This is a genomic window from Acrocarpospora macrocephala, assembly GCF_009687865.1.
Lineage (GTDB): Bacteria > Actinomycetota > Actinomycetes > Streptosporangiales > Streptosporangiaceae > Acrocarpospora > Acrocarpospora macrocephala.
The window spans coordinates 112,878-170,548 of the sequence record NZ_BLAE01000034.1 but is presented as its reverse complement, the minus strand read 5'-3'; the positions used below and the strand labels follow the sequence as shown (position 1 = coordinate 170,548).

The window sequence follows — 57,671 nt, the reverse complement described above, 5'->3', positions numbered from 1 at the left end:
GGTCGTCCTTGAGCCGCTGACCGACAAGGTCGGCAGCAGCATGCCCGGCATCGTGAGCGCGGTCGGCTCCCGGATCACCGGGGTCGAGGTGGGCGCCGTGCTGGCGTTCCTCGCCTCCCGGGTGCTCGGGCAGTACGAGCTGTTCCTGCCGCCGGACCCCGACGGCAACGCGCCCACCGGCCGGTTGACCCTGGTCGCGCCGAACATCGTGCACGCGGAGCGCGAACTCGCTGTGGACCCTCGTGACTTCCGCCTCTGGGTCTGCCTGCACGAGGAGACCCACCGGGTGCAGTTCACCGGCGTCCCCTGGCTGCGCGAATACCTCCAGTCCCAGATGACGGAATTCCTCACCATCTCCGATCTGGATCTCTCGACCCTGCTCCACCGCATGCGCGACGTCACCGACGCCGTCGCCGACGCCTTCAAGGGCGGCGACAGCAACATCATCGAGGCCATCCAGACCCCCGAGCAGAAGACCATCCTCGACCGCGTCACCGCCGTGATGACCCTCGTCGAGGGCCACGGCGACTACGTCATGGACGCCGTCGGCCCCTCCGTGGTCCCCTCCGTCGCCGACATCCGCGCCAAATTCCACCACCGCCGCGCCGGCGGCTCCCGCATCGACCAGATCATCCGCCGCCTCCTCGGCATCGAACTCAAAATGAAGCAGTACGCCGAGGGCTCCACCTTCGTCAAAGCCGTCGTCAACGAAGCAGGCATGGCCGGCTTCAACCGCGTCTGGACCTCCCCCAACACCCTCCCCACCCGCCAAGAAATCTCCGACCCCCACCTCTGGATGCACCGCGTCCTCAACTCCAACGCCCTCCCTCCCCACAACACCCAAAACGGCCAAAATGGCCAGAACGGCACGACCCCCCCAACCAACAACGACCCCAACAATCCCGAGTGATCCAACTTCGCCTCAAAAGACCGACGCGCGAAGTACGGCGGGTCACCCCGCGGGTGGGCAGGGCGGACACGTAGGCCGACGTAAGACCGTGCCCGAGACCACCGCGCCCGCGATGGCCGCTGACCAGCGGCTAACGAGAGGCCCGCTATCACGGTCGGCCGGAGTGTCCGTCCTGCCCACCCGCTACGGACCCCAGCCCTCACACCCCACCCGATCGCTTACCGTGGAACTCCCACCCACCCTTTTGTGTTTGTCCGGGCTCCGCCCGCCCCCGCCATCGCCGTGGCTTGCGCCACCTACCCGCTACGAACCCCGACCACCACACGGCACCCGATTGGTCGCAGTAGAACCCACCCAGAAGACGCCAAAGACCAGTTGTCAGCTCAGTGACATCCCCGCCGGAAGTCCGGTCGCTGTGGCCTTGCCGTCATAGTCCACGTGCACGTCGACATGGGCACCCCCCACCCGCAGGCCCCGTACCGAAACCGCCCCGAGCGGCGCACCGGCCAGGGGCCGTAGCACCGCGCGCCCGCCGGGCACATCCGGATAGAACCCCACCGCCGCATGCGCGATCGTCACCGCCGCAGCCGCCGACCAGGCCTGCGGGCGGCATGCCGCCGGATACGGCACCGGCCGGATCACGCTCTCCCGGCTATCCCCCGCATACAACTCAGGCAGCCGATACCCGAACGACTCCGCAGCCGCCAGCAGCCCTTCCGCCAGTACCGCGGCTTGGTCGCCGAAGCCCTCGCGGGCCAGTCCGGCGATCACGATGGCCGTGTCATGCGGCCAGATGGACCCGCAATGGTAGGACAGCGTGCTGTACCCACCCTCCTCCGCCGACATCGTCCGCAACCCGAACCCTTCCGCCATCGCGGGCGAGGCGAGCAGCGCGGCCACCTGCGCGGTTTCCTCCTCCGACAGCAGCCCGGTGCCGAGCAAATGCCCAATGTTGCTGGTCAAGGCGTCCACCGGCCGCTTGTCGTGATCGAGCGCGAGCGCCGGGAACCTCCCATGCGGCCCGTCCACCCAGAACTTGGCGCGGAACCGTTCGGCCAGCGCCGCGGCGTACTCGCGCCACTCCTCGGCCCCCGGACGACCGAACGCCTCAAGCAGCGACGCCCCCTGCCGGGCTGCTTGGTAGGCGTACCCCTGCACCTCCACCAGCGCGATAGGCGGCTCAGCCATGCCGCCATGCCGGAACCGGATGGAGTCACCGGAATCCTTCCAGCCCTGATTGGCCAGGCCACGCCCGCTGGAATCGATGTATTCGATGAAGCCATCCCCATCCGGATCGGCGTGGTCGCGCAGCCAGCCGAGCGCCGCCTCCAGGTTGGGCACCAGCGCCGCGACTTCGTCCTCCGGCAGACCCCACCGCCAGGCGTCGTGCAGCAGGCTGATCCAGAGCGGGGTGGCGTCGATGGTGCCGTAGTACGCGGCGGGTATCCGCACGTTGTGCGCCGGCTCGACGAACTCGTCCCGGCGCAGTTCATGCATGATCTTCCCGGGAGCCTCGCCGGTCCTGGGATCAATTCGAACCCCCTGCCGCCGGGCCAGCGTACGCAACGTCCCCCCGGCCAGGTCGGTCCCCAGCGGAAGCATCATCGACGCCGCCCACAGGCTGTCCCGGCCGAACAACGTCAGGAACCAGGGCACTCCCGCGCCCAGAAAGGTGTCCTCCGGCGTGCCGGCCTCGGTCAACCGCAGCGACGCGAGGTCGTCCAGCGCCTGGTCGAGCATCCGGGTCAACCGCCGGTCCGCGACGGTCACCCCCGGCACGCTCCACTCCAGTTCCCCCGGTGGCGCGACCACGACCGCGTCCGGATCCTCGATCAGGGTGTCCCAGAACAGGATCACCCGGCTGCGCGGCGCCAGCGTGATCTGCCACACCAGCCGGGACTCGTCCACAACCGAGGCTCCCGCCCCGGTCGCCACCACCCGGATCCGCCCGGAACGCCACGACAACTGCCCAGGCCCAGTGCGGACCGGTTCGCTGGTCTCGGTGTCACCTCCGGACTTGACCACGCTGATCGGCGCGAAATCGCAGGCCAGCTCGATGCTCACGGTGGCCGTCACGGTCATGGAGGCGGTAGAAGTGATCTCCACGCTCTCGCTCATACCGGTCGGGCCGATCTCGCGCACCCGGTCGATCCGTACGGTCGGATCCGGCATGCGATCGCCAAGCCGGCGGGCCAGCGAGGTGAATCGGCTGCGACCCGGACCGGCCGGGGCGTAGCCGATGGCCTCCGGTTCGTGGCCGTCGACCAGCAGGGTGGCCTGGGACAGCGCACGGGTGTCAGCGTGGAAGAGCCCTTGCACCCCCGCCGGACGGATCTGCCCGTCGGCGCCGCTGAGCGCGCTGGTAGGCGCCATGACCGTGCTGATCAGGTCGTGCAGCAGCGGTTGCAGGCGATGATCGCCCAGACCGCTGTGCGGTTCGGCAAGCACACGTAGTCCTTTCGTTATCTCCATCCAGCGGCCCTGCCCTTGACAGACGGTCGCGGGAGGTGCAGATTGCGAAACAATTCTCTAACTTTGAACGATCAAATCATGCCTTACTTCTATTTGAACGTTCAACCCCCCGAAAGGTGTGTTCATGGCCGAAAAGGTGACGATCGCCGACGTCGCCCGTGTCGCGGGCGTCTCCCGGCAGACCGTTTCCAACGCTCTGAACACCCCCGAGGTCGTACGCCCGGAGACGCGGCAGCGGGTGCTGGAAGTCGTCGAGGAGCTCGGTTACCGAGTGAACCTCGCGGCCCGGCAGATGCGCACCGGCCGGTCCGGGCTGATCGCCATCAGGGTCGACCCGGTCGGCGACGGCATCAACGGCTCGGTCTTCGACCGGTTCCTGCACGGGCTGACCGAGGCGGCCGCCGAAGCAGGCCACCGGCTGCTGCTGTACACCGCCGCCGACGACCACAAGGAGATCGCCGCCTTCGAGGACCTGCTCGGCGCGCACGAGCCGGACGCGTTCGTGCTGACCAGCACCCACCACAAGGATCTCCGCACCTCCTGGCTGCTCGAGCGGCAGTTGCCGTTCGTCACGTTCGGCCGCCCGTGGAGCGAACTCCCCGACGTGCGGCACCCGTGGGTGGACGTGGACGGCGCGGCCGGCACCGAGGCGGCCACCGAGCACCTGCTCGCCGCCGGGCACCGCCGGATCGCCTTCATCGGCTGGCCGCCCGGGTCCGGCGTCGGCGACGACCGCCGGCTCGGCTGGTCCCGGGCCCTGGCCGGGGCCGGGCTCGACCCCACCGGCCTGAGCCGGGAGACCGACGACGGCAGCGTCGAGGGCGAGGACGCGGCCCGCGACCTGCTGGCCGGCGACCCCGACATCACCGCCCTGGTCTGCGCCAGCGACTCGCTCGCGCTCGGCGCCCTGCAGGTGGCCCGCTCCCCCAACCCCGCCTGGCACGCCGAGGCCTACCGGCGCATCGCCGTGATCGGCTTCGACGACACCCCGGTGGCCAAGGCGATCGGGCTGACCAGCGTGCACCAGCCCCTGACCGAAGCCGCGGCCCGCTGCATGAGCCTGCTCAGCCGGGCCCTCGAAGGAACACCGCCCAGCCACCTCCTGCTCCCGCCCTTCCTGGTGGTACGGCAGTCCGCCTGACCAGAGATCAGCGCACAACCCCCGGAAAGACAAGGAATATCGCGATGAAGCGCAGCACCCTTCGAAAGGCGGCCGTCCTGTCGGCCGCGTCCGCCGCCCTGCTCTCGGCAGCCGCCTGCGGCAGCGGTTTCGAGGAGCCGGGCGCCGCTCCCACCCAGGCCCCGGCCTCCGCCGGACCGGCCGACCTGCAGATCATGATCGGCTCCTCCGGCGAGGCCGAGACCAAGGCGGTCAACGACGCCGCCGCCGCGTGGGCCACCAAGACGGGCAACAAAGCCACGGTGACGCCCGCCCAGGACCTCGGCCAGCAGCTCGGCCAGGCCTTCGCGGGTGACAGCCCGCCGGACGTGTTCTACGTGGACGCGTCCCGGTTCGCCGACTACGCCAGCGTGGGGGCGCTGGAGCCGTACGGCGACAAGATCTCCAACCCGACCGACTTCTACCAGAGCCTGCGCGACACCTTCACCTACGACGGCAAGTACTACTGCGCGCCCAAGGACTTCTCCACCCTGGCCCTGGTGATCAACACCGACCTGTGGGCCAAGGCCGGGCTGACCGACGCCGACGTGCCGACCACCTGGGACCAGCTCACCGCCACCAGCGAGAAGCTGAAGGCCAAGGACATCACCCCGCTGGCGCTCGGCGACACCCGCGACCGGGTGGGCGCGTTCATGGTCGGCGCGGGCGGCTGGATCATCAGCCAGGACGGCAAGACCGCGACCGCCGACACGCCCGAGAACCTGACGGCGCTGACCTACGTCCAGGGCCTGATGAAGGACAAGTACGCCCAGACGCCCAAGCAGCTGGACGCCGGCTGGGCCGGTGAGGCCTTCGGCAAGGGCAAGGCCGCGATGACGGTCGAGGGCAACTGGATCAAGGGCGCGATGACCAACGACTTCCCCGACGTGAAGTACTCGGTCCACGAGATGCCCGCCGGTCCCAAGGGCAAGGGCACGCTCTCCTTCACCAACTGCTGGGGCATCTCCGCCAAGAGCAAGTACAAGGAGCAGGCCATCAGCTTCGTCGAGGCGATGACCACCGTCGAGCAGCAGATGGCGTTCGCCACGGCGTTCGGCGTCATGCCCTCCCGCCAGTCCGCCAAGGACGCCTACACCGCGGCCTTCCCGAACGACGCCCCCTTCGTGAACGGCGCCGACTACGCGCACGGCCCGGTCAACGCGCCCAAGATGGACAGCGTGCTGGCCGACTTCGACACCGGCATCCAGCAGCTCGACACGATCAAGCCGAAGACCCTGCTGGAGCGGGTGCAGAAGAACACCACGGCAGCCCTCGGCAACTAACCCCATTTCCGCGCCGGTACGGCACTCGCCTCGGGGGGCGGGTGCCGTACCGGGCGGCCCGAAAGGAGGCCGTCGTGGCTGTTGCCGCGCGGCGTCGAGGGTTCTCCGCCGCCGCCAGGGAGAACCTCGCGGGCTGGCTGTTCGTGGCCCCAGTTGTCGTCATTCTCAGCCTGTTCATGCTGTTGCCGATTCTGATGGCGCTGTGGGTCAGCGTGACCGACTGGAACGGGCAGGGCAGCCCGTTCAAATCGAGCGTGCCTTTCGTGGGGACCGAGAACTACACCCGATTGTTCACCGAGGACGGGCTCACCCGGCAGGATTTCATGACGAGCCTGCGGAACAACGTCTACTACGTGCTGATCGTGGTGCCCTGCCAGACCTTGCTCGCGCTCGGTCTGGCCATGATCGTCAACAACCGGCTGCTGCGCGGCAAGTCGTTCTTCCGTGCGGCGTTCTTCTTCCCCTCGGTCACCAGCTCGGTGGCCATCAGCGTGGTCTTCCTGTTCGTGTTCGCCAACTCGGGCGCGGTCAACAACCTGCTGAGCGTCTTCGGCATCGACGGGCCGCAGTGGTTCTCCGATTCCCGGGGGACCCTGCACCTGCTGCTGAGCGGGGTGGGTCTGGTCGATCTGGACGCTCCGCCGACGGCGCTGCTGGAGTCGGGTCCGTTTGGCCTGTCCTGGTGGGACTGGCTGTCGGGGCCGAGCGTGGCCATGACGACCATCATCATGCTGGTCATCTGGACCACCTCGGGCACGTTCATGCTGATGTTCCTGGCCGCCCTGCAGGACATCCCGGTAACCCTGGAAGAGGCCGCCAAGCTGGACGGCGCGGGCAACAAGGGCGTCTTCCGTTACGTGACGCTGCCGATGCTCAAGCCGACGCTGTTCCTGGTGCTGACGCTGGGGCTGATCTCCACGTGGCAGGTGTTCGACCAGATCTACGTGATGAGTCAGGGCAATCCCGCCAAGACCACCCTTACTCCGGCGTTCTTGTCCTACCAGACAGCCTTCCGGAGCTTCGAGTACGGCTCCGGGACGGCGATCTCGTTCGTGCTGTTCGCCATCATCGTGGTGCTGACGCTGATCCAGCGATGGGTCATGCGGGATCGGAAGGTGTGAGGTGACTCGCGACACCACCGGCGGGCGGACGTTCGCCTCGACCTTCGTCGGCTACTGCGTCCTGATCTTCTTCGCGCTGGTCTTCCTCTACCCGTTCGTGATCCAGATCGGAAACTCGTTCAAGACCGAATCGGACGCTGCGGCCAACCCGCTGTCGCCGTTCCCCGACCCGGTGTCCACGGGCGGGTACGAGCGGGTGTTCCTCGGCACCGACCTGCCGCTCTGGCTGGGCAACTCGATCGTGATCACGATCGTGGTGACGCTCGGGCGGCTGCTGCTCGACTCGATGGCGGGCTACGCTCTCGCCCGCCTCCGGTTCCGTGGCCGCGCCGGGCTGTTCTCGGCGATCCTCGCCATCATGGCGGTCCCGGGCGTTGTGCTCTTTATCCCAAAATTTCTGGTTTTGAATCAGATCGGGATCTACAACAGCTACACCGCGCTGGTACTGCCGGTGATCGCGGACGCGGCGGGCGTGTTCATCATGAAACAGTTCTTCGAGTCCATTCCGGTTAGCGTCGAGGAGGCCGCGCGGATCGACGGAGCCGGGGTGTTCCGGACGTTCTGGTCGGTCGTGCTGCCGATGGCCCGACCGGCGCTGATCACGCTGATGATCATCTCCTTCCAGGGCACCTGGAATGAGTTCCCGCACAGCCTGGTGGCCGTGCAGGATCCGGCGCTGTTCACGCTGCCCCGGGGTCTGGCCGACTTGGTGTCGGGGTCGCTGGGGGTCGGCACCCAGTATCCGCTCAAACTGGGTGCGGCTCTGCTGGCCACCATTCCGGTGGCCGTAATCTTCGTTGTCTTCCAGCGCTATTTCGTGCGGGGAGCCAACGAGGGCTCCGACAAGGGTTAGTCGACTCGCCCAATGACCTGGGCGATCGAGGTGTACCCATGTCGGCGCAGGCGGCGGGAGAGCTGGCGATTCATGCGGGACGGCCACAGCGGTCCCGCGTAGATCAGCCCGGTGTAGCCCTGGACCAGGGTGGCGCCGGCGAGAAGACGTTCCCAGACGTCGTCCACGCTCTCCACGCCGCCGACCGAGACGAGCGCGAGCCGGTCCCCCACCTTGGCGTGCAGCCTGCGGAGCACTTCCAGCGAGCGCTCCTTCAACGGCCGGCCAGACAGTCCGCCTTGTTCCGTGGATGAGACGTTTTTTCGGCTGATCGTGGTGTTCGTGGCGATGATTCCGGCGAGGCCGAGTTCCACCGCGAGCTGGGCGACTTCGTCCACGTCCTCGTCGGCCAGGTCGGGCGCGATCTTCACCAGCAGGGGCGTACGGCCCGCGACGGCTTTGACCTGGGTGAGCAGGGGGCGCAGCAGCTCCACGGCCTGCAGGTCGCGCAGGCCCGGGGTGTTGGGCGAGCTGACGTTGACGACCAGGTAGTCGGCCAGCGGAGCCAGCGTCCTGGCGCTGGTCACGTAGTCGCGCGCGGCCTCGTCCTCGGGCACGACCTTGGTCTTGCCGATGTTGACGCCGACGACGACCGGGAGGCTACGGGGCTTTCTGAGGCGTTTCGCGGCCGCTGTCGCGCCGTTGTTGTTGAAGCCCATCCGGTTGATGATCGCCCGATCGCCGATGAGGCGGAACAGGCGGGGGCGGGCGTTGCCCGGCTGCGCGTGTGCGGTGATCGTGCCCACCTCGACGTGGCCGAACCCCAGCGCGGCCAGCGGCTCCACGCATTCCGCGTTCTTGTCGAACCCGGCGGCCAGCCCGAACGGGCTGGGGAAGTGCACGCCGAAAGCCTGGACGCGCAGAGCCTCATCACGCGGGGCCAGCCAGCCGTGGAGGATCTGCTTCACCAGGGGCAGGATGGCCAGGATCCGGAGCAACCGGATCGTCAGATGATGAACCGTCTCGGCGTCAGTACGGCTCAGAACTCGCGTGAGCAGGATTCGATACATCACCGATCAGGGTATCGTCCCACTCCACCACGGCGAGAAACCGGTCCTCAGCCGACGTCCATCCCCAGCGCGGCGGCGATGGTGATCGCCTGGGAAAAGTCGATCTTCGCTCCCGTGACGGTGGCCGCGCGGGGATCCAGTGCGGAGAGGTCGCTGCCGCGCAGGTCGCATTCGGTGAAATCCGTCTGGCGTAACGAAGCCCCGGAGAGATCGACGCCGCGGAAAGTGGCACGCGCGCAGATGGTGTTCCGCAGGTCGGCCTCGCGGAGCCGGACGCCATCGAAGGTTGTGCCGGTGAGGTCGGCGTAGGGCAGGGCGGCGAAGGACCAGTCGCCGCCGTCGACCTTGAGCAGCGCGAACGTGCAGTCGTCGAAGGTGCTGCCGACCAGCTTGCAGCCGGTGAAGGTGGCGTCGAAGAACGAGCAGCGGACGAACGTGCAGTTGAGGAACGCCGACTCGGTGTGGGTGGAGACGTTGAAGCGCACGCCGCGGAAGGTGCATTCGGAGAAGACCGCGCGGCTGCTGGTGGCCTCGGTCATGTCCACGTCGACGAACTCGACCCGATGATGTTCCTGGCCGGACAGGTCATCCCCATCCCAGCTCACCGAACGGATCGTCGTGCCCGCCTCCGGCGGGAGGCCCCTGCGCCCTCGCTCAACCACCAGGCCACCCTACGCACCCCCACCGACAATTCCAGAAGGGCCCGGCCGCTGGCAGACCGGACCCTGGCAGGACCCGAGGGCACCTGCTGTTAGACGATCTTGCCTGACCACAGGTTCGCGGCGACCTTGTAGACCCCGTAGGTCTCCCCGTCGAAGTACGGCGAGACGCTGGTGTCGTAACGGTTGTTACCGTCGCGGTCGGCGACGCCGATCGTGACGCCGTTCAGGAAACCGAGGCGACGCGCGCTCTTGTATTCGACGAGCCACGCCGAACCGATCGAACCCTCACCGGTGAACGAGGACTTGACCCCGATGAGCTCCTCCGCCTTGATGGCCGAAGCCGAGGCGGCGAAGGTCTTGCCGTACTGGTACTTGAGGGTCTTGCCGGTGAAAGCGTGGTTGCCGTCCGGGTGCGAGCCGCTCGGGTAACCGAAGACGAAGACGTTCTTGCCGACCTTCTGGTTGTACGCCAAGCCCTGGCCGCCGACGTTGTCACCGAGGCGACCGACGTCCTTCAGGCCGATGGAGTACAGCTTGCCGACGACCTTGTAGTCCAGGTCGAAGGTCGCCTTGTACGTCCGGTAGTAGTAGCGGTACTCCGGCGGGCCGTCCACGTTCGTAGAGATCTTGAAGTACAGCGTCCGGTGATCCGCCGACAGGTACTGGATCGCGTTCGGGTCGCCGGCCGGGGGCTTCCACGCGTCAGGCCTGATCTGCGTGTCGAAGTAGTCGGTCCCGTCGACCTTCGGGTCAGCGGGCTTGGGCTTCGGCTGCACCGTCAGCTGGTGGGACGGGTTGAACCTCTGGAAGGTCTCGTACTTGATGTTCAGGACCGTCTCGTACTCCCCGGGCACGATGCCCCCGGGCACCACGTGCCGGTAGTCGCGGACCGGGACCACGGTCAGCTCGGCCCGCGCGGAGGCGGGGTCGGCCAGCAGCCTGGCCTTCTCCTTCTCCGCCTCGGTCTTGGTCTCGAAACGTTTGCTGTCGTAGTGCCGGTCGACGTCGGCCGAGGTGGGGATGACGCCGTTGTACACGGTCACGAACGCGTAGTCGCGGTCGCCGTCCTCGTAGACGTCGTAGTCGTAGTGCGTGAACGCCTGCTTGCCGACGTAGATGCCCCACGGGGTCTTGCCCTCGTAGTAACCGGGGATGAAGACCCACTTGTCGAGCGTGGCCTTGTTCGACTCGGTGTCGTACACGCAGTGGCCCGCGGTGGCGACCAGATTGCGGTGAGCCGACTGGATCGAGGTGCCCGTGCACCAGTGCGGCCGGTGGTCGGCGCCGATGAAGAACACCTTGCCCGTGGTCCGGGGCAGGTTGACGTTCTTCGAGGAGCCGCCGCTCTTCTCGTCGCCGATCGCCGGAATGGTTCCGGGCTTGCTGTCGGCGGCCGGGCCGCCGGTCGAGACGTGCTTGGCGACGACCTTGGTCTCCACGTTGTACGGCGTGGCGCCGATCAGGTTGGCCTTGCGCTCGCCGTACCAGAACGCGGCGACCTGGCGGGCGGCCATGTTCGTGTTGGCGAGGATGACCGATGGGACCTCGTCGGTCGCTTGGGCCGGGGAGGTGACAAGAGCGGAGGCCAGCAGGCCCGCGCTAATGCCACCTACAACGAAGGTGCGCTTCATGGTGTAACCCCAGGTCTGTCGTGGGACGTCACTTGCGCCCCATGCGTCAGTAAAGGAACAAAGAGACGGTATAGCACGCATTCATATGCGTAGGTAGATTCGGGTGATTAGCCGTGATGGGGCTATGAGTCTCTAATTCGCGATATTTCCGCAGATGAGACTGGGCGGTATAACGGACTTAACCGACGCCTATTCGTCTGGGCTATGACGTAAATCACATTTTAACCGGTGACACGCTGGGGCTGTCGGAAGCGCGTCTAATATCGACCGGAAAATGCGGCAGGGCTCGCCCTGCTGATTACTGGAACCCGGGCCACCTCCGGATCCCGCGTACTTGGCCAGCCACGACGAGCCGATAGAGCTTGAAGGGAATGTGTGTGATTAATCGTGTGAAACAAATCGAGGCCGGATAGATTCGCTGCCCGCATCGCTTGTCACGGGTGCCTAAGTAGGGGCAGCGACGCGAATCACTCGCGCCGATCCCACCGGACGGCATTCCGCGCCCCCCAGGACCAGTATTCGGATTTTCTGGGCACGTAATGGCTCTGGTCGTCTCCGCCGTTTGGTGCGTCCATTAAGTACGCCGGCTCACCTGTCCGCCGCGAATTTGTCGGCGGGTTTGTCGTGCGCGTACGGAATGTGGATGCGACTGGGGAGCTTTCCGGTGATCAAACTGGTCCTGACCGACGAGGAGCGCGAACAGCTGATCAGCTGGTCTCTGGACGACTCCGCGCCCGCCCGGGCGATGCGGGCCGAGCTCGTCCTCCGCTGCGCGGCGCCCGGAGCCGTCAACGAGCGAGTCGCCGCCGAACTCGGCGTCACATCGATAACCGTCGGCAAATGGCGCACCCGATTCCTCAAGTCCCGCCTGGACGGCCTGACCGATAATGGCCGCCCCGGCCGCCCCAAGGCCGACGTCGAACTCACCGACCAGGAACGCGCGCAGCTGCTTGAATGGGCCGCCACCTCCTCGGGTCTCGCCCTGCGTTCGGCGATCGTGCTCGCCTGCGCTCAGGGCAAGAGCAACGAAGCGGTCGCCGCCGAGCTGAACGTGCACGCGGACACGGTGTCCAAGTGGCGCAACCATTTCGTACGGCGCCGCCTGGAAGGGCTGGCCAGCCGCCAACCTCGCGGCCGTCCCGCGACCATCACCGCGGAACAGATCGAACAGGTCGTCATGGCCACTATCCAAGAGTCACCGAAGGGGGGTTCGCGGTGGTCGCGGGCGACCATGGCACAACACAGTGGCCTGTCGAAGTCCACCATCGGGCGGATCTGGCGCACCTTCGAAATCAACCCACACCTGCAGACGCAGTCCGCCGACGACGTGTGAGCGTTCGTCCGCGGTCGTTGACCAGGGACTATCATGACGGAGTTGCGCCCTGGGCGACCCGCGCTGTGGGCGAATAGCGAGGACGCCGTGAACACCACCTCGGACGAGGCTCTCCAGGAATGGCCGTCGACCACCTATCTGGGGTCGTTGGCGCCGGAGAATCGCGCCATGCTGCTGGCGCTCGGTCGCCGTCGCGTCATTTCCGATGGCCAGATCTTCATCACCATGGGCGACGAGTCACAGGAAGTCTTCGTGATTCTGCACGGGGTCGCGCGCGTGGAATCTCCGGATGCCCAGGGGCGACTGCAGGTCGTGGACTTTCAGGTTCGCGGTGACACCATCGGCGTGGCGGCGGCCATGCGGCACTCGCCACGATCGGCGACCGTGCGGGCGACCGGGGAATTCGTCGCGATCGAGATTCCCGGCGAGGACTTCATCAAGTTCCTGATGGACAATCCGCCCGCCCATTTCGCTCTCACCCAGGTGATGCTGGCCCGCGACGAGCGCCGGAAGACCTACCGCCTGGATACCAACCAGTACGACGCGCTCACGCTCGTCACCAGGACCCTGATCGAGCTGGCGGACCGGCACGGGACGAGCACCGAGCACGGCATCGACCTCGACCCGATCATCGCCCAGACGGACCTGGCGCCGCTCTCGGGAGTGAGTGAGTCCGCCGTGCACAAGGCCCTGCACACGTTGCGCACCGAGGGCGTCATGGGCAGGGGTCGGCTTCGCCTCACGATCACTGACATGGATGCGCTGCGTCGCCAGGGAAACCCTCCACCCAAAGCGCCCTGACCTGCCTATATACCAGATTATAACTCGCATATTGTAAAAATACAACTCCTGACTTACATTGAGGTCAGGTGGCGCTTGGCCACTTCAACGACTCCCTCGGAGCGATCATGAGTGGCCGTACATTGCGACATTCCGTCTCCCAGTTCCTGTCCGCGTTTCCCCAACCGGTGCGGCCGGATCCGATTCCCACGGCCAGCGCGTACATCGATCTCCGGCAGTCCACCGACCTCACCTCGATGCTCGGGGTCCAGGTGATGCGAGATCTCCTTCAAATCATCTTTTCTCCGGTCGCCCTGCTGGCCGAAGCAGAGGGCGGGAAAATATACGACATGCATGGCGATGGCGCTTTGGTGGCATTTCGCGGTGACAATCGAGTGGATCGTGCTTTCGCCACTGCCATGATGGTTCAGCGAAGTATCGTGGCAGACTTTCAACCGGGTTTGGCGTCGGCCACGTGCGGCCAGATCAAACTGAGATTCAGGATCGGAATCGACGACGGCCCGATGTGCTCGGGAATCGTGACCGACCTGAGTGGCCCGGCCCGAACTTTCTGGGTCGGCGGAAACATTGGCAACAAGATATCCCAGGCTATGGAACCGTCTATGGGGATCGCGGTGAGCCAGCGTGCCTTCGATCTCCTCAGCCCGGAGATCCGGGAGAAGAACATCTGGAGCGACCCGGTAGAAATCCTGATCGGCGGCGAGTCGCTCCTCATCAGAACCTGCCCGCAACCTTGAACTCCAGGAGACGCGTCATGAACGACCCATTAGCAGGACCCGAGACGGGCCAACTCCAGAAACGTTCGCCGATAAAACGATGGGCCATCCTCGTCAGCGGTGCGGCATTGCTGGCGCTGGTCGTGTTCATCTTTCCGCCGGCCGCCGCGCCGGTGGGAGTCGCCCTGGCCACGCTGGAGATTCTGCACCGCATGACCCGCCAGTCCCGCTGACGGTAGAATCCACGAGTGACGGTAGTGGTTATCGCGACGCACAGCCCGAAATGGGAATCCGCCGGGAAGGCTCTCGCCGCCGATCTTCAAGCTGCTTTAGGGCCGACCGCCCTTCGCGTCGAGCACATTGGCAGCACGTCGATTCCCGGTATGGATGCCAAGCCCATCTTCGACCTGCAGGTCAGCGTCAGGGACCTCGACACCGCTGAACAGCCGCTGTCCGCCGTCCTGCCCGAGCTGGGTTTCTCCGACACGACCTACTTCCACGACCATGTCCCGGCCGGCTACGACGACTCCCCCGACGCGTGGCGCAAACGCCTGTGGATGCGACGCGACTCCGTGCACCCCGACGTCAACCTCCACATCCGCCAGGCCGGCTCCCCCGGCGAACGCTTCGCCCTCCTGTTCCGGGACTGGTTCCGCGCCCATCCGGCCGCCGTACCGGCCTATGTCGAGTTCAAACGTTCCCTCGCCACCATCGTGGCCGACTCGGCGACGTACACCGAGGTGAAGAACCCCGTGGTGGATCTGGTCATCGTCATGGCCGAGGAATGGGCCCGCCGTACGGGCTGGCGACCCTAGGACGCCTGGATCGATCCGCACCACAATCTTCAGCAGTCCAAAGAACTGGTGGACAAGGGTCGCGCCAGTGCTGGGTTGAAGACCACGTCAGCGAGGCCGGGACGCGCACACATGCTGAATCACACGCCTCCGTGACACGTTCTGCCCAGGACGATCGCGTTGCAGAGGGGCAGGGGTCGTGTCAGAGCCTTCGAAGCGACGCCGGCGGTGGGTGGTAAGTGGGGTGCTGGTCCTGGTGCTCGCGCTGATGGCAGCACTGGTCCTACCGAAATCCGGCTTGCTCGGAGCACGCTTTCAGACCCTCATGCTGGAGGGCAGCAGCGGTTGGAGCTCCGGCGACACGCGAACTTTTTCTATCCGATTCGGCATCAGAAACGACGCGTGGACGTCCGTCACCATTGTGGATGCCGGTCGGAGCAGTTCTTTCATGCGGTTACTCAAGATCGAGGAAACGCGCATGCCCATCACGCTAGAGCATGGTGACACGGCATACGTCGAGTTCGTCTACCAAGTCACCGATTGCGACAACGTTCCCAACGAGGAATGGCCGATCCCGGTACAGGTGGAGCGGCCTTGGGGCGTACAGACCGAGTATGTTGAACCTCCGCCACAGGACCCGAATTTTTCTGAGGACTCCCCTCTGAACGAGGATGAGAGCATTACGTGGCAGTGGCATGGCGCCAGGGCAAGCTATGTCTGCGACTGGCACCTTTAGCCGATTCTTTCGCTGCGCCACGGCAGAAGAAATGTCACCCGCGCCGGAAAGCGCAGCCCTACTCAATACTGCCGAAGCAGCGAGTGCTTGAGTTCGATCCAGGCCCGCAGTTCATCAGCCAGGACAGCGGACCCGATATAGGGCAAGCAAGGTTGAATGATGTGAATCTGGTTTCGCAGTCGGCGGGATAGCCGGATGTCGGCTGGGTCGAGGGGCCGTTCGGTGCATAGGCGCGTGGCATTCGCCATGGCCGTCGTGGCTGCCAGCCAGCGCTCTACTGCCTCATCCATCGTTGGCAACTCGGCAGCCACGCTCAGTTCACGGGCCTCGGTGAGCGAGACGATCAGGGTGGCGGCCGCCTCGTCCGCGGTGTCGATCCCCCGTAGTGCCGCGTGGCGGTCGAGAGCGAAGCCGAGTAGCCGCCATTGTGCGTTCTCTGCGGGAGTTCCTCCGGTGCGGTGAGCAACCACGCTTCGAAGATAGTGCCACCAGTCGGTTCGTTCGGGCTCCTCGCGGGGTTCGCGCTTGTCCAGCCAGGTAACCAGTGCCGGTTCAGACAAGATCAACAGGTGGTTGGCGTAGCTCTTGAACGCCTGCTCACGCCCTTGGAACGACAGCCAGGAATTCCGGCCTCCTGGCCCCAGCATCTTGAGTATGGTCCCGAGCGGTTCATCCCACTCCTCCGAGTCCGACACCACAAGAAGACCCATCCTCGAAGTGGGCTCCCAGTACTCGGCAATGCCGTCGTTGATCGATGGGCGCTCTTCCAATGTGAACCCTCGCGCCTGCACGGCAACGTGCAGTTCACCAAAGTCCAGGCGGGACCGGAACCGGCCGTATCGGTCCACAAGGGCGGCCTCGATCTGATTCTCACCGGCAAGCCATGACAGCCGTTGGACCTGGGCTCCGAAGTAAACGACCCCCCACTCGTCCTCGGGCCGGTCCCGCCACCAGCCAAACTCGACCAGACCAAAGTCGGAGATCACCCCCGACGGCGCCTCCACCGTGTGGCCCCACCCGAGCACCTTCTCGACGTTGGCCAGTGTGCTGGTGTGATCAAGGCCCAGCACCGTGCCCGAGATCATCAGATCGGCAAAGAAATCCAGGTCAGCCACTTAGGAATTGTCCGGTGAGGATTAGCACGAATGCATCCGAATATCGGCGAGGCGTCCACATGACTCGGCATACGGATGCAAGCAACGACGCGTGCAGCCGAGGCCGCCACGCTGCCCACGTGGGGCTGGTGCCGTCCTTGCGCGCCCGTACTGCTTGTCGCTGGGGAGAACTTCGGGTGCGTGGTCGGCGTCTTACGGAAGTAGCCCATCGGAGATGACGGGGTGAGTGGCATGGCGGCGTCGGCAATGCTGGCTGGGGATCCCTCGCGGTTAGGGGACTTCTGGCTGGCCGGACGCCTGGGCGCCGGAGGCCAAGGCGTCGTGTACGAGGCCTACGACGTCCAAGGCACCCGGGTCGCGATCAAGGTGCTGCACCCCGACACGGCCGCCGACCCCGACATGCGCTCGCGCTTCGGCAAGGAAGTCACCGCCGCCCGGCGCGTCGCATCCTTCTGCACCGCCCGAATCCTGGCCGTCGACCTGGACGCCCCCAAGCCGTACATCGTCAGCGAGTACATCCAAGGCCCCAGCCTGCGCAAAGCCGTCACCGACGGACGGCGCTTCACCGGCGACGACCTGCACCGGCTGGCCACTGCCATAGCCACCGCCCTGACCGCCATCCACGACGCCGGGGTCATCCACCGCGACCTCAAACCCGACAACGTCCTACTCGGCCCCGACGGCCCCCGCGTCATCGACTTCGGCATCGCCCGCACCCTGGAGATGTCACTCACGGCCACCGGCCTGGTGACCGGCACTCCCACCTACATGGCCCCCGAAGTCTTCACCGGACAACGCGCCGGCGCCCCCGCCGATGTGTTCTCCTGGGGCGCCATCGTGGTCTACGCCGCCAACGGCGACGACCCATTCGAAGCCGAAAGCCTCGGCGCGGTCATGCACCGGGTCCTGGCCACCGACCCCGACCTGAACAACCTTCCCCCCTCACTACGCCACCTGGTCGCGGCCGCACTGTCCAAAGACCCGCTCGCCCGCCCCACCGCACGCGAACTCCTCCTCGGCCTCATCACCGGATTCGACGGCACTCAAGCCGAACTCCTCAGCATGGGCAGCGCCGAAGCGGGACTCCTCGGACTCGGCATCACCGCCGACCCCTCCCTCGGCACCCTTGCCGAAGACGCCTACGGCTTCCTCAACCCCACCGAACGCAACCTCGTCCCCGACTTCTTCCTCAGAATGGTCGCCGTAGCCGAAACCGGGGACATCACCACACGACCCGCATCCCGGAAGGAACTGCTGGACGGGAAGACTTCCGAGGAACAGGCCGCTCTGCGACGAGTCCTGGAGGTCTTCGCCTACCTGCTCGCCGGCCAAGGGGACGACCTTGTGCTCTCCCGCTCGGCCCTGATCCGCGCCTGGCCGCGGCTTTGGTCGTGGGTGGCCGACGAGCGAGACGGCCTGCCCGCCCACGACATGATCCACAAAGCCGCCAGGCACTGGAGCGACCACGGACGCCGCGAAGCCGACGTCTTCCAAGGCAGCCGCCTGGAAACCGCCCTCCGCTGGGCCGCCACCGGACGCCGCCACCTCACCCTGGGCAAACTCGAACGCGACTTCCTCGACGCCTGCGACACCGTCACCCGCCACCGCGTCCGCCGCCGCCGCCTGCTCACCGTCACCCTGGCGGCCCTTCTCGTCCTCGCTCTCATCGGCGGCACGATAGCCGTACGGCAGACGTGGACCGTCACGACGCAGCGGGAGATGCTGGCGCTCCAGCTGGCTGAGACGACAGCGGGCAAGCTCGCCGCCGAGGCCGACACCATGCGCACCACCGACCCGGCACGCGCCATGCTGCTCAGCGTCGCCGCCTGGCGGCTCGCCCACCTTCCCACCACCCGCGCCACCTTGCAGAACGCCTGGGCACAACGCGAACGCACCGCCTTCATCGATCCCGACACCGGCGGCGAGACGCTGCGGCAGATCACCCTTGACGGGCGCAGGCTGGTGAGCGTCTCACCGCAAGGCGTGCGCGTGTACGACCTGCGCACCGGGCAGAAGGCCGGCGGGTGGGACGATGTGGGAATCGGCGACCGCGCGTTCCGTGCGATCGCCCTGAGCGCTGACGGCCGGTACCTCGCCGTAGTGGCCGGTGACACCATACAGGTGTGGGACCTGACCACCCAGCGCCCGACGGCTCAGCACAAACTGGTGGCGCAACAGCACTTCAACGGGGTGTCCTACGGCCTCAGCGACCGCTGGCTGACCATCAGCGAAGGCCAGGGCGCCCAGCTGTGGGACACCCGCACCGGAGCCATGGTCGGCGGCCCGGAGCCGATCGCGGACACGGCACTCACCTCGGCCGGTGACCTGGCCGCCGTCACCCTCTTGGGCGAGACGGAGCACTTCGGCCTTCTCCGGCTTCCGGGCGGCAAGCCGGTCGCGGGATGGCACGCCTCGGACACGTGCCTCAGCAAGTCGAGCTCCGTGGCGTTCAGCCCGGACGGGCACACCCTCGCCTGCGCGACCACCTCCGACATTTCTCTCATCGACGTACGCACCGGTAAGTCGCTCCCGAACCAGCCCCGCGCCGATGGATGGGATTCCAACGGCGGCCGGATCCGCTTCAGCCCGGACGGGCGGTTCATCGTGGCCATCGGCAACAGCGACCTGCGGCTCATCCGGGTCGCCGACGGCAGCACGCTGCTGACCTATCGCGGCGCCGTCGAAGCGGCCGGCTTCGACGGTATGACGTTGCGCCTTCTCAGCGACGCCACGGTCGTGGACGTCGACGTCTCTGACCTGCTGAACCCGGTGCGGATTCCTGGGCCGCCGCCCGCGTACGCGGTGTTCAGCCCGGATGGCAGATTTCTGCTGACCCACAACGAGGGAGCTAGTTCGCTGGTCCTCCGCGACGCTCAGGACGGCCGGGCGCTGGGGCACCCGCTCCCGCTGGCGTCCGGAGACACCCCGGATCCTTTCCCCGTGTTCAGCGGCGACGGGCGGCTCCTCGCGATCGTGGAAGGCCCGTCCGGCGAGTTCGTAAGTGTCTGGGACACCCAGCGGCGAATCCGGACCGCGAAGATCGAGCTGCCTAAGGGCTGGTATCTCTATTCTCTCGCCATGAACGCCGACGGCTCTATGCTCGTTGCCGGCGCCAGGACCATTACCGGCGAGGACGAGGAGACGCGCGGGCGGCTTCTCGCGTGGGACGTGAAAGCCGGGCGCTGGATCAGGTCGATCGACATCAGTGGCGACGTTGCGGTGGCCTTCCGTCCCGGCAGCACGATGGTCGCCGAGGTCGAGGGACCGTCCAACCGGCTGCTCGACCTCACCACGGGGCGGGAGACCGGCCCCGGCCTCGGGCCTCAACGCGTCACCGATCCGCGCGTGTCGCTCGCGTTCAGCCCGGACGGGAACACCATCGCCATCGGCTCTTCCAAGGGGCTGGCCTTCTGGGACGTCCGCACTGGGCAGAGACGCGGCCCGAACCTCCAGCTGTCATCGTCCGACGTCATCTTCTCCCCAAAGGGCGATGTCGCGGCGTCGGTGAACCGCGAATTCTCGGTGCAACTACTCGATGCGTCCGCTCCGGAGTGGCTGGGCCCACCGTTCTCCGGCGGAGACACACAGCTGTTGTCAGCAGCTTTCGGCTCCAGAGGCACGGTCGTCCACACCGTCGACGACTCGGGCGCGCTGCGGGACATCCCCGTCGATCCGTCGCGTATGGCCGCCATCGTCTGCGCCCGTGTCGGGCGCACTCTCACTCCCGCCGAGTGGCACCGCTACCTCCCCGACCTGCCCTACCGGGATCCATGCCGGTGAGTTGACCGAACGCCTGCTCCTGCATCCGAGTAGGCACCTTTCCCTCTTCGCAGGCATTTACAAGGGGTACAGACCGAACATTCGGCGGACATCTGTACGGCCCTGCAGGAGTGGCCACGCCGGAGCGCCTTGACATACGGTGCGGCAGCTCATATTGAGCTTTCGCTCGATCAGTCCGGGTGTCTTTGTTCAGGAGGCGCTTTTCGGCTGGCAGCGTTGCTGTCAATAAAGACCAAAAAGCCCCGGAACATAAACTGTCCGGGGCGTTTTCGCAGGTCAACCGCATCACCGATCCGGAAAAGCACGGCATACGCGAGAACAGCAGTGTGTCCGGCAGGTCGATGACGATTCTCATCGACGCGAAGACCGGACAGGTCACCGACTGGGGAATCTCGCCGACACCCGTGAGCTTTCCACTCTGGGCCAGGTGTAGGCCCTCTGACCTGGGCGGTCAGAAGCCTTCCACGAGACCGGACCTCGCACCGGCGGGAATGACTCTCGCCGATTTCCCGTCGGTGACGAAGGCGCACCACCCGCTCAATTCCGCCAGCAGCAGGATCCCGGGAAAACCCTCCTGCTGAATATGCCAGACCTCCCAGGTGTCGGGGGCTGGGCATCTTCGCCTGTTGTCCGGCGGCGGGCCGTTCCTGATCTCGCGAGCGAGAGAAACGGCCTCGGGTCCCTCGATGACCCTGGACCCGATGAGGCGGGCGCTCTGGATGTCCATCTGCGTGTGGTATTTGCAGGCGGTTATCGTGACCGGCCCATCGGGAATCTCGTCGATCGTCACCGTCTGATCGATCTGGACGGGAGGTCGCGGCGCGCACTTGAAAGCGGTCGGATCTCGTTTCACATTCACTCCTCGGAAGTCGTGATCGAGCCCACTCCGCTTCCAACTATGCGCGGCGGCACCCACCCGGCAGATCCGGCGGGAGGATTTCGTGCCTGAGAGCGTGCCGCAAGCACGTACTCATCCGCGTTGGCTACTGCCAGCAGCCGTCGTCGGGATGTTTGTCGCCGGTTCCGGGTTGCGCCAGCCACAGCAAGTCGTGTCGCGAACGAACGACATTTCAAACTTGCCTGCCCATCGGTTTAGGACCGGGGCGTGGGTGAGGGGATCCGCGTTGAGCACCTTCCGCCCTCCTCACCGCTCAATTGTCCCGGTCAGTTCCAGCGAGGCCCTCTTGCAGGAATGGCACCGCCAACCCTCCAGCCTGCCGAAGACACACAAGATCGAAACCCTCTGGAGAATGGCCGAGAAGCTACTTCTCCTCGACGACCTTGACGAACCAGACGCGAAGGCCATAAGTCACGTGGAGCAGGTGCTCCTACAGCTCGACAGCTTCGACCCAACCTTGGAGCACTCCAGATACCCCATCAGGAACGACGGTTCCGAGACGCTCGCCTCCCTACCACGCGTCCGCTTACGACGTTTTCATGAGTCTATGGAACGGGTTGCCCACTTCTTGGATGCATGTGACATAAAGCTCAGGGAGGGCATCAACACTCGTGCCGAGATCGAGGAAGCCTTCCGCTGTGGCTACGAATACGAGTAGCGGACGTTGCTGTCAATGAAGATTAAAAAGCCCCGGAACGAGAACCGTCCGGGGCGTTTTCGCATGTCAACTAATGTGGTCAGGGGCGGGGTCGAACCGCCGACCTACCGCTTTTCAGGCGGTCGCTCGTACCAACTGAGCTACCTGACCTCGACGACTTGCGTCGGGAGCGGTCCTGACGGGACTTGAACCCGCGACCTCCACCTTGACAGGGTGGCGAGCACTCCAAACTGCTCTACAGGACCTCTATGTCCGGAAGTTTTGCTTCCGTGTTGTTCGGCTTGCCTAGCTTACCAGTTTCTGCGAGGTCTTCGACCTGCCTTTTTCCGGTGAGCCAGTGCCCCCAACGGGATTCGAACCCGTGCCGCCGCCTTGAAAGGGCGGTGTCCTAGGCCGCTAGACGATGGGGGCTCAGGGGATTGTCCCCGGGGGGATCGTCCCTGTTCCGTGCCGTCTTCCGTCGGAGACCTCTGAAGCATAGGGGACGTTAGCCCTCGATGCCAAAGCGATCGGCGACGGCGTGCCACTGATCGTTCCCGATGGCGACGGGACGTTCCCTGGCTCTGGGAAAATTGTACGACCTGGGTCGGGCTCGATATGACGCTCGCACTGGATCCACTGCTCGCCGAGGCCGCCCACGGTGATGTCGTCCCAGGCCTGAAGCCGATGGGTGTCTTTGCTGAAGTACAGAACTGACGCCTGATGGGGAGTCGGCTCGGCGTGTTCGAGGCCCCGGAGGCCGGCCGCGCCGGTCGATCCCTGGACGATGACCCGGGTTCCCGTGGAGAGCAGTTCGGTGGCGCGGGCGTGGGTGTGGCCGGCGAGGACAAGCGCGACGGAGCCGCTGAAACCGCGGCCGACGGTGGGGTCGTGGACGGCGACGATGTCGGCGGGAATGTTGTCGGGCGCGGAGGTTGAGGAGCTTCGTGGCCATTCGGGGGGCGCAAGCCGTACCGCATGGGAGCGGCCGAGGTTGGTGAGACTGGCCGGATCGGAGTCGACCTCTACGGATTTGTCGGGTGTGAAGCGTGGGTCGCCTACGCCGTAGATGCGCAGGCCCTTGACTTCCGCGGAGGTTCCGTCGAGGACGATGGCGTTCTTCTGCTTGGCGACGGCTTCTTCGGTTTCGCGGGAGTCGTGATTGCCGCGTACGTAGACATAGGGCACGCCAAGGCGGCCGATCTCCTCGACGAAGCGGTTCTCGGCGGCGGTGCCGTGGTCGCTGATGTCCCCGGTGTCGATGATCATGTTGACCTTGAACTGGTCCTTGAGGGAGTGGATCACGTTCCAGGACACGGGGTTGATGTGCAGGTCGGAGACGTGCAGCACGCGGATGGTGTCGGGGTCGGGCTCGTAGATCGGCAGGGTTGAGCCCGCTTCGTAGAGCTGGGAGACGTTCGTCACAAGCTTGGCGAGCTGTCCGCGGTATTCGGAGAATTTCGTGACAATCGATTGGGCGTTGCCCACCAGCGAAGGTACGCCGGTCAGCAAACCGGTGTATTTCGGTTCGGAGATCGAGCGCGGGTTGAGGGTGAGGGCCGAGGTGGCGCCCAGGGCGGCGACCGCGAGGAACGCGACGCCGCTGGTCCAGGCGGCCCGGGAGAGCCTGCGGAAGACGATCAGCCCGGCCAGGAATCCGGCCAGGACGGCGCAGATCACCGCTCGGATGATCAGCTGGCGGAGGCCCTTGACCAGATCGGTCTCGATGGTCTGGGGCAGGCGATCGGCCCATTTGGGATTCTGCAGGATCTGCTGGGCCACATCTGGATGGACGGCGTCGATACTGATGCCTAGCCGTACCGGACCGCTATGGGTGGCGAATCGGAGCGTGCCAAGGGGGCGTACGTCGATCACGGTTTCGCCGCCCCAGGCGGGTTGCAGGGTCATGCCGATGTCCGCGGGGCCGACGGCGGTCTGGGCGGACGCGCCGAAGGACAGCCCCAGCCAGGCGCCGGCCAGGGCGACCATGATTATCGCCAGGATCCGTGCCGTCCGGCCCTTGGCAAGGCGGCGGGCGATGTTGGTGAGCTCCACGTCCTTCATGTCTACCCTGAAAAGCGCGGCCAAGTAGATTTGACACTGTGATCGAGGTCTCGCGGAACAGATTCGAAGAGCTCGTGTCCGAAGCGCTGGACACGATCCCGCCAGAGCTCGCAAAGGTGATGGACAACGTCGTTGTGGTGGTTGTGGATGATCCGCCAGAACAGGGCCTTCTCGGCCTGTACACCGGCATTCCGCTGACCGAACGCGGCGACTGGTATTCGGGCGTGCTGCCCGACCGAATTGAGATCTACCGAAATCCAACCTTGGAGATCTGCGAAACCGAGGATGACGTGGTCGAAGAGGTGCAGATCACCGTCGTCCACGAGATCGCCCATCACTTCGGCATCGACGACGAGCGGCTGCACGAACTCGGATGGTAGTCGCGGGGTTGCAATTCGCGAGCGCGGTAGGCACTGTAGGTGACATACTGAACACGGTCTGTCAGGTGCAGTCCTGCAAGCTCAGCGGAGAGAAATGGCGGCCACCAAGCCCGACCGGCTACCGGGTCGGCACCGCCGTCCGCCCGAACGCCAGGCAACCTACGGCGAAGTCCTCAGGATCGGCGAGTTCCGGGCCTTGTGGCTTGGGCAGGCTATGTCGCTTCTGGGCGACCAGCTGGCCCAGGTGGCATTGGCCGTGCTTGTGTACAACCGTACTCAATCACCGCTGGCCACCGCGGCCGTCTACGCGCTGACCTACCTGCCGCCGATCATCGGCGGCCCGCTGCTGGCCGGTCTCGCCGACCGTTTCCCGCGCCGCCGCGTCATGCTCCTGTGCGACCTGCTCCGTGCCGGTCTTGTCGCGATCATGGCGATTCCGGGCACCCCATTCGGGGTGCTCTGCGCGCTGGTGTTCCTGGTCGTGCTGCTCAGCGCGCCGTTCTCGGCCGCGCGGGCCGCCCTGCTGCCGGAGATCTTAGAAGGCGATCGTTATGTCATGGGTTCGGCCCTGCAGAACATGACGAACCAGGCGGTCCAGATGCTCGGATTCGCCGCCGGCGGAGCGGTGATCGCCGGGCTGGGGCCGTACCGGGCGCTGGCGCTGGACTGCGCCACTTTCCTGGCCTCGGCGCTGATCCTGGTCGCGGGGGTACGGCGCCGCGCCGCGCCCGCCGTCGCGGACGGGAACCTGCCGTCGATGTGGACGATGACCCGGGCCGGTGCCCGCCTGGTCTTCGGCGACCGACGATTGCGGACGTTGGTGCTGTTCGCTTGGTTGTGCGGCTTTTATGTGCTGCCGGAGGGGATTGCGGTGCCGTACGCGGCGGAACTGGACGACGGGCGGTTACCGGTGCCCGTGATCAGCGGGCTGCTGATGGCCGCGATGCCGACCGGAACCGTGCTTGGAGCGTTCCTTTTCAGCCGATTTGTCACACCCTCGGGACGGCTTCGGGCGATGGGGTGGATGTCGATGCTGACCTGCGCGCCGCTGATCCTGTGCGCGATGCGGCCGCCGCTGGAGATCGTGCTCCTGCTATGGATTTTGTCGGGGATCGGTGGGGCGTACCAGCTTGCGGCGAATGCCGCGTTCGTCCAATGCGTGCCCCCGGAACGGCGGGGGCAGGCGTTCGGTCTCGTGCAGTCCGGCCTGCTGGCCGCGCAGGGGGTCGGCATCCTGATCGGAGGCGCGCTCGCCCAGGAACTCGGCCCCGAGCCGGTGGTCGCGCTGGCCGGAGCAGCCGGTCTGTCCGTCGCGGCCGTGCTGGCCATGACCTGGACCGAGTCCCGTACAGAGATCATCGCCAAGGTCCGGGCAGCTTAGAGCTTGTCGTCCGCCTTGGGGTGGTTGTAGGGGTGGTGGGCGTAGGGGTCGTGGGGCGGCGCGGCCGGCTTGCTCTGCTGGTTCATGGCCTTTGACCAGGTTTCCTGAACCTTGGAGCGAGTGTCCTGCCAGACCGGCTTATCCTTGTTGTTCTCGATCAAGTCCTGCACGATCGAGGCGTCCTTGCCCTGGTCCGGGATGAGCAGCCACGCCACCGCGTAGATGCCGACACCCAGACCGCCGAAGAGCGAGGCGATGGCGAGGCCGACCCGGAGGATATTGGGGTCGATCCCGACGTAGTGGCCAACACCGGAGCAAACCCCGGCGATGACTTTGCCGTCCTTACGACGACGGAGCTGTTTGACCGAACCGTTGGTCGTCATCTCGTTCATGCCCTTTACTCTGCCCTTCTTGTGGGCATACGCACATCGGGATTGCCCCTGGTACAACCCCGATGATCCCCGGATACCCTGGGCCCATGGACCTGCTGAACCTGGACGACCAACTCACCCCCGAACAGCGAATGGTCCGGGACACGGCTCAGGGTTTCGTCAGGGAACACGTGCTACCCGGGATCGGCGACTGGTTCGAGGAGGGGACATTTCCCGCTTCCTCACTTGCGCCGGTGCTGGGCTCGCTGGGGATGCTCGGGATGCATTTGTCCGGGTACGGCTGCGCCGGGCTTGACGCGGTTTCGTACGGGGTGGCGTGCCGTGAACTCGAAGCCGGCGATTCCGGGTTGCGGTCGTTCGTATCGGTTCAGGGGTCCCTGGCGATGTTTCCGATCTGGAGATATGGGTCGGAGGAGCAGAAAGCGGAGTGGTTGCCGCGGATGGCTTCCGGGGAAGCGATCGGGTGTTTCGGGTTGACCGAGCCCGATCATGGGTCGGATCCGGCGGGGATGCGCACTCACGCGAAACAGGATGTTTCGGGCGACTGGCTGCTCAACGGCTCGAAGATGTGGATCACTAATGGTTCGATCGCGGATGTCGCGATCGTGTGGGCTCAGACGGATTCAGGAGTCCGGGGGTTCGTGGTTCCGACGTCCACGCCCGGCTTCAGCGCCCCCGAGATCCACCGCAAGCTGTCCCTGAGAGCCTCGGTGACGTCGTCGCTCTACTTCGACGATGTGCGCCTGCCCGCGTCCGCGGTTCTGCCTGGAGTCACCGGTCTGAAGGGGCCGCTGTCCTGCCTCTCGGAAGCCCGGTTCGGCATCCTGTGGGGGGTTGTGGGCGCTGGGCGCGCCTGCTTGGAAGCCGCCATCGACTACGCGAAGACCCGCGTCCAGTTCGGCAAGCCCATCGGGGGGTTCCAACTCACCCAGGAGAAGCTCGCCTGGATGGCAGTCAGCCTCGGCCAGGCCGGGCTCACCGCCCTGCATCTCGGACGCTTGAAGGACGCGGGAGAACTCTCGCCGCGACAGGTCAGCTTCGGCAAGCTCGCCAACGTACGAGCCGCGCTGGACATCGCTCGGCAGGCGCGGTCGATTCTGGGGGCGAACGGGGTGACCTTGGAGTATCCGGTCATCAGGCACATGAACAACCTGGAGTCCGTACTGACCTACGAAGGCACGCAGGAGATCCACACGTTGGTTCTCGGTGAGGCACTGACGGGTCTGCCTGCCTATCGGTGAGGGTTGCCGGTACTCTGATCACAGGGAAAGCGCGTCGCGTCGCGGGTGCGACTCGCTGTACCCTGCAACGACAAGGGGTGCTAGCTCAACGGCAGAGCTCCGGACTTTTAATCCGTAGGTTCAGGGTTCGAATCCCTGGCACCCCACCGACCTGAGCTGCGTCTTTACCCAATCCGGTAGTCGCCGGATGACAGCGTGAGTCATCGTGGGACACATGTGAGTCACATCGGGGTTGTTCGTACCCCATTGCGAATGTGAACCGGCCGCTTGTGCGTCACGGATGAAGGCCAGCCGGTCGGCGCCCCGACCAGGTAGTCCCGGTAGCCGACGGGCATGCAGGGCAGGGCCGACAGCAGGCCAGGTGCTCGTGCATTCTGCATCAGGTCGCGATTGGGAGGTCCTTGTGAGCCTGGTTGATGTCTTTGGCCCAGATCCACAGCCGATGCTGTGGGGGGACTTGGTGGTAGCCGTACAGTCCGACCTCGGTCATGGTGCGCAGGTCCACGCACACGCGCTGGTATGCCTGGCCGATCGCCTTGGCGGGATCATCGTGCAAGTCTTTGACGCCGAGTTTGATGCAGGCGCGGTACTCATAACCCAGCAGGAGGTCGGCGCCGAACTGCGTCCAGGCGCCGCGCAGCTGGGCCCAGGCCGCGTCGGCTTCGTTCAGCAGCAGGGTGAGGTCGGAAGCGGATGGGAGGGAGGGGTAGATGAGGAAGGTGGCCGCCCAGCCTGCGGCGATCATGTCCAGGTTGAAGGTGCGCCGCCGCGGATCGTCTCGGGGTGGGAGCGGGTCGGTGGCGCTGCCGGTGAACCAGGGGGCGGTGTAGGCGAGGAGGCGGCCGTTGCCTTCGACCAGTTCTCCGGTGGCGATGACGGCCAGCTTGCGCTGGGAGCCGTCCGGGCGGGTAAGTCGGGTGGCCACCATCGTCTTGTGTGTTGCGGCGGCGGCCTTGCCGGCAGCTTGATGGCGGTGGGCTGCGTCGGGGGTGATACGGGCTGTCAGGTAGGTGCGCAAATCCTGAGGGAGGGCGTCGTAGGTGCCGTCCAACAGCGTGTCTTGGCGCGTTCCAGGGCGGCTTGGGCGGTGGCAGGCGAGCCGCCGTACTCGCTTTCGGGGGTGTCGATGGACACCATCCGAATCGCCATCGCGATGTTGGGGGTGTCGCCGTCGGTGATGTCGAGCAGTTGGTAGTCGTTGGCAGGTTTGCTGAACCCGACGAAACCGAGATCGACCATCGCCACTCTTTCCGAAGCATCGACTGAAGTAGCCCAAAGAACTATCGCAGCTGATCAATGGTCCGTTCCGGGAAACCTCTGCCGTGTCTGCACTTGCGCCTGTGAGGTGAGGGTGCGTCCAGACTTACCGGAGCCGCCCCACCTAGTATCTCCCGCAGGTGGGGATGCCGGTCATACCCCATGCCCGCGCAGCGTGAGCGCCCTATCAGTGCAGGGGCCTGATCATCCCAGGAAGACTAGGGTCATCCGCAGGGGTGTTAGGTGGGCCCTGGATCCTGCTGAGCTGCTCTACAGCGCGGGCCGGATCCGTGTAGAGGGTCGGGTTGGCATGAAGATGGAAAAGTTGAGCTTGTGAGAGTTCCAGAGCGATGGGTACGCCATTGACTTTGGCCACCAGGATGTTGCCGATCTGGATGAGCGCCGAAGGATTGTCCTTCAGCGAGTCTAGGAGCTGAGCGACCGACTCGCTCTGCGTCCTGGTGACGTCTGCCTGCGGTTTATCGACTCCGCGTAGCTCGACAGCCCGTTGCACCTTGGTAAGAGCTTGATCGGCCTGCTCCTCAGTAATACGACGCTTAAAGACAGCGACAAAGGACTGCCAGACCGAGCCTTGCACGATGCCGCCTTCGAGCAAGATCTCCATCCCGAACGCGTCCAGGAGATCGGCGATGGCCTGCTTGACTTCTGGATAGCTCTCCTCGTTCGGAAGGTACATGACCACTATGGGTGCCGGATCCGAAAGGGCCGACGACACAGTCTGATTCACTCGCAACTCAGCCGCGAGCAGTGCTTCCCGCTTTACCCGGCCAACAGGCGTGTTAGCGTAACGGCCTTCTGGCTCCTCGTATGATCCAGCTATCTCCCCCAGCGTCTTCAAAAGGAGAAATTGAGCCGACTGAACCGGGTCGACCACCGTCGCCAGAAATCTGCCGACAGAACCTTTAAGACGATCAATAGCTTCCCCTGCAGTTTGGGCGAAAGCGGCGAAGATGGAGGCGTAGAACTCTTGAACGATCTCCTCGCGATGCCTGCGATCACGCTTCTTGGACGCCTTCGCCTTGTGTTCAAGGTCAGTGAACGCTCGGGCGAGTCGAACGTCGAACCCGCTCGCAAGGAACTCCACCGTTCCGAAGTCGGCGTCCTGCAGGGAGCCGCCATCGACGAGCGTAGGAAGTCCAGCGTCCCGGGCTATCCGCATCAACTCCCGATACGTGTCAGTCTCAGGCGCCGACCGGGGGTGCGACCGATATCCTGGCCCCCCCTTCAGATCTCCGGGGAAGCGTCGCGCCCCTACGGCTGTCGAGAGGTTGGGGAACATACCCCACAGCAAGGCAGCGAAGATTACGTGCCACGCCTCGCGCTTCAAAGGACGAGGCGCCGGAACCTGATCAAAGGTCCTGCTCAGAGCCCGTAGTATCCACTCGGCATCCTCACGCCGTCCCTTTGGTCTCCCACGCTTGGCCACAGTCTCTTCAAGAGCCCGCAAGAATTCCTTCTCCGAGATCCCCAGCATGTCGAGCGCAGCCATGGTGGCGTTGGCCACATGCGCGGCAAGTAGATCCTCGGCGTTGTGTCTGTCGGCCACAGCGTCTCCATCCTCAATGGCATCACCGCAGCTTGCGCTGCTACACAGTTCCGCAGCTTCCGACGGGCCAGCGGAAAGTGGTGCGTCTCCACTTTACGCGGCGAGGACATATGCGCGGACGACGCCCGCGAGGCCTAACCGTCATCGGCGGAACGCGATGCCCTCGTCCCACCAGGTGGGCTCCAGGCCTGCGTCGAGCGCCAGGTCATGAACGGCCCATGTTCTTCGCCACTTTCTCGGCGATGTTGACCAGTTCCTTGGGCTGCCGATGAACGACGAGTTTCGCGATCACCGTTCCAGACCGTATCAACGCGGTATCGTGCGTTCCGTTCATTGACACCTCGGGAACTCGGTACACGCCTGGCGCGGCCTCGCTCGGCATAGCATCCTGATCATCGTTGAGCAGCGAACTGACCACCAGTCTCGATGCCTCCGCTTTGGACCGGGCAACCCAGAGGATGGTGAGCGAAACCAAAGGATCGCGATCTGCTTGAGGGACGAGATCGCAACGTGTGGGATGGGGGAAAGTAATGTCCCCAAGGCGCCCGGCCTGAGCATGCATTCGGTAGTCCGATCCGATGGACGCGATATCCGACAGGGATATCAGCGAGCAGGCGTCCGGCCACTCGGATGGCGCGATTCCACCCAACTCTGGAGATCCCGCCGACTGTGCCGGAAGCATACGGTAGGCGGTGACCCGCTGGCCGTCATTCGAAAAGTCTCGCACAAAGACGAACTCGCCGATGGCGCCAAGCAGCTCAGAATTGTGCCGGTCTGACGGAACCGGAAGATTGCGGATTTGGCCATCGGCCGGATTGATCACTGCGATGAAATACGGTAGAGGCCAGTCGTAGGATGCGCTCCAATAGGACTGTGCCACCAGGAATTTTCCTGCTCTGGGCAGTTCCTCGCTATTTTCAATCCCCAAGATCGGTGACGCGTCGAGATGTCGAGTCCACTGGCTCTGTCCGGTGGTCCGGTCGACCGCTCTCAGCTCTCCTCCGCTTTGGGCGCCGGCCGGATTGGAAATGACCAGCATCGTCTGTTCGCTCGCACCGAAACCCCATCCCTGGATGCCGGGATCTTCCATGATCAGTCGGCCGTCGGGACCGTAAATGCGATAGGCATTGCCGAGAGAAACCAATATCTCCCCCTCCGGACCCATGACGAGGCTCCGAGGAGTGGATTCCGGTCCGAGTATCGCGAAGCTCGACTGCCAGACGGTCTGCCCAGTGCGCATATCCAGTGCGGTGAGAGTGGCGCTGCCGTCCTCACAGTCCCGTAAAACGATCGCGACCGCTTTCGCCGCTATCATTACGACGCATTCAATCGGAAGTGGCCAGCGCCATGTCTCTTGCCCGCTGAATGGATCGACTCTGATGAGATGACGATCGTCGCTCGTCACCATGAGAACCCCATTGGGAGCGATCATGATTGTCGGCGCGAATACGGTCGTGTCCTCCGGCGGCGGGCCCGAGTCGCGAACGGGAGTGGACCACAGCTGCTTTCCGGAGCGAGAATCCACTCCCATCAGGATCCGGTTGCCGGAATTGTCTTCTTCGAAATCGAGTACGAGGGTTCCGTTGGCGAAGCCAGCGCCGGTGATGGAGTGGTCGGGGATGTCGGCAATCCTTGTTCGGATCTCTCCTGTTCGCGTGTCGCGGATGTCGACCCCATCGCTTATCGCGTCGGCCCCGTCTGGATCGCCGCCTGGAGGGTAGAAATCCTCAAACCAGTCGGCTGGAAGCAGCACGCTTTCTTCGCTGAATGCATATGGGCCCTGGGTTGAGAAGTGGGACTCCCAGAAAACTGCCGACCAGACCGGCTTGAGACCGCCGGGAAGATCGGCCGACGCGACATCAATTTTCGCTGCGGAAGGGCTCGGGCCGGTGTCCCCTGCCAGGGACAATGAAATCATGACGACAAGAGCGGCGGATAGCAGCCTCTGCATCGGTCAGCAACCTTTCGATTTTGTAAAAATTCTGCACTTGCCCCCCTTGCGCATGGGATACCACGTTGAACCGTCTCCCTCGTAAAATCGTCGATAGTCTGCGGCCACTCCGGTGACCCGGAATTTAGTACCGTCTTTCCGATTTATGATTTTCTGATACTCGCGTCCATCGGCGAGAACCGTGACGACTATGTCGAACTCGTAGTACGCTTTCTTTGCCTCGAATGTGAGCAGAAGACCAACCTGCTCTCCGCGAGCGATTTCAATGTGTTTGGCCGAGAAGTACAACCCACCTGCCTTTCCCGGGAGGTGAAAGCGAATATCCGGCCGGTCCAGATAGGACGTCATGGATATGACGGCGGGCTCACCTCCGCTGCCTGGCAGGAAGTACGAGTCGTCAAGTGCCGGAAGCTTGCGTGCTATCCGGGGCCTGATGTCGACGACTCGGACCCGCCCGCGACCGCCTTCAGCAACGATGCTGACGTCCACACGGCCTACGGTGGCACCGCCGTACTTCGCGACCAGGCGCGGGAAGCTGTCAGGGTCGGTGAGAAGTGCTGCCCGATCGTCCGCGTCATCGATAGGCCGATCGAGGGCTACAGCCCCTTCAAGGTCTTCCGTCACCCGAAGCAGAGGCAACGGATCGGCATTCGTCATACGATCGATTAGATCGCGGCCTCCTGTCGGCATCCACGCGACGAGTATTCCGGCGGCCACGGTGCTCAGCACGCCGCCCACCCATGTAACGGGACTGCTGAGGAATCTCCGCAGACGGCTGGAGGGCTGTGTCTCTTCCGCTTCTCCACTGGAAGCTTCACCCGATCGCTGCGCTGACGTCATGGCAACCCCACTGTGCTATTTGCGCCTGCCGAAAACTACATCCATGCAGTTCAAGCTGCTGGTGAGTACTCGTGGAGGACGCCTCCAAGTCGGTCGCGCCGACGTATGTTCAAGTCAACGATTCGCTCTGGATCGATGATCGGATCCGGGACGGCACGCAGTGGAGCCGCTTGGGCCAAGGCTTGATGGGCTCGGTGCCGGTTGTAAAACTGTTCATACTCGCGCAGAGCGTGACGCAGGTGACGTTCGTTCCACAGCAGGCATCGGTCGAGTAGCTCGCGGCGGCAGGACTGCACCCACCTCTCCATGATCGAGTTCATCCGCGGCATCCGGATACCGGTGAGCACGGTCTGAATGCCAGCCTCGGCGAGGATCTCGTCCATGAGTACCGGAAACTTCCCATCCCGATCTCGGATCAGATAGCGCGCCCGACAGCCCGCATCGTCCAGATCCATCACGAGATTCCTCATCGCCTGCATGACCCAGCTCGCGGTCGGGTGCGCGGTGGTGCCCAGCACGCGCACGCGCCTGGTGGCGTGCTCGATGACCGCCAGGATGTACTGGCGCTGGCCATTGAGGGTGACGGTCTCGATGAAGTCGCAGGCCAGGAGCGCGTCTGCTTGCGAGCGCAGGAAGTCGGCCCACGTGCTGGAGGCACGCTCGGGAGCCGGATCAACACCCTCCTGTTTGAGGATCTCCCAGACCGTGGACGGAGCCACCTTGATACCGAGCGTGACCAGCTCGCCGTGCACTCGCCGATATCCCCAAGCCGGATTCTCCCGGACCAAGCGCAGGATGAGAGCACGGATGGAGCGGATCGTGGGCGGGCGCCCAGGTCGCCTCGGCCGACAGGTCCGGGCGTGACGCCGTTTCATCAGGTCGCGGTGCCAGCGCAGAACGGTATCGGGGCGGGTGAGAAGCCGTAGCCGGCACAGGACCTCGCGGGGCAGCGATGTCAGAAGGGCGGCCAGAAAGGCTCGGTCCTCGGGGGCGAATCTCACCCTGGTGTCGGCGCCGAGTTGCCGTTCCAGGACGGTGATCTGGTGGCGCAGAGCGAGAATCTCCACGTCCTTGTCCCGATCGCCCATCGGCAACAACCGCAGCGCGGCGAAGGTGTTCGTGACCGCAAGGTAGGCCAGGCGAAGGAGCACGGCGGCTCATCATGCCGCACTCGGCCCCTCCGAGGCGGCCGAAGGTCGCGTCACGCCACGCGAAGCCCTGAACGGCTATGAACTGGACGGATGGCATTATCGGCAGGCGCAATGCCCAGGTCGCATAAGGTGACACTATTTTCGGCACCGACACGCGGCCGAGCAGGACAAGCCATCCGAACACCCGAACCATGATCATGTAAGGAGGCGAAGCGACACAAGCCGCGATCCTCCCCGCGCCACCCCACCAGGTCAAACCGCAGCTCAACCGCTATACGGCAAGTATTGAAGCGGTACAGGTGATCACCCCGTTCACCGTAGGCGGCCCGACCCACAACAAGCCGGAGTAACCATCCAGCGGTTCAAGCAGCACCCGCTTTCGGCTACTTCGTCGATCTATCCTCCCGTCGATCGGCCGCGAAGATCGCATGGGAGATGAAGCGCACATCAAGTTGAATTACCACTTCATCTCCCGCTGGCTCCGCCTCACCAACGATCAGGCCAATTAGTGCCAAGTCACCCGCGAGAGTGCGGATAAGCCCCTGCTCGAAAGTTTCAGAGGGCGGCCTCTCCAACTCCTCCCGCGACCACGCCGCCTTGGCCACCTCAGCCAATCGAAGCGGAATGCTCACTTGTATTGAATCAAGTTGCCGACGGATGGCGACCCCGATATCCGCCAAATCGTCAACGTCCTTTCTAAAGCGTTTCTGAGCCGCTGATTCACCCGCTTCTTCTTTGGCCACCACACCACCCTCGCTAAGCTTCTTTGTCGAATCGACCGTCAGTGAGAAGTTTTCTCAGCCTGGTATTCTTCGCCGCTTTGGCCGCCCGGAGAGCGTCTGCCACCGTCATATTTAAATACTCCCCCGGCATGACTCCCTTGATTCCCCCACCGCGGAATTGTCCGATAAAGTCGGCTACGGTCATTTCTCGATTCTGAACTATATCACTATTCGGATCGAGATAGTTGTTTCGCGCGAATTTCTGATCCGCCCTCTTTGCCGCCCGCGCAGCGGCTTCCGCAGCATCTTCCGCCTCATCTGCGCCACCGGCCGGACAATTGTGTACAAGGACATCCGCCCATCCCACTGCGACGTAGTAGGTGTGGTCAGCATTGACGCTGAGGTTGTGAACCCTTTGGTCTGAGACGGTTTGGCTGGTGACGAAGGTGATCTGGGCGGGCGTGCCGGCACTAGTTCGGAGCTGCATGCCTGGGGTGAGGCTGCTGGCGTTGAACCAGCGGCCTTGATCTGCTGCCCAGAAGGGATGGGAATCAGTGGCGACGATGACGTCAGTTTGGTGGTCGTTGTCGCCCTCTGCATCGATGGTGATCTGGACCAGGTTCTTTTCGCCCTGACCGGTGATCACGTCGATTACGGGCTGGGCAGTTGTTTGGCCGGATATGGGGTCAGTGGCGACGACCTGGTCGCCGATCTGTACTTGTTCGAGGGGCTTTCGTGTGCCGTCCGCCATGAGGACTTGGGTGCCGGGGACGAAGCTGTGGCAGTCGCCCTTCTTCGTCAAGGAGGCGACCTTGGCTCTGGCCTTTTTCAACGTCTCGAATGAGTTAAGCCAGTTCTTGATGTGTCCGATGCCCTCAGCAATCAAACCACCGATTTTTCTGGCAAGATCGGCGGCTTCCTTCCACTTCCAGGGAAGACCGTATCTCGCCAGCATTCGTGCGGCTACGCCGCCAAGAAGACTGCCGAGGATGTTGAGCGCGGTGTCACCGCAGGCTCCTAGATCACCCTTCGTCACGCAATTGAACGCGTCGGTCAGGCCGAGCTCATCGGAAAGGATTTCTCCCAGCCGCTTCAGCACGCCAACGAGGGCGTTCCAGTAGCGGTCGGTGGCGTTCTGCGCATTCTGCAGCTGTTCCTGGGCGCATTTGAGCGCGCCCTTCTTCATGCATTTGCTGTAGTCAAGGCTCGCGCATTCGGCCGCCGTGTCGCAGGCGGTGGCCAGGCCGGTGGGGTCTGACAGCCCGATGGGGTTGTTTCCCGCGTATGCGAACGGGTTGGCCCATTGAGGCTTGCGCAGGTCTAAGAGGGGATCAGTGGAAATGAACTTGGCAGCCCGGGGGTCGTAATAGCGGGCTGATAGGTAGGTGAGGCCCGTGGAGTCGTCTTCGATCTTACCGAGGAAGCCGATGTCGGTGAAGGGCAGGTCGTCGGTGCCGCGGCGCTCGCCGAAGGGAAGGTAGCGCTCGCGGGCCTGTGGGGTGCGAAAACCCGGATGTGGCCTCTGGTCTGCGGTTATCCGCCTCGTCTATGCGGCCCGCCGGTACTGATTGATCAGGCCGTCGAGTATCTGCCGGCGCTGCAGACGGACCTGATCGAGATCGCTGGGAGTAGCCAGAACATGTGATGGTTGAGGCGACCGACGGTCTCGTGAACGGTGGGGACGGTGCCGGTTGTAATGCCGTTGGTATGCCTGCAGGACTCGGCGGAGATGGCCTTCACCGTAGATCAGCAGCCGGTCGGTGCATTCCCTTCGAACGGTGCCGACCCAGCGCTCGGCTATCGCGTTGGCCCGCGGTGCGCGAACCGGTGTCTTGATGATGCGGGTGCCGAGTGAGGTGAACACCTCGTCGAAGACCGCCGTGAACTTGGCGTCCCGATCACGAATGAGGAATCTGACGCCCTCGGCCCGATCCCCCAGATTCATGACCAGATTGCGGGCCTGTTGTGCAACCCAGACTCCGGTCGGATGCGCCGTGACGCCCGCGACGTGAACGACGCGGGTGGCGTGCTCGATGAAGAACAGAACGTAGAGCCGCTTGAGGAAGACCGTATCGACGTGAAACAGATCACACGCCCAGATACCCTCGGCCTGCGCCTTAAGGAACTGACTCCAACTCGGTCCAGTGTGACGTGGCGCCGGATCGAGCCCGGCTCTTTTAAGGATGTCGCGAACGGTGCTGGGCGGTACCCGCAAGCCGACGCCGGCCAACTCGCCGCTGACGCGCTGATACCCCCACGTGGGATTCTCCCGGGCCAGGCGCAACACGGCCTCCTGGACCTCCTCGCGGGTAGAGGGACGCCCCGGCCGTTTGGACGGGTAGGTCCACCGGCGCGTCACCAACGCGCGGTGCCAGCGCAGCAACGTCGCCGGGGCGACGAAGAAGACCTCCCACGACGAGCGGGGAAGCAGCCGCGACAAGGCCGCGAGCACGACCCGGTCCCCCGGCTGGAGATCGGGGCGGTTCACTTGACGGCGTAGCACGGCGACCTGATGACGAAGTACCACGATCTCGGCAGCCTTGGCCCGATCACCGCGGCCCAGCAGGACCAGAAGCTGAAAGACACGCCCAAGGATGAGGTAGAGGGAAGACCAGAACACCGTCAGCAGGATGCCCGAGACCTCATCATGCTCAAGCCTCGAACCCCCAAGTCAACCTCGCCAGCTGAGTTTCCGCACCCCACAGGGCTCTTGAGGACCCGAAGGCCGGCGTCGGCGAACACCGCGTCGAAGGCGCCGGTGAATTGGCCGGCACGGTCGCGGATCAAGAACTTCAGCTTCGTCGCGTCCATGTCGGAGTCCATAAGAAGGTTGCGGGCGGCTTGGGCGGCCCATTGGCCCGTGGGGTTTGCTGTGACGGCGAGCAGATAGGTACGGCGGCTGCCGTGTTCGAGCATGACCTAGGCGTAGAGGCGTCTGAGGGCGACGGTGTCGACATGCAGGAAGTCGACGGCGACAATGTGCTCGGCCTGGGCGGTCAGAAACTGCTTCCACGTCGGGCCGCTGCGGCGCGGGGCGGGGCCGATCCCGGCCCGGTTCAGGATGTTCCACACGGTCGAGGCGGCGATCTTGTGGCCGAGGCGGGTCAGTTCACCATGAATGCGCCGGTGGCCCCATCCCGGGTTGTCCGCGGCCATGCGCAGGATGAGGGCCTTGACCGCAGCCGCGGTGCGCGGGCGTCCGGGACGGCGATGTCTGCTGTAGTCCCACTTGTTCGTCAGGAGTTTGCGGTGCCAGGCCAGCAGGGTGGCCGGCGTGACCGGGAAGACCTTCTCCCATCGGGGGTGGGGTATCAGGTGTAAGAGGGCCGCCAGCCACAGGCGGTCGGCTGGTTCGTACCGCACGCTTGGGACCTGACGGCGCAGGACCGCGTTCTGATGGCGAAGCACCAGCAGTTCCGCCTCCTTGGAGGTGTCGCTTCGTAAGAGCAATGCGGGCAATGACAGCAGGCGCCGGGTGACCGCGTACACCGTGGATAAGATCACGAAACATGATCCCAGGGATCCGGACCAGCCGCTCGGCGCCCCTCAATCCTTCCGTCCCACCAGATGAAGGGCTCTGCGCTGACAGTGATTCGAGTTCTTGAGCCCCACAGGATCGGAAACCAGAAGTAGCGATCTTGGATGAAATAGTTGACCGCGACTTCTGCAGACTTCCGACAGAGAATGATCCTTTCCTGCCCTACCTGAGCTCAGGCGTGAAATATTTTTTCATGAAACCCGAGCTGGCCGAAATCCCTCCATACCCATAACGATGAGCCCTTTTCATCCTGAGTAGCGATCGGTTTCGATGACCATACGTTCGAAGTTCATGATGCCCGGCGGCACAGGACAAGGACGTGCCAATGATTGCGGGCCTCAAGGATTAGTCCGCTTGCCCGGCAACTCGGACAATTTGGTGTCGGATACAAGGTCGAGAGCACGCGATCGTGTTTCAGTAAAGCCGGACAGGGTAGCTGATGGTTGCTCGGTGGTTGCTCGTGGGCATGCGATACGGTACAACATCGCGCATCATCATCGGGCATTTTGACGGCGGCAAACCTGGATGGAATGATAGAAATAGATAGCCTGCGGCACTAAATGGCACTAAGAAATTCGTCTTTTAATCCGTAGGTTCAGGGTTCGAATCCCTGGCGCCCCACCACCTTTGACCCCATTTGCCCGGTGGTTTCTCCCGGTTTGGGGCCTCAGCGCTAAGGCGAGACCACAAGATGTTGCTCATGGGCACGGACTGGGCACACCCCGCAGCCCCCTGAAGATCGTTAAGACGCCCCACACTAAGTCAGACCCATCCGACGATCATGAGAACACCCGTGAAGCCGGCCTTGAGGGGCTCGATCTTTCCCGGACAGCATGTTCACCGGTCAAGGCTCGGTCAATGCGCCGAGGCCGGGGGAACTTCCTTCAGGATGGCAGCCGTTTTGATAGGTCCTACCGGAACGGATCGTTGTGCTTGTTCGTTGTACCGCTTCAAAACTCATCGCATAGGGCCTGAGCTGGGAGTTCTCTGGAGCGGCTACGCAGCTCGGTGATACTCGTTGATCAGCCCGCCGAGTACCTTTCGACGCTCGATCCGCCCCTCCAGCGTTACGGCAGTCCGCTCATCATGATCAGGTCAGGTGGTAGCTGCGCGCGGGACTGGTGGGGTCGGTGGCCGTTGTAGTGATCGGCATACTCGGTCAGCACCGACCGCAGGTGCCGTTCGCTGTAGATCAGCACGCGGTCGGTGCACTCAGCCCGCACGGTGCGCACCCACCGTTCGGCGTAGCAGTTCGCCCGCGGCGTCCGCGGTGGCGTCCTCACCACCCTCACACCCTCGCCGGCGAAGACCTCATCGAAAACGCCGGTGAACTTGGCGTCCCGGTCCCGGATGAGGAAACGAAACACGCCGACCTTCCCGCCGAGGTCCACGAGCAGGTTGCGGGCCCGCTGGGCCGTCCAGGCGCCGGTGGGATTCGCGGTCACGCCCAGAATATGCACGCGTCTCGTTGCCACCTCGATGACGAACAGCACGTACAGGCGCCTCAAGGAAATCGTGTCGACGTGGAAGAAATCGACGGCCAGCAACCCTTTCGCCTGAGCACGCAGGAACGTCCGCCAGGAGGTGTCGATGTTTCGCGGAGCCGGATTCGAGCGGCCAGCTCGCAGGATCCGCCGCACGGTCGCTTCGCTGACCCGATGGCCAAGCCGGATGAGCTCGCCATGCACCCTGCGGTATCCCCATCCCGGGTTCTCCCGCGCCAGCCGCACCACCAGATCCCGGACCTCCCCGCTTGCCCTCGGACGACCAGGCCGGTTCGGATACGTCCAGGTGCGTTGGACCAGGCGGCGATGCCATGTCAGCAGCGTGCCCGGGGTGACCAGCCGATGAGCCCGCAGTCCCGTCGGCAGCAGCCGGTCAGCGCGGCCAGCACCGCCCGATCGGCCCAAACCGGGCTCGGCCAGGCGACCTGACGCCGCAGCACCGCCACCTCATGCCGCAGCACCATGATTTCGACATCCTTGGACGCCTGGCTGCGACCCATTACCACCAGCCAGCCGAACACCCGAACCGTGATCAGATAGAGCAGACGAAGAGACACAAGCCGCGATCCTGCCCATGCCGCCGCCTCACGTCAAACCCCAGGTCAAGCGCCCCGCGACGAATTTTGAAGCGGTACAGGCATGGCTTCAAACCGCGTCCATTCCGACCCAACCCCCGCACGGCACATCGCCCACACCGCTCGGCACCGAGCCACCCTGACCTGAGACGAGCAAGGTCAGCTTTGCTCACACCGGAGGGATACGTTCAAAGACGGGCGGGCACTGCTACGGATCGGCCTCCGCTGCGGACAGCGGGGCTACCCTGCCCCGCTGCCCGGCAGAGGCCGAGCTTGATCAGTCGACGCACATCGCGTGGTGAGTGGACTGGAAGACCCACGTGCCGCCGCCCGGGGAGACATAGGTCGATAGGGTGGAATAGGTCCCAGGGGTGCAGTCGTGGCCGACCGCGAGGACGGCCGCCCGGGCCCGCTGTTCGGCCGCCGCCAACCCGGCCGCGTAGGTGTTGCCCGCCCCCACGGCGGTGGCGTTGCGGGGAGTGTCATAGCCGTCGGCGTGTGCGGCCACGGGCGTGGTCGCCAGGCCGGCCGCCACTACCGCTGAGACGAGGCCGAGCCGGCGGAGCCAAGTAACTTTTTGCATGCTTCTCCTACATGGACAGAACATTTGATCGGCTGAGGATAATTTTCAAACGGACCGAGGTAAAGACGGTATTGACCACTCGGTCACCAGAATCTGGCTCATCATGCTGTTTCTCGTGGTGGAGCATGTAATTTACAGCCGGACGAAGCTTCCGCCGAGGTGGCCCGCTATGCGGTCGAAACAGTGGACGCGGTGGTGGCGGATCTATCAACTCCCACTCCTCGGCGAGTTCGACCCCCCACTGCCGGGTGTCTATCAGGATGTAGAAGGCGACCTTGGGATTCTTCGTCGACATCCCGAGCCGATACCCCCGCCGCTCGACATGACGAGCAAGCCCCTGCAAGACAGCGAAGACACGCGGAAGCAATTCCGGAGAGACGCGGATACGCGACGGATCTGCGGTCAGCACCTCGCGTGGGGTGCGAAAACCCGGATATGGCCACTGACCTGCGGTTATCCGCCCGCCTATGCTGCCCGCCGGTACTGGTTGATCAGGCCGTCGAGTACCTGTCGGCGTTGCAGGCGGACCTGATCGAGATCGCTTGGTGGAGCCGAGGCATGTGGTGGTTGAGGCGGCCGACGGTCTCGTGCGCGATGGGGACGGTGCCGGTTGTAATGCCGTTCGTATGCCTGCAGGACGCGGCGGAGATGACCTCTATCGTAGATCAGCAGCCGGTCGGTGCATTCCCTTCGAACAGTACCGACCCAGCGCTCGACTATCGCCTTGGCCTGCGGGGCGCGAACCGGTGTTTTGATGACGCGGGCGCCGAGTGAGCTGAACACCTCGTCGAAGACCGCGGTGAACTTCGCGTCGCGGTCGCGAATGAAGAATCTGATGCCCTCGGCCCGCTCGCCCAAATTCATGACCAGGTTGCGGGCCTGCTGAGCAACCCAGGCTCCGGTCGGATGCGCCGTGACGCCCGCGATGTGAACCACGCGGGTGGCGTGCTCGATGAAGAACAGAACGTAGAGCCGCTTCAGGAAGACCGTGTCGACGTGGAACAGATCGCACGCCCAGATGCCCTCAGCCTGCGCTTTGAGGAATCGGCTCCAGCTCGGGCCGGTGCGACGTGGAGCCGGACCGAGTCCGGCTCTTTTGAGGATGTCGCGTACGGTGCTGGGCGGTACCCGAAGACCGATACCGGCCAGTTCGCCGCTGATGCGCTGATACCCCCATGAGGGATTCTCCCGGGCCAGGCGCAACACCGCCTCCCGGATCTCCGCGCGGGTAGAGGGACGCCCCGGGCGTTTGGACGGGTAGGTCCACCGGCGCGTCACCAGGGCACGGTGCCAGCGCAGCAACGTCGCCGGGGTGACGAAGAAGACATCCACGACGAGCGGGGAAGCAGCCGCGACAGGGCCGCGAGCACGACCCGATCCTCCGGCTGGAGATCGGGACGGTTCACCTGACGGCGCAGCACGGCGACCTGATGACGAAGCACCACGATCTCGATCGCTTTGGCCGATCACCGCGACCCAGCAGGACCAGGAGCTGAAAGACACGCCCGAGAATGAGGTAGAGAGAGGACCACAACACCGTCAGCAGGATGCCCGAGACCTCATCATGCTCGAGCCACGATCCCCAGGACGGATTCTCCTTGACCAGACGCAGGACCAGCGCGCGAATAGAGCGGACGGTGGGCGGACGCCCAGGCCGCTTGGGCCGACAGGTGCGGGCGTGCCGCTGCTTCACCAGATCGCGGTGCCGGCGCAGGATCGTGTCCGGACGGACAACAAGCCGCACCTGGCGCAGGACCTGCCGGGGCAGCGAGGTCAGGAGCGCGGCCAGAAAGATGCGATCCTCCGGAGCGAATCTCACCCTCCTGCCGGTACCAAGTTGCCGTTCCAGGACTGCGATCTGGTGGCGTAGTGCGAGGATTTCAGCGTCCTTGTCCCGATCTCCTGCCGGCAGCAGCCGCAAGGCAGCGAAGGCGTTCGTGACAGTGAGATAGGCCAGCCGAAGAAACACAGTCGATCATCATGCCGCTCTCGGCTCCTCTTGTCCTACCCAGGGTGTGCATAGGCCAGGAAGAGCAGGACAAGCCCACGACCTGCCCGGATGGCATTATCGGCAACCACAGTACTCACAGCTTGAATTCGTAGAGTCATGGAGTCGTGACGGCCCGCCGTTGCTGGTGTACGACCGATGCATGCGGTGCGGGCAACGAGGCGGGTACACCCCCGCCGAGCAGGAACGACGGGAACAAGTGCGGTTACAGGCGGCCGAGCGGTTCGAGGATGGGCACAGCACCAGGATCATCGCTCATGAGCTGCGGATCCACGAGCGGACGGTGGCCCGATGGCGCAAGACCTGGCGGGAGGGCGGCATCGAGGCGCTGCGGTCCAAGGGGCCGGTGTCCCGGGCCAGGGGTCAAGACGCTGATCGGCAGGCTGTTTCACATCGGCTACACCGTCGAAGGCGTCGGCAAGCTGCTGCGACGGCACGGCTGGTCGGCGGCAGCCACCGCGGCGGACCTGGGCGCCAGCGACATGTGATCCGCTCGATGAGTCGGATCGACTGGGCCGTCTGTTCCGGCTCGGTAACCATCGCGTCAGCGGGGCCGGAAATGGAGTCCAGCCCGCATACGGCCGGAAGCTGCCGGTACCCGGTGATACGCGGCAGCCCGAACGCCGTCTCCAACGCTGGGAGATCAGCAGGAAGATCTGCCAGGCCCATGTCGATCGATCGACTCGGCGGCGGTGCGGCCTGGCTGTGCGCGCCGGCGAAGTCGCCGGAGGCTGCCAGGCCGCACTCACACTCTTGCGGCGACCATCTGGACCGGGCCGTGGCCCGTGGGACGGTTTCTAGTTGCCGCCGCGGTTCAGCCAGGCCCGGACTGAGCCGCCGTCGTAGACGACCAGATAGTCGGCTTTGCCGTCACCGCTGATGTCGGCGAACTGGACGTACGGGCGGGGGTAGTTGGACGCGTAGGCCCAGTTGTAGCGGGCCTGGAAGCTACCGTTGCCCCCACCACCGCGGTTGAGGAAGGCGTGCACCGAGCCGTCTCCGCCGACCTGCAGGTAGTCGGCCCGGCCGTCACCGTCGCCGTCGGCGAACCGGACGGCATCCAGCGATGAGCCCTGGGTGCCGCCGGCCCAGTTGAGCCACAGTCCCCAGTCTGGGGGCTGTGGCTCGCTGCCCACTTGCGCGCTGTTGGGGTCCCACATGTTCCGGTACACGTGGACCGCGCCCTCCGCGCCGACCCGCAGGATGTCGTCGCGCCCGTCCCCGGTGACGTCCGCGAAGCGGAGGTTGTCCCGGCTGAATGACTCCTCGCGGAAGACGATCCCCCAGTGGAGGAATTTAAGCTTGTTGTCCAGCCCTGGGAAGTTGATGTAGGCCCGTACCTTGCTGTCGGAACCGACCAGGAGGTAGTCGTCGCGTCCGTCCCCGTTGAGGTCGGCGAACCGCACCTCATCCCCATTGACATCGATCGGTGCGGACACGTCGCTCGTTGCCGGGGCGTACGTGCCCACGTCCACCCAGTGGGGTTGCCCAGGGGTGCCGACGGTGTTCACCGCTGCGCGGAACCTGCCATCTGCGGCGACCTGAAGGTAGTCGGCCCGCTGGTCGCCATTGAGCTCGGCGATGATCGTGCGGCCTATCCTGGTACCGTATCCGGGCGCGATCACGCCCAGCGCGCGCCATCCCTCGCCGAGAGCCGTCTCGCCGGTCCCGATGGTAGAGCCCGTCCCCGGGTCGTCGTCGATGGGAGATTCCGTCGGGTTGCAGCCGTTGGCCGCCTGCTCGGGCAGCGGGTTCTGGATCCAGCCGTTGGCGTTCGCCTGTAGTACGGCGCTGTACCAGGCGTCGGCCATCTTGGCGTAGCCGGCGTCCGTCGGGTGTGCGTCGTTCTCCAGTCCGTCGCTGACCAGCACCCGGCTCATGTCCACCAAAAGTACGTGCTTGCCCTCGCTTTGCAGGTCCTCCACCATGCCGGGCAGCGCCGCGTTGTATGCGTCGATGCGCGGCTGCAGCCCGGCCTTGCCGGTCGGGATGAGCTGGGCGACCAGCACCGTGGCACGTGGTGAGTGCGTCAGCGCCTGGTTGATCAGCTTCTTGAGCCGGGTGGGCGCCTGCGACAGGTTGTAGTTCTGGTTCATGTCGTTGGTGCCGGCGTGCAGGGTGATCACGTTCGGCTGATACCGCGGCACGCTGCAATAGGCGAAGGCCGCGATCTCGCCGATCCGATCGCCCGGGTGACCCTCGTTGTCGCGGTCACTCATCGAGCCGGCCTTCACCGACCCGACGAAGTCAACGTCGGGCGCGCTGGCCTTCAGGTAGGCGTACAACTCGTCGCGGTAGCCGTTTCCGTCGGAACTCTCCACGCCGTAGGTGATCGAGTCTCCGAGCGGCATCACCCGCAGCATGGCCGGAACCCTGACCCGGGAGACCGCGTCGGCGAGGTTCCTGCCGACGTCCACGAGGAACTCGCCCGCAGCCGCGCAGCCCTCCCTGAAGGTCGCCCACCCGGCGGACAGCCGCTCACCCAGCCGGACGAGCGCCTCCCCCAGTCGTTCGATGTGACCGGGCAGCACTTCCTTGCTCCAGGTATTGACGCCGCCCTCCCAGGCGGCCCCCCCGGCAGCCAGGAGGATCGACTGGGCGAGCGTGTTGGCCCACGCCTTGCCGTCCTTGAGGGTGCCGTCGATGGCCTGAATGATCATACCCCGCGTCATGCCACCGAAGAAGTTGCCGATGACGACACACATCACGGCCGCCTCGGGGAAGAAGCCGACGCAGATGGACCGCACCACCAGCCCGGTCAGCACCCCCGCGGCCGCGGCCAGAATCTGGGCCCACCACGAGGCGTTCGTGAGCGGCTCACCGCCGTCGACGCGTATCGCGATGCCGGTATCCGTGATCGACAGTTGCCCGTCGAAGTCGGGAAAGTCGTTGGGGTCGCCGCCGCCCCCTGGCGGCATGCTATTCGTATATTCCTGAAAGTCCTCGCGGATGGTGTCGCTGAGGCGCGGGTTACGGCCCTGCGTCTCAGCGAGGATCTCGCGCATCTGGTCCTGGTCGTAGCCGGATGCGTCCAGCTCCAGGGTGACGGACTCCTCCGCCATGACCACGGAGAAATTCCCGACGGAGCCACTCGGCACGGCGAACCGTGGCCCCGCCGCCGCTGTCGCCGGGGGTGTCAGGCCCAGTAACAGAGACACCACGATGGACATGATCAAGGCCACACGGCCAGTCGTTCTTCGCGTATTCACGCATACCTCCATATTCGGGGCTGATCATCTCCAGCCCGGACAAGAACGGCGTGAACCGCCCATGAACACTCGCGGATGGTCATGACGACTTGTAAGAAATATCCCTTGAGTTCCTCGGAGCCTCTTTGGCTGCTCTAACCGCAGGACCTGGGCTTATGTGCTGGCACTCCGGCTTGTTCAGGAGTTGATGAGACTTCAGGGATTCTGAAGACCTATCGTCCTGGGCGTTCGTCTTGCTGTGAGGGTGAAGGCGAGGTGCCCGGAGTTGGCGCTGGCGGTGGTGAAGGATCTTCGAGTGGCGCGTGCCCCGGCCACCGCGGAGGACCTGGAGGCGTTGGAGACCGACGTACTGGCGGGTTTCGTGCTGGCGCGGGCGGCGGCGGGGCTGTCGGACGGGACGATCTCTTCGGACGTGATGCATCTGGAGCAGGTCCGGGCATGGTTCGGCCGGCCGCTGTGGGAGATGGAGCCCGGTGACGCCAACGTCTACTTCGGCAAGGTGCCGCGGAGCACGGCGAAGGGGACGCGGCTGTCGCGGGCCCAGGCGTTGAAGACGTTCTTCCTATTCCTGGAGCTTCGGCACAAGGTCGAGATCCACCAGATGACCGGCCGGGTGATCGAGTGCCCGATCGACGAGATGAACCGGCCCCGCGGCCGCCAGCAGGCCAAGCTGCGCATCCCGCCGACCACCGAGCAGATCGGCAGACTGTTCGCCGGATGGCGTCGGCCGATCAAGACATTGATTGTGCGGATGGCGCGGGAGAATCCGGCGTGGGGGCGTCGGAGAATCCAAGGCGAGCTGGTCCGCTTGGGTTACGTGATCGCAGCATCTGCGGTGTGGGAGATCCTGCATGCTGCGGGTATCGAGCCAGCGCCTCGCCGGGCCGGGCCGACTTGGCGGCAGTTCCTGGCCGCTCAGGCTCAAGCGATCATCGCGTGTGACTTCCTCGTGGTGGAGACGGTACTGCTCAAGCGGCTGTATGTGCTGGTGTTCATCGAGCACGGGACCGGAAACTACACCTGGCCGGCGCAACCGCGCACCCGACCGGTGCATGGGCTGTGCAACAGGCTCGCAATCTCACCATGGACCTGCGTGATCGCATTGGCACGCTGCGGCTGATCATCCATGATCGCGATCCGCTCTTCACCGCCGCGTTCGCGGAGGTGTTCAGGGCTGAAGGTATGCGGATCATTAGGACGATGCCGCGAACGCCGAGGATGAACGCCGTCTGCGAACGCGTGATCGAAACGCTCCGCCGTGAGCTCCTGGACCGGATCCTCATCCTTGGCGAGCGGCACCTGACTCGGGTGCTCCGCGAGTACCTGATCCACTACAACGGCCATCGGCCGCACCAAGCCAGACAACAACGACCCCCTGATACCGAAGCCCAGCACACTCAGGACCCAGCCGAGCTCACCGACCTGCGATCCATCCAGCGAGAAGCAGTCGTCACAGGCATGATCAGCGAATACCGTCACGCGGCATAACCGCAGCTCAGTACACGTAACTCAATATTCGAGCGGCACACCGTTCACGGTGATTCAGCGGAAGATCTGGTGTCTGAATGGCGTAGCATCATATATTTCGATATATCGACTCGATACATTAGGTTGGCGGGCTGCCACATGACCTGCCGCCGGAGATGGAGGCAGTCTGATGTCCAGCGCGCACTTGTATGACGCCATCGGCGCTACCTACACCGTGACGCGGCGCACCGAGCCGCGGATCGCCGAGCAGATCTGGACCGCGCTCGGCGATGCGCGGACCGTGCTGAACGTTGGGGCCGGCACCGGGTCCTACGAGCCTCCCGGCCTCGACGTGACTGCGGTAGAGCCATCGGCGGTCATGCGGGCGCAGCGCCCCGCAGGGGCAGCGCCGTGCGTCGATGCCACCGCGGAGAGTCTCCCGTTCGAGGACCAGTCCTTCGACGCCGCGATGGCTTTCGCTACCATCGAACACTGGCAGGACCCGATCACGGGCCTGCGCGAGATGCGGCGTGTCGCTCGCCGCGTGGTCGTGTTCACCTGCGACGCCAGTGACGCCGAGCTCTTCTGGCTGAATCGTGACTACCTGCCGGAGTTCGCCGGCCTCTGGGCTGGCCGGCCTTCGCTGACCGAGCTGGTCGGTGCGATCGGAGCTCGGACCGAGCCGGTGCTCGTTCCGTGGGACTGCGCTGACGGCTTCTACCACGCCTTCTGGCGCCGGCCCGAGGCATACCTGGACGAGCATGTCCGCCGTGGAATGTCGATCTGGGCCAGGGTCGGCCCGGATGCCGAGCAGCGGGCAGTGCACAGCCTCCGTGATGACCTCGCATCCGGCCGGTGGGCCGCGCGCAACCGCGACCTCTCCGGCCTCGACGCGGCAGAGTTCGGCCTGCGCCTGCTCATCGCCTGATCCCGCCATAGTGCCGGGTCGCGGACCAACGTGTTGACGGTGATTCAGCAGGAGATCTGGTGTCTGAGCAAGCTGGCAGCGGGCGGTCGGGGTTGCCGGTGGAGGGGTTCGAGGATCTCCGACGACGTGAAGCGTTCGTCGGTGTGCCGGCTGGGGATCCGATCCTGCTGGCCCGCCTGCGCTGTGCTCGGCGTCGGATTGGTAGCGGCCTTCCCTCTGCGCGATGTCTTCGATCCGTTTGTCAGATTTTTGGCAGACGAAAAGGCTCGGCCGCGTCGAGCGACCGAGCCTTCACGTGATCCCGCTAGTCGACCCAGCCGGCGCAGTTCCATGAGGCGGCTCCGGGTTCGGGACCATAAGGGTCGCCGTAAGCCCAGCAGGCGTGGAACCGCTCGTCACCGTCCGAGGGCCGCGAGGGTACGGTCGCGGTGTCGATCTCGGCGTAGCTTCTCCAGAGGGTGTACGCGGACTGCTTGTGCGTGGTCAGCCAGCCGTAGCTGCCCCACAGCTGCCGCTCGACCTTCACCCAGACCTGCGGGCAGCAGTGCGCGTCGTTGCTCAGGGTGAGGTGTCCCTTGCGCGTGCTGCAGCTGGTGCCGCGGACGTGCACGCTGAGGGTGCCGTAGGCCTTGTAGCTGCCGTTGACCATGCTCGAGCACGCTCGCGCGCTCGCGGGCTGGGCGGAGGTCAGCGGGAGGGCGATGCCGATGAGGAGTGCGATCGCCGTCGAGATCATTGATCGTGTGAGTCGCATAGCCGTAAGAGTCGATCAGCGCCCTGGCTCGGAGAAGACCTTTGCGCGGTAACGCAAAGGGGTCCGTCGAGGAGCCTGCGGCCCAGTGGGGTGAGGTCGTGCAGGACAGCGGGACCGCAACGGGTGGTGGTGATCAGGCCCGCCTGCCGGAGGGTCTTGGTGTGCCTGCTCATCGCGGCGAGCGAGGTGTGCAGCCTGGTGGCGAGTTGCGTCGTGGAAGCGCTGTCGCGCAGGGCGGCGAGGACGGCGGCGCGGGTGCCGCCCATGAGGTCGGCGAGTGAGTCCCCCGGGTCGGTGATCGCGTCCCGGCGGTGTTCGGGCGCAATCGGGTAGACCAGGACTGGCGGCAGGTCCTGCTCGACGAGCGGCAGGGGCGTCGCGCCGCAGCAGAACGACGGCACCAGCCGCAGGCCCCGGCCCTGGAGGTGCAGGTCACGCTCGACCGGGTAACGCACCTCCAGCACCGGCGCGCGCCAGCGCATCAGCGGTTCGAAGCCACGTAGCAGCGCCTCGACGCCCCCGGCGAGCAGCGCGCCGACGCGGGCCGCGACGTCGGCCTCGACGCTCGCGCGGATCAGATCGTCGTGGTGGCCGGCGCGCGGCGCGGTCGCCAGGCGGGTTCGTGCGATGTCCTCGGCGGTGAAGTGAATTCGCAGCACGACTCAGAGCTTCGGCAGCCCGTCTTGACACGGCCTTGCCGCTGCCGGTCGAGACCGGCGGAAGGGTTCTACCTGGGTCTATACCTCAGCTATACCGAGGTGTCGGACTCTCGTAATCATGCCGAATCGAGGTTGGGAGTTCCGGGTGCTGGGGCCGGTCGAGGTGGGGCAAGGGGACACGACGATCACGCTCGCCAGGCGCGCCCAGCGCTGCCTGCTGGGCCTGCTGCTGCTCGACGCGGGACGGGTCGTCCCGGTGGGCCGGTTACTGGAGCTGCTGTGGGACGACGACCCGCCGGTCAACGCCCGGGGCATCCTGCACAGCCACGTCGCCCGGCTGCGCGGCACGCTCGACCCCGACCGGACGGGGTCCCGGGGGTTCCGGCTGCTGCGCCAGGGTGACGGCTATCTGGCCGAGACCGACGTCGGCGCGGTCGACGTCCACCGGTTCCGGGACCTGGTCGGGCGGGCCCGCCGGTCGGCTGGGCCGGGTGGCCGGTCGCGGCTGCTCACCGACGCGCTGGCCTGCTGGCGAGGGCCGCTGCTGGCCGACGCCGCGACCGATCGGCTGCGCGACCGGCTGGGGGTCGGGCTGGAGGAGCTGCGGCTGGCCGCGATCGAGGCGCGCGCGGAGGCCGAACTGGAATGCGGGCGGCACCGGGAGCTGCTGCCGGAGCTCGCCGATCTGGTGCGGCAGCATCCGCTCAGGGAGCGGCTGATCCGGGCGTACATGATCGCTCTCTATCGCGACGGCCGCCGGCCGGACGCGCTGGCGGGGTATCGCCGAGCCCGCGGCGACTTCGTGCGGGAACTCGGCCTGGAGCCGACCAGGGAGCTCCACGAGTTGCACGACCGGATGGCTCGCGCGGACCCCTCGCTCCACTTCGAGCCGTCGAAGGCGTCCGCGCGGCGGTGGTCATGGCGGGGCGCCCCGTCCGGGACGCCCCGCGCTCCCGGCTACCAGCCGGTGTAGTTCACCTCAGAGCTGCGGAGGTGGTCGCCGAACACGGTGGCGAACTCCTGCGCCCCTCTCTTGGTGGGGTGGAACGAGCTGCGGCTCGCGCAGCGGACTCCGTCGCCGAGACAGCCGGTCCAGACATCGGTGAAGTCGCCGGGGCCGGTCTTGTTGAACATCAGGGCGTTCACCCATCGGTCGGTGCCGCACACGCCGTGGCCCTGGAAGGCGGACATGGGGTCGGCGAAGGACACCTCGAACCCGTTGTTCTTCAGCCCCTGCACCGTCTTGCGCGCCTCGGTGGCGAAGAACGCGCTGGACCGGCCGAGCACGCCCACCGCCTCGACGCCGAACTGCCCGCACATCGTCAGCGGCGGGGACGTGCCGGCGATGTCCGGATATCCCATGAGAACGATCTTCGCCTTCTTGCCCCGGGACGGGTTCTTGTTGTCCGCATCGAACTCGATCTCCTTGAGGATGTTCGCGACGTTCGCCTGGTCTCCCAGCGTCACCCGAGTGTTGAGCGTTTCGAGGATGTTGGTCCGCAGGTCGTTCTCGAAGCTGCCCTGGCGACATCGGACGCCGAGGATGCAGTCGAGGATGACGCCGGACCAGCCCGCGTCGTTGGCGCCCAGCGTGAGGGCGACCAGGGTCGTGTTCTTCGTCAGGAAGCCGCCGTTCAGCTGCGCCGCCTCCCGGAACCGGCCCTCCGCGCTGTCCCGGTAGTCCGACCAGGAGCCGATCGGGTTCTGCATGTACGCGTACTGCCCCACGGTCAGGTCCCGAGTGGTGGCGCCGGAGCAGGCCACGAACGAGAAGTCGAGCTTCGGATCCCAGGAGTCGGCCAGCTGGCCGATGGTCTGGGTCTCGCCCGGCAGGACCGTCTGGCGGATCCAGGCGTCCTTGCTGCGGCGGCAGGCGTTCCAGCGTGGCGTCTTGTACTCGAAGTCGGTCTCCGGGTAGTAGTTCCCGACGCCCTCACCGGAGGTGATGGAGTCGCCCATGGCGACCACGAAGTGCTTGGGCCGTTTCGCGAGCACCTGGAAGGCGATCGCGTCCCAGGAGATGGCCGCCGAGCCGTCGCCCTCGTTGTTCAGGTTGGTGAGCGACACCTTCGGTTTCTGGGCCCCCTTGAACTCGAAGACGCCCAGGTTGTACCACTCGTTCGCCTCCCGGCTCTGGTTCAGGGTGCGGTACTCCGCGGAGCCGTCGCCGATGTGGATGGTGTAGGGGGCCTGCTGGGTCTCCGCCCGTCGTTTCGGGATGTGGACGAGGACCCGGGCCCACCCGTTGATGTGCTGGTCGAGCTCCCAGGTGCCGGTCACCTTCATCACGTCGCCGTTGCGCAGGCCCATCCGCGTGTACGCGAACCACTCGTGCCCGCCGAATCCGCTGCCGAGCTGCTGGAAGTCGGCCCTGGCGGGCACCCGCCCCGCCGAGTCCTGGGCGAACTCGAAGCTCAGCGTGCCGTGGTTGTCCCACCCGGCGTTGTTGCAGCCGCCGCGGATCGCGTACTGCTTCCCGTCGTCGACGATCAGGACGTTCTTCGTGTCCCCGCTGATGTACGGCAGCCCGGGCGTGTGGCAGGAGTACCAGTGGTCCTGCGGTTCGGCGCGTTCCGTGCCGCCCCAGGTCGAGTCGTACCGCAGCGACGCCTCGTTGCCGCAGGCCGACGGGCAGTCCTTCCACTCCTTGGGCAGGTGCCACCAGCATTTGGAGTCGGACCGCAGGCAGGTGCCGCGCCCGTTGCCTGTCGACGGCGGCTGGCACTCGTTGCCGGGCGCGCAGAAGGTGTTGTTGTCGACGATCCCCGTGTTGGAGATCGTCGGCACGATCATCGTGCGGGCGCCGTCGCTGGTCCACCACGCGTAGTTGTAGCCGCCCTCGGTGACGTTCTTGTTCTGGGCGGCGTCGAAGTAGGTCTTGGTGATCGGCCACGCCGCCCAGCCCAGGACCTTCTCCTGGTAGGGCCAGTCCTGCGGGTGCGCCGCGTCGGCGTAGCTGTTGTTGTCCAGGAACGGGCGGCGGTCCTGCCGGTAGGACGGGTTGGCGGGGTTGTTCAGCCAGCCCACACCCCACGCGCCGAGGTTCGGCGTGCCGTTGCCGTCGATCTTCCAGGCGTCGGCCTTGGAGTGCCAGCCGGAGTTGTACGCCCAGACGGCGAGATACCAGTTCTCGATCTTCGACGGGTCACCGTTGTGGACCTTCGCCACCCCGTTGGTGTCGGTCCAGATCTCGTTCCACTTCTGGGCCAGGGTCGACATGCCCGCCGCGATGTTGGTGACGTAGTCGAGCGCCACCCGCTTCTGCTTGGCGGCGCTCCAGAGGGACCCGTCCTTGCGCATGTTGTCGGTCTGCTGCGAGATGCCGTAGCCGCAGTCGGCCCGGCCGAAGTCGACGTCCCAGTCGTTGGCCGGGTTGTCGTCGTAGATGTTGACGCCGTAGTAGTTGCCGACCAGCGGGTTCCCGGTCTCGCCCTCCAGCACGCTGCGCTGGGCCTGCCACAGGTTCGACTCCTGCGCCAGGATGCCGAACATGATCGACACCGGGATGCGCCCGCCGCCCTGCAGGTCCGGGATGGGGAACTCGGTCTGCGGGTTCCACGCGGGCAGCCCGGAGCCCTTCCAGCCGGTCGGCCGGGTCACGGTCAGCCGGTTCTTGAAGACGAGCTGGTCCACGGCCCACTCCACCTGCCGCCAGTGCGGCTGGTAGACCTGCGTCGCGGGGTCGTTGCGCGGGACGGCGCACGTGTATCCGGTGTCGACGGTCCCGGAGACGGCCGTGGTCACGGCGGGGCCCGCCGGTCTGAGGGTCAGCGCCAGTTTGGGGTTGGTCACGCGTCCGGAGGCCGCCGACGGGGCGAGGTCGGCGCCCGGCTGCACCTGGAAGCCGACGGCGCTCTTGGTCGTGACGACCTGCGCGGCGATGTCGACGGGCTCGGCGTCCGGCACCTCCGTGCCGGCACCGGAGCGGTCGTCGCCCTGGGCGGTGGCGTCCGGCGGTCCGGCGGGCGGGGCGCCGGGTCCCGCGCGCAGGCCGCGCCGGGCCGCCGCGGTGACGGCGAGGCCGCCCTCGGAGGAGATGTCGGCCGCCGCCGGGGCGTCCAGGAGTGACACGCCCTGCGGCAGGGCGCCCTGCCGGTCGGCCCGGCCGACGAGGAAGACGCGGCCGTTCGTGCCGGCCTGCACCGTCAGTTCGCCCAGCGGGCCGGACGCCAATTCGCGGGTCTCCCCGCGCAGGTACTGCCGGACCTTGACCGACGCACCGTCGCGGGTGGCGAAGGCCACGCCGCCGTCGGCGGTCGCGCGCAGGTCGAACGGCACCGAGTCGGTGGCCGCGAGCTGGGTGAGCTCGCCGCCCGCCCGCACCTCCACGAGCCGCGCCCCGTCGGCCGCCACCACCGTGTCCCCCACGGGGACGGCCGAGGTGAGCTGGCCGGTGGCCACGACGGCCCGGGTCACGCGCTTGGCGGCGGTGTCGACGGTGAGCAGGCGGGTGGTGCCGTGCTGCTCGCTGACGCCCTGCGTGAGCGCGACCGTGTCACCGGCGCCGCAGCCCGGGTTGAAGTAGGCGAGCGTCACCTGGTCTCTGAGCTTGGTGACGGCGCCGGTCTTGGCGTCGATGATCGCGGCGAAGGCGCCCCGGCTGAACAGCCAGTCGCGGTTGGTGAAGTAGCGCGGCGCGTAGACGGCCACGATCTTGGTGCCGGATCCGGTGAGGCAGGCGTTGCCGATCCACTGGTCGGTGTCCATGCCGGGCTCGGTGAGGGTGGCGACGGTCCGCCACTGGTAGCCCGTGGCGGCCGTCGCCGTGAACACGTGGAACCCGGTCGCGTCACCGGCCGTGGTGACGGCGAGGTCGTTGGACTTCTGCCAGTTCGCGCCCAGCACCCGGTCGCGTAACTCCGGCTGGACGGACGACAGTTCGAGATGCTGCGGCGGTGAGGTCGGGGCGGGCGCCGGTGGCTCGGCCAGCGCGGGGGTCGCGGGGGTGAGCAGGGTGGCCAGACTGGCGGCGATCGTGGCGCCGATGAGGAGCAGCCGCCGGGGGTGTCTCATATCCGGGAGCATCGGCAGGCCGCCTTGACACGGCCTTGCCATCGCCTACTGGCGGATGCCGAGATCGGTGAGGATGTCGCGCGAGCCGGGGGCCGGCAGGCCGCGCCAGTCAGCGTGGACGTGGCGTACCCCCGATTCCATCAGGGTCGGCGCGTCCACCTCCGGCAGGCGCAGTGGTCACGGTTTCCGTGATTCGCCCCGGTCGTGCGCAGCCTTCCAGGCCGCGTAGCGGTCGTTGCAGCAGGTGCCGCAGGGGCGGTAGCCGGCGGCGATCGCTGTGGCCTCGTCGGCGAAGAAGACGCGGTGTTTCACGTAGCCGCCGCGGGCGATGGCGCGCAGCGCCGCCGGGCAGTCGAGCCGACCGTAGATCCGGCTGCCGTGGTGGCCGCCCCATTCGCCCTTGACGGGGGACGAGAAAGTGCGGCCGTTCGGTCCGGTGAGCGTGTAGCTCTTCGCAGGGTTCATGCGGCGTCGTGGAAGACGAGGGCCAGAGTGTGGCGCTGACCGGAGCGGATGGCGGTCGCGCCACGGATCGGTCCGGGGCTTGGTGGTGGGGGTCATGCTGCGGCCTCCAGGTTGAGCAGGGTGGTCTTGGCGTCGAGGCCGCCGATGTAGCCGCCGAGGGCGCCGTCGGCGCGGAGCACGCGGTGGCAGGGAACGACGACGGGGAGGGGGTTGGTCGCGCAGGCGGTGCCGACGGCGCGGACGGCCTTCGGGTTGCCGACGAGCTCGGCGACCTGCCGGTAGCTGCGGGTCTGCCCGTAGCCGATCTCGGGCAGGTGCCGCTGTACGAGCTGCCGGAACCCGTGCGACAGCGACAGGTCGAGGGGCAGATCGAACGCCTTCCGGCGGCGGTCGAAGTACTCGTCGATCTCGCGGGCAGCGTCGTCGAGTCGGCGGGGTGCGCGCAGGACGCGGGGGCTGATCTTCTGCGCCAGAGTCTCCAGCACGCGGTCGTGGTCCTCGTTCGCGTACGCGACCCGGACCAGGCCCTTCGGGGTTGCCGCGAGAAGCAGCTTCCCGACCGGGGAGTCGATGGTGGTGTACGCGACGTCCACGAGCCCGTTGGCCTCGGCGTCGCGTACGAGCCGGGCGTGGAGGCGGGCGAGGGTGTCAGGGTCGATGGGCGCCGACAGCACGCTGAGAGTGTCGTCATCGGGTCGGATGTCGCTCATGAGGATGCTCCTTTCGGGTGTGCGCCCGGATAGTTCTTTCTGAGGTTGTTCAGCCCGTCGGCCGCGGCTCTTCGGGCCGCGTCGACGGTGCCGCCGAGGATCGCCGCGATCTCCGCGTGCGACATCCCGGCGAGGTATCGGAAGGTGATGGCTTGGCGCTGCTTGTCGGGCAGCTTCGCCACCGCGTCCCAGAGGTTCGTGTCGTCCGCTCCGGGGATGCCGAGGTTGGTCGGCGCCTCGGGGAGGGCTTCGATGGTCAGCGGGGTCCGTTTCGCGGCCCGGTGCACGTCGATTGCCTTGCGGCGGGCGATGGTCACGAGCCAGGCTTCCACGTTCGCCGTGTCCGGCAGGTCGGGGTAGGCGCGCATTGCTGACAGGAAGGTCTCCGACCAGGCGTCGTCGGCGTCATGCACGCCCAGGAGTGCGCGGCAGACGCGCAGCACGGTGGTGCCGTGCCGCGCGACCACCTTCTCGAACGCTTGTTTCATCTTCATCCCATTGAAATCGCTGGACGCAGGCTCCGTCAGAACAACCGTCCGGCGCGGACCTGGACGGGCTCCTCGAGCTCCAGCAGTGCCTGCTTGCGCTTCAGTCCGCCGGCGTAGCCGGTGAGGGACCCGTTCGCGCCGAGTACTCGGTGACACGGCACGAAGATGCACAGCGGGTTCGCGCCGACCGCCTGACCGACGCGGTAGGCGAGGGTGCGGTCGCCGAGTCGTTCCGCGATGCGCCCGTAGGTCGTCGTCTCGCCGAACGGGATCTCGTTCACAATGCTCCACACCGCCTGCTGGAACGTGTCCCCCTCCGCTCGCAGCGGCAGGTCGAAGCCACGCCGGCGGCCGTCGAGGTAGGCCGCCAGCTGCGCGGCCGCCTCGGCGAGCAGCGTGTCGTCGGCGTTCGCGACCGCGGGACCGAACGTCTCCTGCGCGGGGCGGCGGATGTGGTGCCGGAAGTACAGGCCCGTGACCGCGTCGTCGCTCGCGACGATCGTGACCGGCCCAAGGGTGGTGTCCACCACCGTGTGGCGAGTCCTCATGTCGGTTCCTTTCGCTCTCTCTGCTGTGAAGACGCGCGGGTCGCCCTGAACGTGAGATGCCGTGCGTGTTGAATACGTCGCGGTCGAGGGAACTTCCCAGTGTCTCTGTCCTCTGTGAGATGGGCGTCGTTAGCGAAGAATGATGGCCATGTTGCCAGCCCTTGATGTAGTCAATGTGCATGACTACAGTTCTGGCCATGGATCATGCCTTGTTGTGCGAGCGCCTTTCCGCCCTGGTGGCCGTCGAGTCGCCGTCCGGCCACAGCGAAGGGCTGGAGCGCTGTTACGCGCTGATGCAGTCCTGGGGAGAGCCGCTGCTCGGCAG

Annotated in this window: 54 protein-coding genes, 4 tRNA genes and 2 pseudogenes (2 of these 60 cut by a window edge); 24 read left to right on the top strand and 36 right to left on the bottom strand. The window is 65.6% G+C overall.

Annotated elements, in window-relative coordinates; genetic code table 11:
• Positions 1-910: the 3' portion of an Rv3626c family coenzyme F420 biosynthesis-associated protein gene (locus tag Amac_RS28305; RefSeq protein WP_155357445.1), read on the top strand. It extends 233 nt beyond the left edge of the window; only the last 910 of its 1,143 coding nucleotides appear in the window; its start codon lies beyond the left edge, outside the window; it ends in the stop codon at positions 908-910.
• Positions 911-1,288: 378 nt separating this feature from the next.
• Here the strand turns inward: Amac_RS28305 and Amac_RS28300 are convergent, their stop codons facing one another.
• On the bottom strand, positions 1,289-3,358 hold the full coding sequence (locus Amac_RS28300) for an amylo-alpha-1,6-glucosidase (RefSeq protein WP_246268748.1): 2,070 nt from the start codon (positions 3,356-3,358) through the stop codon (positions 1,289-1,291).
• 148 nt (positions 3,359-3,506) lie between these two features.
• Between Amac_RS28300 and Amac_RS28295 the strand changes: the two genes are divergently transcribed.
• The 4 genes from Amac_RS28295 to Amac_RS28280 all read left to right on the top strand — a co-directional run bounded on the left by Amac_RS28295 (position 3,507) and on the right by Amac_RS28280 (position 7,798).
• On the top strand, positions 3,507-4,523 hold the full coding sequence (locus Amac_RS28295; protein WP_155357443.1) for a LacI family DNA-binding transcriptional regulator: 1,017 nt from the start codon (positions 3,507-3,509) through the stop codon (positions 4,521-4,523).
• 44 nt (positions 4,524-4,567) lie between these two features.
• Positions 4,568-5,824 carry a sugar ABC transporter substrate-binding protein gene (locus tag Amac_RS28290; RefSeq protein ID WP_155357442.1) on the top strand — a complete coding sequence of 419 codons (1,257 nt, stop codon included), beginning with the start codon at positions 4,568-4,570 and terminating at the stop codon, positions 5,822-5,824.
• A 74-nt stretch (positions 5,825-5,898) separates the two neighbouring features.
• A complete protein-coding gene (locus Amac_RS28285) occupies positions 5,899-6,945 on the top strand; it encodes a carbohydrate ABC transporter permease (RefSeq protein WP_218041328.1) in 1,047 nt (348 codons plus the stop codon).
• A 1-nt stretch (position 6,946) separates the two neighbouring features.
• The gene (locus Amac_RS28280) at positions 6,947-7,798 is read left to right on the top strand and encodes a carbohydrate ABC transporter permease (RefSeq protein WP_155357441.1); all 852 of its coding nucleotides are present in this window, start codon (positions 6,947-6,949) and stop codon (positions 7,796-7,798) included.
• Here Amac_RS28280 and Amac_RS28275 read toward each other — a convergent pair.
• The 3 genes from Amac_RS28275 to Amac_RS56475 form a co-directional block, all read right to left on the bottom strand.
• Positions 7,795-8,847, bottom strand: coding sequence for a quinone-dependent dihydroorotate dehydrogenase (locus Amac_RS28275; RefSeq protein ID WP_174900232.1), 1,053 nt, complete (start codon positions 8,845-8,847; stop codon positions 7,795-7,797). The genes Amac_RS28280 and Amac_RS28275 overlap by 4 nt on opposite strands.
• Positions 8,848-8,894: 47 nt before the next feature.
• Positions 8,895-9,509: a pentapeptide repeat-containing protein gene (locus tag Amac_RS28270; RefSeq protein WP_246268747.1), complete on the bottom strand. Its 615-nt coding sequence runs from the start codon at positions 9,507-9,509 to the stop codon at positions 8,895-8,897.
• An 89-nt stretch (positions 9,510-9,598) separates the two neighbouring features.
• Positions 9,599-11,140 (bottom strand): trypsin-like serine peptidase, encoded by a 1,542-nt coding sequence (locus Amac_RS56475; RefSeq protein WP_246268745.1) that lies wholly within the window; start codon positions 11,138-11,140, stop codon positions 9,599-9,601.
• A gap of 664 nt (positions 11,141-11,804) precedes the next feature.
• Here Amac_RS56475 and Amac_RS28260 point away from each other — a divergent pair.
• The 6 genes from Amac_RS28260 (at position 11,805) to Amac_RS28235 (ending at position 15,520) form a co-directional block, all read left to right on the top strand.
• Complete coding sequence (locus tag Amac_RS28260) at positions 11,805-12,473, top strand: helix-turn-helix domain-containing protein (RefSeq protein ID WP_170322691.1); 669 nt, start codon at positions 11,805-11,807, stop codon at positions 12,471-12,473.
• 168 nt (positions 12,474-12,641) lie between these two features.
• Positions 12,642-13,274, top strand: coding sequence for a Crp/Fnr family transcriptional regulator (locus Amac_RS28255; RefSeq protein WP_170322690.1), 633 nt, complete (start codon positions 12,642-12,644; stop codon positions 13,272-13,274).
• 107 nt (positions 13,275-13,381) lie between these two features.
• Complete coding sequence (locus tag Amac_RS28250) at positions 13,382-14,011, top strand: adenylate/guanylate cyclase domain-containing protein (RefSeq protein ID WP_155357437.1); 630 nt, start codon at positions 13,382-13,384, stop codon at positions 14,009-14,011.
• Between the two features lie 17 nt (positions 14,012-14,028).
• Positions 14,029-14,223, top strand: coding sequence for a hypothetical protein (locus Amac_RS28245; RefSeq protein WP_155351322.1), 195 nt, complete (start codon positions 14,029-14,031; stop codon positions 14,221-14,223).
• Positions 14,224-14,238: 15 nt separating this feature from the next.
• The gene (locus Amac_RS28240; RefSeq protein WP_218041327.1) at positions 14,239-14,805 is read left to right on the top strand and encodes a GrpB family protein; all 567 of its coding nucleotides are present in this window, start codon (positions 14,239-14,241) and stop codon (positions 14,803-14,805) included.
• A gap of 223 nt (positions 14,806-15,028) precedes the next feature.
• The gene (locus Amac_RS28235) at positions 15,029-15,520 is read left to right on the top strand and encodes a hypothetical protein (RefSeq protein ID WP_155357436.1); all 492 of its coding nucleotides are present in this window, start codon (positions 15,029-15,031) and stop codon (positions 15,518-15,520) included.
• A 62-nt stretch (positions 15,521-15,582) separates the two neighbouring features.
• On the opposite strand, the gene Amac_RS28230 is transcribed toward Amac_RS28235, so the two are convergent.
• Positions 15,583-16,635: a hypothetical protein gene (locus Amac_RS28230; RefSeq protein WP_155357435.1), complete on the bottom strand. Its 1,053-nt coding sequence runs from the start codon at positions 16,633-16,635 to the stop codon at positions 15,583-15,585.
• 231 nt (positions 16,636-16,866) lie between these two features.
• Between Amac_RS28230 and Amac_RS28225 the strand changes: the two genes are divergently transcribed.
• Positions 16,867-20,415, top strand: coding sequence for a WD40 repeat domain-containing serine/threonine protein kinase (locus tag Amac_RS28225; protein ID WP_155357434.1), 3,549 nt, complete (start codon positions 16,867-16,869; stop codon positions 20,413-20,415).
• A 451-nt stretch (positions 20,416-20,866) separates the two neighbouring features.
• On the opposite strand, the gene Amac_RS28220 is transcribed toward Amac_RS28225, so the two are convergent.
• Complete coding sequence (locus Amac_RS28220) at positions 20,867-21,205, bottom strand: hypothetical protein (protein ID WP_155357433.1); 339 nt, start codon at positions 21,203-21,205, stop codon at positions 20,867-20,869.
• A 460-nt stretch (positions 21,206-21,665) separates the two neighbouring features.
• Here Amac_RS28220 and Amac_RS28215 point away from each other — a divergent pair, with 460 nt between their 5' ends.
• A complete protein-coding gene (locus Amac_RS28215; protein ID WP_155357432.1) occupies positions 21,666-21,971 on the top strand; it encodes a hypothetical protein in 306 nt (101 codons plus the stop codon).
• Positions 21,972-22,047: 76 nt separating this feature from the next.
• On the opposite strand, the gene Amac_RS28210 is transcribed toward Amac_RS28215, so the two are convergent.
• The 4 genes from Amac_RS28210 to Amac_RS28195 form a co-directional block, all read right to left on the bottom strand.
• Positions 22,048-22,121, bottom strand: a tRNA-Phe gene (locus Amac_RS28210).
• A 20-nt stretch (positions 22,122-22,141) separates the two neighbouring features.
• A tRNA-Asp gene (locus tag Amac_RS28205) sits at positions 22,142-22,216 on the bottom strand.
• A 93-nt stretch (positions 22,217-22,309) separates the two neighbouring features.
• Positions 22,310-22,382: transfer RNA gene (locus Amac_RS28200), tRNA-Glu, on the bottom strand.
• Complete coding sequence (locus Amac_RS28195) at positions 22,383-24,014, bottom strand: metallophosphoesterase family protein (RefSeq protein ID WP_155357431.1); 1,632 nt, start codon at positions 24,012-24,014, stop codon at positions 22,383-22,385. It abuts the tRNA gene before it with no gap.
• A 38-nt stretch (positions 24,015-24,052) separates the two neighbouring features.
• Here Amac_RS28195 and Amac_RS28190 point away from each other — a divergent pair, with 38 nt between their 5' ends.
• Both Amac_RS28190 and Amac_RS28185 read left to right on the top strand, forming a co-directional pair.
• Complete coding sequence (locus Amac_RS28190) at positions 24,053-24,394, top strand: metallopeptidase family protein (protein ID WP_155357430.1); 342 nt, start codon at positions 24,053-24,055, stop codon at positions 24,392-24,394.
• 94 nt (positions 24,395-24,488) lie between these two features.
• Positions 24,489-25,775: an MFS transporter gene (locus Amac_RS28185; RefSeq protein WP_155357429.1), complete on the top strand. Its 1,287-nt coding sequence runs from the start codon at positions 24,489-24,491 to the stop codon at positions 25,773-25,775.
• Here Amac_RS28185 and Amac_RS28180 read toward each other — a convergent pair.
• The gene (locus Amac_RS28180; protein WP_155357428.1) at positions 25,772-26,167 is read right to left on the bottom strand and encodes a PspC domain-containing protein; all 396 of its coding nucleotides are present in this window, start codon (positions 26,165-26,167) and stop codon (positions 25,772-25,774) included. The two genes, Amac_RS28185 and Amac_RS28180, sit on opposite strands and share 4 nt — an antisense overlap.
• A gap of 86 nt (positions 26,168-26,253) precedes the next feature.
• Here Amac_RS28180 and Amac_RS28175 point away from each other — a divergent pair, with 86 nt between their 5' ends.
• The gene (locus Amac_RS28175; RefSeq protein ID WP_174900231.1) at positions 26,254-27,408 is read left to right on the top strand and encodes an acyl-CoA dehydrogenase family protein; all 1,155 of its coding nucleotides are present in this window, start codon (positions 26,254-26,256) and stop codon (positions 27,406-27,408) included.
• A gap of 74 nt (positions 27,409-27,482) precedes the next feature.
• Positions 27,483-27,554 (top strand) — tRNA-Lys (locus Amac_RS28170).
• A 233-nt stretch (positions 27,555-27,787) separates the two neighbouring features.
• On the opposite strand, the gene Amac_RS28165 is transcribed toward Amac_RS28170, so the two are convergent.
• The 17 genes and pseudogenes from Amac_RS28165 to Amac_RS55345 form a co-directional block, all read right to left on the bottom strand.
• Complete coding sequence (locus tag Amac_RS28165) at positions 27,788-28,426, bottom strand: hypothetical protein (RefSeq protein WP_155357426.1); 639 nt, start codon at positions 28,424-28,426, stop codon at positions 27,788-27,790.
• Positions 28,411-28,647, bottom strand: coding sequence for a hypothetical protein (locus tag Amac_RS28160; RefSeq protein WP_155357425.1), 237 nt, complete (start codon positions 28,645-28,647; stop codon positions 28,411-28,413). Before Amac_RS28160 ends, Amac_RS28165 begins: the two co-directional genes overlap by 16 nt.
• A gap of 205 nt (positions 28,648-28,852) precedes the next feature.
• Complete coding sequence (locus Amac_RS28155) at positions 28,853-30,232, bottom strand: hypothetical protein (RefSeq protein WP_155357424.1); 1,380 nt, start codon at positions 30,230-30,232, stop codon at positions 28,853-28,855.
• A gap of 205 nt (positions 30,233-30,437) precedes the next feature.
• Positions 30,438-32,183 (bottom strand): outer membrane protein assembly factor BamB family protein, encoded by a 1,746-nt coding sequence (locus tag Amac_RS28150; protein ID WP_155357423.1) that lies wholly within the window; start codon positions 32,181-32,183, stop codon positions 30,438-30,440.
• A 3-nt stretch (positions 32,184-32,186) separates the two neighbouring features.
• Entirely contained in the window at positions 32,187-32,921 is a 735-nt protein-coding gene (locus tag Amac_RS28145) for a hypothetical protein (protein ID WP_155357422.1), read from the bottom strand.
• 152 nt (positions 32,922-33,073) lie between these two features.
• Complete coding sequence (locus Amac_RS55355; protein WP_218041326.1) at positions 33,074-33,775, bottom strand: integrase core domain-containing protein; 702 nt, start codon at positions 33,773-33,775, stop codon at positions 33,074-33,076.
• A 782-nt stretch (positions 33,776-34,557) separates the two neighbouring features.
• The gene (locus Amac_RS28135; RefSeq protein WP_155357420.1) at positions 34,558-34,917 is read right to left on the bottom strand and encodes a hypothetical protein; all 360 of its coding nucleotides are present in this window, start codon (positions 34,915-34,917) and stop codon (positions 34,558-34,560) included.
• A gap of 13 nt (positions 34,918-34,930) precedes the next feature.
• Entirely contained in the window at positions 34,931-36,082 is a 1,152-nt protein-coding gene (locus Amac_RS28130; protein ID WP_155357419.1) for a polymorphic toxin-type HINT domain-containing protein, read from the bottom strand.
• A 66-nt stretch (positions 36,083-36,148) separates the two neighbouring features.
• Positions 36,149-36,433: pseudogene (locus tag Amac_RS58080) on the bottom strand (RHS repeat-associated core domain-containing protein); the annotation flags it as partial.
• 9 nt (positions 36,434-36,442) lie between these two features.
• Positions 36,443-37,516, bottom strand: coding sequence for an integrase core domain-containing protein (locus Amac_RS28120; protein WP_155357418.1), 1,074 nt, complete (start codon positions 37,514-37,516; stop codon positions 36,443-36,445).
• A gap of 2 nt (positions 37,517-37,518) precedes the next feature.
• Positions 37,519-37,812, bottom strand: a complete 294-nt coding sequence (locus tag Amac_RS28115; RefSeq protein WP_155357417.1) for a hypothetical protein — start codon at positions 37,810-37,812, stop codon at positions 37,519-37,521.
• Between the two features lie 3 nt (positions 37,813-37,815).
• A complete protein-coding gene (locus tag Amac_RS28110; RefSeq protein ID WP_155357416.1) occupies positions 37,816-38,400 on the bottom strand; it encodes a helix-turn-helix domain-containing protein in 585 nt (194 codons plus the stop codon).
• 1,101 nt (positions 38,401-39,501) lie between these two features.
• The gene (locus tag Amac_RS28105; protein WP_218041325.1) at positions 39,502-40,344 is read right to left on the bottom strand and encodes an integrase core domain-containing protein; all 843 of its coding nucleotides are present in this window, start codon (positions 40,342-40,344) and stop codon (positions 39,502-39,504) included.
• A complete protein-coding gene (locus tag Amac_RS55350; protein WP_218041324.1) occupies positions 40,254-40,496 on the bottom strand; it encodes a hypothetical protein in 243 nt (80 codons plus the stop codon). The genes Amac_RS28105 and Amac_RS55350 overlap by 91 nt, the downstream gene beginning before the upstream one ends.
• 295 nt (positions 40,497-40,791) lie before the next feature.
• Positions 40,792-41,097 (bottom strand): hypothetical protein, encoded by a 306-nt coding sequence (locus Amac_RS28100; protein WP_155357415.1) that lies wholly within the window; start codon positions 41,095-41,097, stop codon positions 40,792-40,794.
• A 465-nt stretch (positions 41,098-41,562) separates the two neighbouring features.
• Complete coding sequence (locus Amac_RS28095) at positions 41,563-42,303, bottom strand: integrase core domain-containing protein (RefSeq protein WP_218041323.1); 741 nt, start codon at positions 42,301-42,303, stop codon at positions 41,563-41,565.
• 196 nt (positions 42,304-42,499) lie between these two features.
• Complete coding sequence (locus Amac_RS55345) at positions 42,500-42,916, bottom strand: hypothetical protein (protein WP_218041322.1); 417 nt, start codon at positions 42,914-42,916, stop codon at positions 42,500-42,502.
• A 331-nt stretch (positions 42,917-43,247) separates the two neighbouring features.
• Between Amac_RS55345 and Amac_RS58075 the strand changes: the two are divergent.
• Positions 43,248-43,439: pseudogene (locus Amac_RS58075) on the top strand (helix-turn-helix domain-containing protein); the annotation flags it as partial.
• Positions 43,363-43,593, top strand: coding sequence for a winged helix-turn-helix domain-containing protein (locus Amac_RS58070; protein ID WP_373869849.1), 231 nt, complete (start codon positions 43,363-43,365; stop codon positions 43,591-43,593). The pseudogene Amac_RS58075 and the gene Amac_RS58070, both read left to right, overlap by 77 nt.
• A 309-nt stretch (positions 43,594-43,902) precedes the next feature.
• Here Amac_RS58070 and Amac_RS28080 read toward each other — a convergent pair whose 3' ends face one another.
• Positions 43,903-46,266, bottom strand: coding sequence for a GDSL-type esterase/lipase family protein (locus tag Amac_RS28080; protein ID WP_170322689.1), 2,364 nt, complete (start codon positions 46,264-46,266; stop codon positions 43,903-43,905).
• A gap of 343 nt (positions 46,267-46,609) precedes the next feature.
• Here Amac_RS28080 and Amac_RS55340 point away from each other — a divergent pair, with 343 nt between their 5' ends.
• From Amac_RS55340 to Amac_RS28070, 3 genes are all read left to right on the top strand, one after another.
• On the top strand, positions 46,610-47,434 hold the full coding sequence (locus Amac_RS55340) for a hypothetical protein (RefSeq protein WP_218041320.1): 825 nt from the start codon (positions 46,610-46,612) through the stop codon (positions 47,432-47,434).
• On the top strand, positions 47,398-47,802 hold the full coding sequence (locus Amac_RS55335) for an integrase core domain-containing protein (protein ID WP_218041319.1): 405 nt from the start codon (positions 47,398-47,400) through the stop codon (positions 47,800-47,802). Before Amac_RS55340 ends, Amac_RS55335 begins: the two co-directional genes overlap by 37 nt.
• 169 nt (positions 47,803-47,971) lie before the next feature.
• Positions 47,972-48,709: a class I SAM-dependent methyltransferase gene (locus tag Amac_RS28070; protein ID WP_155357412.1), complete on the top strand. Its 738-nt coding sequence runs from the start codon at positions 47,972-47,974 to the stop codon at positions 48,707-48,709.
• Between the two features lie 304 nt (positions 48,710-49,013).
• Here the strand turns inward: Amac_RS28070 and Amac_RS28065 are convergent, their stop codons facing one another.
• A complete protein-coding gene (locus Amac_RS28065) occupies positions 49,014-49,463 on the bottom strand; it encodes a hypothetical protein (protein ID WP_155357411.1) in 450 nt (149 codons plus the stop codon).
• Complete coding sequence (locus tag Amac_RS28060; protein WP_155357410.1) at positions 49,442-50,122, bottom strand: ArsR/SmtB family transcription factor; 681 nt, start codon at positions 50,120-50,122, stop codon at positions 49,442-49,444. The genes Amac_RS28065 and Amac_RS28060 overlap by 22 nt, the downstream gene beginning before the upstream one ends.
• A gap of 118 nt (positions 50,123-50,240) precedes the next feature.
• Between Amac_RS28060 and Amac_RS28055 the strand changes: the two genes are divergently transcribed.
• Positions 50,241-51,095: an AfsR/SARP family transcriptional regulator gene (locus Amac_RS28055; protein WP_155357409.1), complete on the top strand. Its 855-nt coding sequence runs from the start codon at positions 50,241-50,243 to the stop codon at positions 51,093-51,095.
• Here the strand turns inward: Amac_RS28055 and Amac_RS28050 are convergent.
• From Amac_RS28050 to Amac_RS28030, 5 genes are all read right to left on the bottom strand, one after another.
• Positions 51,080-55,135, bottom strand: coding sequence for a golvesin C-terminal-like domain-containing protein (locus Amac_RS28050; protein ID WP_155357408.1), 4,056 nt, complete (start codon positions 55,133-55,135; stop codon positions 51,080-51,082). The two genes, Amac_RS28055 and Amac_RS28050, sit on opposite strands and share 16 nt — an antisense overlap.
• Positions 55,136-55,312: 177 nt before the next feature.
• Complete coding sequence (locus tag Amac_RS28045) at positions 55,313-55,600, bottom strand: Ada metal-binding domain-containing protein (protein WP_155357407.1); 288 nt, start codon at positions 55,598-55,600, stop codon at positions 55,313-55,315.
• Between the two features lie 92 nt (positions 55,601-55,692).
• Positions 55,693-56,310 carry a methylated-DNA--[protein]-cysteine S-methyltransferase gene (locus Amac_RS28040; protein WP_155357406.1) on the bottom strand — a complete coding sequence of 206 codons (618 nt, stop codon included), beginning with the start codon at positions 56,308-56,310 and terminating at the stop codon, positions 55,693-55,695.
• Positions 56,307-56,798 (bottom strand): RNA polymerase sigma factor, encoded by a 492-nt coding sequence (locus Amac_RS28035; protein ID WP_155357405.1) that lies wholly within the window; start codon positions 56,796-56,798, stop codon positions 56,307-56,309. The genes Amac_RS28040 and Amac_RS28035 overlap by 4 nt, the downstream gene beginning before the upstream one ends.
• A gap of 35 nt (positions 56,799-56,833) precedes the next feature.
• On the bottom strand, positions 56,834-57,346 hold the full coding sequence (locus tag Amac_RS28030; protein ID WP_155357404.1) for a methylated-DNA--[protein]-cysteine S-methyltransferase: 513 nt from the start codon (positions 57,344-57,346) through the stop codon (positions 56,834-56,836).
• A 197-nt stretch (positions 57,347-57,543) separates the two neighbouring features.
• Between Amac_RS28030 and Amac_RS28025 the strand changes: the two genes are divergently transcribed.
• Positions 57,544-57,671, top strand: partial view of a M20 family metallopeptidase gene (locus tag Amac_RS28025; protein WP_155357403.1) — the 5' portion only. 961 nt of this gene lie beyond the right edge of the window; only the first 128 of its 1,089 coding nucleotides appear in the window; its start codon is at positions 57,544-57,546; its stop codon lies off the right edge, out of view.

Coding starts and splice junctions, on each gene's coding strand:
- Amac_RS28185 (WP_155357429.1), top strand. CDS start 24,489: ATGGCGGCCACCAAGCCCGACCGGCTACCGGGTCGGCACCGCCGTCCG.
- Amac_RS28035 (WP_155357405.1), bottom strand. CDS start 56,798: ATGAAACAAGCGTTCGAGAAGGTGGTCGCGCGGCACGGCACCACCGTG.
- Amac_RS28255 (WP_170322690.1), top strand. CDS start 12,642: ATGCTGCTGGCGCTCGGTCGCCGTCGCGTCATTTCCGATGGCCAGATC.
- Amac_RS28160 (WP_155357425.1), bottom strand. CDS start 28,647: ATGGTCGATCTCGGTTTCGTCGGGTTCAGCAAACCTGCCAACGACTAC.
- Amac_RS28250 (WP_155357437.1), top strand. CDS start 13,382: ATGAGTGGCCGTACATTGCGACATTCCGTCTCCCAGTTCCTGTCCGCG.
- Amac_RS28290 (WP_155357442.1), top strand. CDS start 4,568: ATGAAGCGCAGCACCCTTCGAAAGGCGGCCGTCCTGTCGGCCGCGTCC.
- Amac_RS28040 (WP_155357406.1), bottom strand. CDS start 56,310: ATGAGCGACATCCGACCCGATGACGACACTCTCAGCGTGCTGTCGGCG.
- Amac_RS28070 (WP_155357412.1), top strand. CDS start 47,972: ATGTCCAGCGCGCACTTGTATGACGCCATCGGCGCTACCTACACCGTG.
- Amac_RS28030 (WP_155357404.1), bottom strand. CDS start 57,346: ATGAGGACTCGCCACACGGTGGTGGACACCACCCTTGGGCCGGTCACG.
- Amac_RS28065 (WP_155357411.1), bottom strand. CDS start 49,463: ATGCGACTCACACGATCAATGATCTCGACGGCGATCGCACTCCTCATC.
- Amac_RS28195 (WP_155357431.1), bottom strand. CDS start 24,014: ATGAAGGACGTGGAGCTCACCAACATCGCCCGCCGCCTTGCCAAGGGC.
- Amac_RS28245 (WP_155351322.1), top strand. CDS start 14,029: ATGAACGACCCATTAGCAGGACCCGAGACGGGCCAACTCCAGAAACGT.
- Amac_RS28180 (WP_155357428.1), bottom strand. CDS start 26,167: ATGAACGAGATGACGACCAACGGTTCGGTCAAACAGCTCCGTCGTCGT.
- Amac_RS28175 (WP_174900231.1), top strand. CDS start 26,254: ATGGACCTGCTGAACCTGGACGACCAACTCACCCCCGAACAGCGAATG.
- Amac_RS28225 (WP_155357434.1), top strand. CDS start 16,867: ATGGCGGCGTCGGCAATGCTGGCTGGGGATCCCTCGCGGTTAGGGGAC.
- Amac_RS55335 (WP_218041319.1), top strand. CDS start 47,398: ATGGACCTGCGTGATCGCATTGGCACGCTGCGGCTGATCATCCATGAT.
- Amac_RS28050 (WP_155357408.1), bottom strand. CDS start 55,135: ATGAGACACCCCCGGCGGCTGCTCCTCATCGGCGCCACGATCGCCGCC.
- Amac_RS28215 (WP_155357432.1), top strand. CDS start 21,666: ATGGCCGAGAAGCTACTTCTCCTCGACGACCTTGACGAACCAGACGCG.
- Amac_RS56475 (WP_246268745.1), bottom strand. CDS start 11,140: ATGAAGCGCACCTTCGTTGTAGGTGGCATTAGCGCGGGCCTGCTGGCC.
- Amac_RS28130 (WP_155357419.1), bottom strand. CDS start 36,082: ATGAAGAAGGGCGCGCTCAAATGCGCCCAGGAACAGCTGCAGAATGCG.
- Amac_RS28045 (WP_155357407.1), bottom strand. CDS start 55,600: ATGAACCCTGCGAAGAGCTACACGCTCACCGGACCGAACGGCCGCACT.
- Amac_RS28055 (WP_155357409.1), top strand. CDS start 50,241: ATGCCGAATCGAGGTTGGGAGTTCCGGGTGCTGGGGCCGGTCGAGGTG.
- Amac_RS28150 (WP_155357423.1), bottom strand. CDS start 32,183: ATGCAGAGGCTGCTATCCGCCGCTCTTGTCGTCATGATTTCATTGTCC.
- Amac_RS28100 (WP_155357415.1), bottom strand. CDS start 41,097: ATGCAAAAAGTTACTTGGCTCCGCCGGCTCGGCCTCGTCTCAGCGGTA.
- Amac_RS28275 (WP_174900232.1), bottom strand. CDS start 8,847: ATGTATCGAATCCTGCTCACGCGAGTTCTGAGCCGTACTGACGCCGAG.
- Amac_RS28295 (WP_155357443.1), top strand. CDS start 3,507: ATGGCCGAAAAGGTGACGATCGCCGACGTCGCCCGTGTCGCGGGCGTC.
- Amac_RS58070 (WP_373869849.1), top strand. CDS start 43,363: ATGAGCTGCGGATCCACGAGCGGACGGTGGCCCGATGGCGCAAGACCT.
- Amac_RS28115 (WP_155357417.1), bottom strand. CDS start 37,812: ATGCTCGAACACGGCAGCCGCCGTACCTATCTGCTCGCCGTCACAGCA.